This is a genomic window from Paenibacillus nicotianae, assembly GCF_042681745.1.
Lineage (GTDB): Bacteria > Bacillota > Bacilli > Paenibacillales > Paenibacillaceae > Saccharibacillus > Saccharibacillus nicotianae.
Map to the genome: position 1 here is coordinate 173,015 of NZ_JBHUGF010000001.1, position 57,671 is coordinate 230,685.

General features: G+C 40.4%; 52 protein-coding genes (1 of these 52 cut by a window edge). 36 read left to right on the plus strand and 16 right to left on the minus strand.

Going from position 1 to position 57,671, the window contains the following annotated elements; translation table 11 throughout:
• Positions 1-144 precede the first annotated feature (144 nt).
• Positions 145-450, plus strand: coding sequence for an MTH1187 family thiamine-binding protein (locus ACFSGI_RS00785; protein WP_069329544.1), 306 nt, complete (start codon positions 145-147; stop codon positions 448-450).
• A gap of 328 nt (positions 451-778) precedes the next feature.
• Here ACFSGI_RS00785 and ACFSGI_RS00790 read toward each other — a convergent pair whose 3' ends face one another.
• The 3 genes from ACFSGI_RS00790 to ACFSGI_RS00800 form a co-directional block, all read right to left on the minus strand.
• Positions 779-1,501: a YoaK family protein gene (locus tag ACFSGI_RS00790; protein ID WP_204826483.1), complete on the minus strand. Its 723-nt coding sequence runs from the start codon at positions 1,499-1,501 to the stop codon at positions 779-781.
• Positions 1,502-2,163: 662 nt separating this feature from the next.
• Complete coding sequence (locus ACFSGI_RS00795) at positions 2,164-2,646, minus strand: stalk domain-containing protein (RefSeq protein WP_204826484.1); 483 nt, start codon at positions 2,644-2,646, stop codon at positions 2,164-2,166.
• Positions 2,647-2,916: 270 nt separating this feature from the next.
• Positions 2,917-4,605 (minus strand): copper amine oxidase N-terminal domain-containing protein, encoded by a 1,689-nt coding sequence (locus tag ACFSGI_RS00800; RefSeq protein WP_204826485.1) that lies wholly within the window; start codon positions 4,603-4,605, stop codon positions 2,917-2,919.
• Positions 4,606-4,980: 375 nt separating this feature from the next.
• Here ACFSGI_RS00800 and ACFSGI_RS00805 point away from each other — a divergent pair, with 375 nt between their 5' ends.
• Entirely contained in the window at positions 4,981-5,529 is a 549-nt protein-coding gene (locus tag ACFSGI_RS00805; protein WP_379282174.1) for an RNA polymerase sigma factor, read from the plus strand.
• Positions 5,526-6,419: an anti-sigma factor domain-containing protein gene (locus ACFSGI_RS00810; RefSeq protein WP_204826487.1), complete on the plus strand. Its 894-nt coding sequence runs from the start codon at positions 5,526-5,528 to the stop codon at positions 6,417-6,419. Before ACFSGI_RS00805 ends, ACFSGI_RS00810 begins: the two co-directional genes overlap by 4 nt.
• A 114-nt stretch (positions 6,420-6,533) precedes the next feature.
• Here the strand turns inward: ACFSGI_RS00810 and ACFSGI_RS00815 are convergent, their stop codons facing one another.
• Complete coding sequence (locus tag ACFSGI_RS00815; RefSeq protein WP_204826488.1) at positions 6,534-8,009, minus strand: potassium/proton antiporter; 1,476 nt, start codon at positions 8,007-8,009, stop codon at positions 6,534-6,536.
• A gap of 175 nt (positions 8,010-8,184) precedes the next feature.
• Here ACFSGI_RS00815 and ACFSGI_RS00820 point away from each other — a divergent pair, with 175 nt between their 5' ends.
• Positions 8,185-9,687 (plus strand): HD-GYP domain-containing protein, encoded by a 1,503-nt coding sequence (locus ACFSGI_RS00820; RefSeq protein WP_204826489.1) that lies wholly within the window; start codon positions 8,185-8,187, stop codon positions 9,685-9,687.
• Positions 9,688-9,851: 164 nt separating this feature from the next.
• Here the strand turns inward: ACFSGI_RS00820 and ACFSGI_RS00825 are convergent, their stop codons facing one another.
• The gene (locus tag ACFSGI_RS00825) at positions 9,852-12,530 is read right to left on the minus strand and encodes a YhgE/Pip family protein (protein WP_204826490.1); all 2,679 of its coding nucleotides are present in this window, start codon (positions 12,528-12,530) and stop codon (positions 9,852-9,854) included.
• A gap of 364 nt (positions 12,531-12,894) precedes the next feature.
• On the opposite strand from ACFSGI_RS00825, the gene ACFSGI_RS00830 reads away from it, so the two are divergent.
• On the plus strand, positions 12,895-13,122 hold the full coding sequence (locus ACFSGI_RS00830) for a CsbD family protein (RefSeq protein WP_204826491.1): 228 nt from the start codon (positions 12,895-12,897) through the stop codon (positions 13,120-13,122).
• Between the two features lie 641 nt (positions 13,123-13,763).
• Here ACFSGI_RS00830 and ACFSGI_RS00835 read toward each other — a convergent pair.
• Genes ACFSGI_RS00835 through ACFSGI_RS00845 form a run of 3 tightly spaced genes read right to left on the minus strand, consistent with a single transcriptional unit; the run spans position 13,764 to position 16,012 of the window.
• Entirely contained in the window at positions 13,764-14,435 is a 672-nt protein-coding gene (locus tag ACFSGI_RS00835) for a GNAT family N-acetyltransferase (protein ID WP_204826492.1), read from the minus strand.
• A 5-nt stretch (positions 14,436-14,440) separates the two neighbouring features.
• On the minus strand, positions 14,441-15,151 hold the full coding sequence (locus tag ACFSGI_RS00840; RefSeq protein WP_379282179.1) for a GNAT family N-acetyltransferase: 711 nt from the start codon (positions 15,149-15,151) through the stop codon (positions 14,441-14,443).
• A 3-nt stretch (positions 15,152-15,154) separates the two neighbouring features.
• A complete protein-coding gene (locus ACFSGI_RS00845; RefSeq protein ID WP_204826493.1) occupies positions 15,155-16,012 on the minus strand; it encodes a carbon-nitrogen hydrolase family protein in 858 nt (285 codons plus the stop codon).
• Positions 16,013-16,168: 156 nt separating this feature from the next.
• Between ACFSGI_RS00845 and ACFSGI_RS00850 the strand changes: the two genes are divergently transcribed.
• The 3 genes from ACFSGI_RS00850 to ACFSGI_RS00860 all read left to right on the plus strand — a co-directional run bounded on the left by ACFSGI_RS00850 (position 16,169) and on the right by ACFSGI_RS00860 (position 19,633).
• Entirely contained in the window at positions 16,169-17,581 is a 1,413-nt protein-coding gene (locus tag ACFSGI_RS00850; RefSeq protein ID WP_204826494.1) for a sensor histidine kinase, read from the plus strand.
• Between the two features lie 300 nt (positions 17,582-17,881).
• On the plus strand, positions 17,882-19,111 hold the full coding sequence (locus ACFSGI_RS00855; RefSeq protein WP_204826495.1) for an MFS transporter: 1,230 nt from the start codon (positions 17,882-17,884) through the stop codon (positions 19,109-19,111).
• A gap of 141 nt (positions 19,112-19,252) precedes the next feature.
• Positions 19,253-19,633 (plus strand): RidA family protein, encoded by a 381-nt coding sequence (locus tag ACFSGI_RS00860; RefSeq protein WP_204826496.1) that lies wholly within the window; start codon positions 19,253-19,255, stop codon positions 19,631-19,633.
• Between the two features lie 102 nt (positions 19,634-19,735).
• Here ACFSGI_RS00860 and ACFSGI_RS00865 read toward each other — a convergent pair whose 3' ends face one another.
• Together ACFSGI_RS00865 and ACFSGI_RS00870 are read right to left on the minus strand one after the other, a co-directional pair.
• The gene (locus tag ACFSGI_RS00865; protein ID WP_204826497.1) at positions 19,736-20,215 is read right to left on the minus strand and encodes a hypothetical protein; all 480 of its coding nucleotides are present in this window, start codon (positions 20,213-20,215) and stop codon (positions 19,736-19,738) included.
• A 196-nt stretch (positions 20,216-20,411) separates the two neighbouring features.
• Positions 20,412-21,170 carry a tryptophan-rich sensory protein gene (locus ACFSGI_RS00870; RefSeq protein ID WP_204826498.1) on the minus strand — a complete coding sequence of 253 codons (759 nt, stop codon included), beginning with the start codon at positions 21,168-21,170 and terminating at the stop codon, positions 20,412-20,414.
• 312 nt (positions 21,171-21,482) lie between these two features.
• Here ACFSGI_RS00870 and ACFSGI_RS00875 point away from each other — a divergent pair, with 312 nt between their 5' ends.
• The 5 genes from ACFSGI_RS00875 to ACFSGI_RS00895 all read left to right on the plus strand — a co-directional run bounded on the left by ACFSGI_RS00875 (position 21,483) and on the right by ACFSGI_RS00895 (position 28,280).
• Complete coding sequence (locus ACFSGI_RS00875; RefSeq protein WP_204826499.1) at positions 21,483-22,364, plus strand: carbohydrate ABC transporter permease; 882 nt, start codon at positions 21,483-21,485, stop codon at positions 22,362-22,364.
• A complete protein-coding gene (locus ACFSGI_RS00880) occupies positions 22,364-23,200 on the plus strand; it encodes a carbohydrate ABC transporter permease (RefSeq protein ID WP_204826500.1) in 837 nt (278 codons plus the stop codon). Before ACFSGI_RS00875 ends, ACFSGI_RS00880 begins: the two co-directional genes overlap by 1 nt.
• A gap of 81 nt (positions 23,201-23,281) precedes the next feature.
• Positions 23,282-24,550 carry an ABC transporter substrate-binding protein gene (locus ACFSGI_RS00885; RefSeq protein ID WP_204826501.1) on the plus strand — a complete coding sequence of 423 codons (1,269 nt, stop codon included), beginning with the start codon at positions 23,282-23,284 and terminating at the stop codon, positions 24,548-24,550.
• A 117-nt stretch (positions 24,551-24,667) separates the two neighbouring features.
• A complete protein-coding gene (locus ACFSGI_RS00890; RefSeq protein WP_204826502.1) occupies positions 24,668-27,106 on the plus strand; it encodes a glycoside hydrolase family 31 protein in 2,439 nt (812 codons plus the stop codon).
• Positions 27,107-27,356: 250 nt separating this feature from the next.
• Complete coding sequence (locus ACFSGI_RS00895; protein WP_204826503.1) at positions 27,357-28,280, plus strand: ROK family protein; 924 nt, start codon at positions 27,357-27,359, stop codon at positions 28,278-28,280.
• Here the strand turns inward: ACFSGI_RS00895 and ACFSGI_RS00900 are convergent.
• Entirely contained in the window at positions 28,263-28,961 is a 699-nt protein-coding gene (locus tag ACFSGI_RS00900) for a copper homeostasis protein CutC (RefSeq protein WP_204826504.1), read from the minus strand. The two genes, ACFSGI_RS00895 and ACFSGI_RS00900, sit on opposite strands and share 18 nt — an antisense overlap.
• Positions 28,962-29,155: 194 nt before the next feature.
• Between ACFSGI_RS00900 and ACFSGI_RS00905 the strand changes: the two genes are divergently transcribed.
• Both ACFSGI_RS00905 and ACFSGI_RS00910 read left to right on the plus strand, forming a co-directional pair.
• Complete coding sequence (locus ACFSGI_RS00905) at positions 29,156-29,968, plus strand: helix-turn-helix domain-containing protein (protein WP_204826505.1); 813 nt, start codon at positions 29,156-29,158, stop codon at positions 29,966-29,968.
• Positions 29,969-30,115: 147 nt separating this feature from the next.
• A complete protein-coding gene (locus ACFSGI_RS00910; protein ID WP_204826506.1) occupies positions 30,116-31,105 on the plus strand; it encodes a proline dehydrogenase family protein in 990 nt (329 codons plus the stop codon).
• A 129-nt stretch (positions 31,106-31,234) separates the two neighbouring features.
• Here ACFSGI_RS00910 and ACFSGI_RS00915 read toward each other — a convergent pair whose 3' ends face one another.
• On the minus strand, positions 31,235-31,567 hold the full coding sequence (locus ACFSGI_RS00915; RefSeq protein ID WP_379282186.1) for a hypothetical protein: 333 nt from the start codon (positions 31,565-31,567) through the stop codon (positions 31,235-31,237).
• Between the two features lie 215 nt (positions 31,568-31,782).
• On the opposite strand from ACFSGI_RS00915, the gene ACFSGI_RS00920 reads away from it, so the two are divergent.
• The 4 genes from ACFSGI_RS00920 to ACFSGI_RS00935 are packed head-to-tail and all read left to right on the plus strand — an operon-like array spanning position 31,783 to position 37,439.
• Entirely contained in the window at positions 31,783-34,929 is a 3,147-nt protein-coding gene (locus ACFSGI_RS00920; protein WP_204826508.1) for a DEAD/DEAH box helicase, read from the plus strand.
• Positions 34,926-35,804, plus strand: coding sequence for a hypothetical protein (locus ACFSGI_RS00925; protein ID WP_204826509.1), 879 nt, complete (start codon positions 34,926-34,928; stop codon positions 35,802-35,804). Before ACFSGI_RS00920 ends, ACFSGI_RS00925 begins: the two co-directional genes overlap by 4 nt.
• A 12-nt stretch (positions 35,805-35,816) precedes the next feature.
• Positions 35,817-36,713, plus strand: coding sequence for a M15 family metallopeptidase (locus ACFSGI_RS00930; protein WP_204826510.1), 897 nt, complete (start codon positions 35,817-35,819; stop codon positions 36,711-36,713).
• A gap of 12 nt (positions 36,714-36,725) precedes the next feature.
• Positions 36,726-37,439 carry a hypothetical protein gene (locus tag ACFSGI_RS00935; protein WP_204826511.1) on the plus strand — a complete coding sequence of 238 codons (714 nt, stop codon included), beginning with the start codon at positions 36,726-36,728 and terminating at the stop codon, positions 37,437-37,439.
• Positions 37,440-37,544: 105 nt separating this feature from the next.
• On the opposite strand, the gene ACFSGI_RS00940 is transcribed toward ACFSGI_RS00935, so the two are convergent.
• Together ACFSGI_RS00940 and ACFSGI_RS00945 are read right to left on the minus strand one after the other, a co-directional pair.
• Positions 37,545-38,288 carry a GTP pyrophosphokinase gene (locus ACFSGI_RS00940; protein WP_204826512.1) on the minus strand — a complete coding sequence of 248 codons (744 nt, stop codon included), beginning with the start codon at positions 38,286-38,288 and terminating at the stop codon, positions 37,545-37,547.
• A gap of 74 nt (positions 38,289-38,362) precedes the next feature.
• Positions 38,363-40,444, minus strand: coding sequence for an ATP-dependent helicase (locus ACFSGI_RS00945; RefSeq protein WP_204826513.1), 2,082 nt, complete (start codon positions 40,442-40,444; stop codon positions 38,363-38,365).
• A gap of 228 nt (positions 40,445-40,672) precedes the next feature.
• Between ACFSGI_RS00945 and ACFSGI_RS00950 the strand changes: the two genes are divergently transcribed.
• Positions 40,673-41,521, plus strand: a complete 849-nt coding sequence (locus ACFSGI_RS00950; protein ID WP_204826514.1) for a zinc ribbon domain-containing protein — start codon at positions 40,673-40,675, stop codon at positions 41,519-41,521.
• Between the two features lie 95 nt (positions 41,522-41,616).
• Positions 41,617-42,411, plus strand: a complete 795-nt coding sequence (locus ACFSGI_RS00955; protein ID WP_204826515.1) for a TrmB family transcriptional regulator — start codon at positions 41,617-41,619, stop codon at positions 42,409-42,411.
• On the opposite strand, the gene ACFSGI_RS00960 is transcribed toward ACFSGI_RS00955, so the two are convergent.
• Positions 42,408-43,037, minus strand: a complete 630-nt coding sequence (locus tag ACFSGI_RS00960; protein WP_204826516.1) for an NUDIX hydrolase — start codon at positions 43,035-43,037, stop codon at positions 42,408-42,410. The two genes, ACFSGI_RS00955 and ACFSGI_RS00960, sit on opposite strands and share 4 nt — an antisense overlap.
• Positions 43,038-43,207: 170 nt before the next feature.
• Between ACFSGI_RS00960 and ACFSGI_RS00965 the strand changes: the two genes are divergently transcribed.
• Positions 43,208-43,513, plus strand: a complete 306-nt coding sequence (locus tag ACFSGI_RS00965; protein WP_204826517.1) for a hypothetical protein — start codon at positions 43,208-43,210, stop codon at positions 43,511-43,513.
• A gap of 111 nt (positions 43,514-43,624) precedes the next feature.
• Here the strand turns inward: ACFSGI_RS00965 and mscL are convergent, their stop codons facing one another.
• Entirely contained in the window at positions 43,625-44,101 is a 477-nt protein-coding gene (mscL, locus tag ACFSGI_RS00970; protein WP_204826518.1) for a large conductance mechanosensitive channel protein MscL, read from the minus strand.
• A 469-nt stretch (positions 44,102-44,570) separates the two neighbouring features.
• Between mscL and ACFSGI_RS00975 the strand changes: the two genes are divergently transcribed.
• The 14 genes from ACFSGI_RS00975 to ACFSGI_RS01040 form a co-directional block, all read left to right on the plus strand.
• Positions 44,571-44,939, plus strand: coding sequence for a hypothetical protein (locus tag ACFSGI_RS00975; protein ID WP_204826519.1), 369 nt, complete (start codon positions 44,571-44,573; stop codon positions 44,937-44,939).
• A 203-nt stretch (positions 44,940-45,142) separates the two neighbouring features.
• Entirely contained in the window at positions 45,143-45,439 is a 297-nt protein-coding gene (locus ACFSGI_RS00980) for a hypothetical protein (RefSeq protein ID WP_204826520.1), read from the plus strand.
• A gap of 343 nt (positions 45,440-45,782) precedes the next feature.
• Positions 45,783-46,532, plus strand: a complete 750-nt coding sequence (locus ACFSGI_RS00985) for a YveK family protein (protein ID WP_204826521.1) — start codon at positions 45,783-45,785, stop codon at positions 46,530-46,532.
• Positions 46,516-47,190, plus strand: coding sequence for a CpsD/CapB family tyrosine-protein kinase (locus ACFSGI_RS00990; protein WP_204826522.1), 675 nt, complete (start codon positions 46,516-46,518; stop codon positions 47,188-47,190). Before ACFSGI_RS00985 ends, ACFSGI_RS00990 begins: the two co-directional genes overlap by 17 nt.
• A gap of 376 nt (positions 47,191-47,566) precedes the next feature.
• Complete coding sequence (galU, locus tag ACFSGI_RS00995; protein ID WP_069329505.1) at positions 47,567-48,475, plus strand: UTP--glucose-1-phosphate uridylyltransferase GalU; 909 nt, start codon at positions 47,567-47,569, stop codon at positions 48,473-48,475.
• Positions 48,475-49,170, plus strand: a complete 696-nt coding sequence (locus ACFSGI_RS01000) for a sugar transferase (RefSeq protein ID WP_204826523.1) — start codon at positions 48,475-48,477, stop codon at positions 49,168-49,170. Before galU ends, ACFSGI_RS01000 begins: the two co-directional genes overlap by 1 nt.
• A 37-nt stretch (positions 49,171-49,207) precedes the next feature.
• A complete protein-coding gene (locus tag ACFSGI_RS01005) occupies positions 49,208-50,146 on the plus strand; it encodes a GDP-L-fucose synthase family protein (protein WP_204826524.1) in 939 nt (312 codons plus the stop codon).
• Between the two features lie 66 nt (positions 50,147-50,212).
• Positions 50,213-51,196 (plus strand): GDP-mannose 4,6-dehydratase, encoded by a 984-nt coding sequence (gene gmd, locus ACFSGI_RS01010; RefSeq protein WP_204826525.1) that lies wholly within the window; start codon positions 50,213-50,215, stop codon positions 51,194-51,196.
• Positions 51,197-51,288: 92 nt separating this feature from the next.
• A complete protein-coding gene (locus tag ACFSGI_RS01015; RefSeq protein WP_204826526.1) occupies positions 51,289-52,656 on the plus strand; it encodes a flippase in 1,368 nt (455 codons plus the stop codon).
• A 306-nt stretch (positions 52,657-52,962) separates the two neighbouring features.
• Positions 52,963-54,123, plus strand: a complete 1,161-nt coding sequence (locus ACFSGI_RS01020) for a glycosyltransferase family 4 protein (RefSeq protein ID WP_204826527.1) — start codon at positions 52,963-52,965, stop codon at positions 54,121-54,123.
• Positions 54,124-54,188: 65 nt separating this feature from the next.
• On the plus strand, positions 54,189-54,731 hold the full coding sequence (locus ACFSGI_RS01025; RefSeq protein WP_204826528.1) for a DapH/DapD/GlmU-related protein: 543 nt from the start codon (positions 54,189-54,191) through the stop codon (positions 54,729-54,731).
• A 1-nt stretch (position 54,732) separates the two neighbouring features.
• The gene (locus tag ACFSGI_RS01030; protein WP_204826529.1) at positions 54,733-55,986 is read left to right on the plus strand and encodes a hypothetical protein; all 1,254 of its coding nucleotides are present in this window, start codon (positions 54,733-54,735) and stop codon (positions 55,984-55,986) included.
• A 40-nt stretch (positions 55,987-56,026) separates the two neighbouring features.
• Positions 56,027-57,169 (plus strand): glycosyltransferase, encoded by a 1,143-nt coding sequence (locus ACFSGI_RS01035; protein ID WP_379282196.1) that lies wholly within the window; start codon positions 56,027-56,029, stop codon positions 57,167-57,169.
• Between the two features lie 19 nt (positions 57,170-57,188).
• On the plus strand, positions 57,189-57,671 hold the 5' portion of the coding sequence (locus tag ACFSGI_RS01040; RefSeq protein ID WP_204826531.1) for a WcaF family extracellular polysaccharide biosynthesis acetyltransferase. 123 nt of this gene lie beyond the right edge of the window; only the first 483 of its 606 coding nucleotides appear in the window; the start codon lies at positions 57,189-57,191; its stop codon lies off the right edge, out of view.

A 57,671-nucleotide genomic window follows, 5' to 3' on the forward strand; every position in this document is an offset into this window, starting at 1 on the left:
TCTCTTTATCTTTGCGATAAGTAAGGATGAGTAGGAGGATAGAGCGAGATATTTATATGAATCAAGAGCATGAACATGCATCAAACGGAAGAATGGGTAAACTATATAATAGATGAGTGTAATCAATCAAAGGAGGATATAAAAATGGCTATTGCTGAAGTAACTGTTATTCCGTTAGGAACAGGAAGTACGAGTATTAGTAGTTATGTAGCGCAGATGCAACGGGTATTAAGTGAGCAGACAGGTGTTCAGACACAATTAACACCAATGAGTACAATTATTGAGGGAGAGATTGGGGATGTGATGAAAGCGATCCTTGCTTTGCATGAATCTCCTTTTCAAGAAGGAGCAGGGCGTGTATCGACATCGATCAAAATAGATGATCGTCGGGATCATCCGACTTCAGCACAATATAAGTTAGATTCAGTCAATCAAAAGCTACATTCTTAAAAAAAACAGAAAAAATGAATTTTAATGCGATTTTTAGGTGCATTTCATAAATTTTTAAGATAGAGCGGTTATAGTAATGACATACCCCTTTTGAATATATAAGCATTACTGAACTCCATGGACTGCGACCGTGGAGTTCCTTTTTTTTTTGAATGACATTATAAAGCAAGATACCTAAAATTGAAAAATTAATGTTTCTTTCAGGTTTGCCTAAGGTAATATTAAGATGCACCTATTATAATGACTGTAATAACCCCTTTTGAATTACTATACCTTGACCTCAGCGGCTGCGACCGTTGAGGTCTCTTTTTTGTTTTTTTATCTATTATCATTTCTTTTCAGGTTGGATAGTGTTTACTTTAGAGTATTTCCAAAGTGCAATTACAATCACGATCGTTACTAGACTTACAGGAATCCAACTTAGGAGAAGAGGGGCGTGTCGTTCTAAAACAGTCGCTATAATCGCACCACATGCATACAAAACAATCCCCAAGATACGTAACCGAGATTCAATCGATAATAAGCGACTGGTTGATGGTACACCACTAAAAAAGAGTTGGCGTACATGAGCCACCATATCTTCTACAGCATTGACCAGATTGTTAGTGAGCACTGTGGTTGATATACCGGCGATGCCTAATCGTCTAGCCGCTGTTGTCTGAATACCCATCGCCATACTAAGGCAACCCATACAGATCAATACAAGCATTTCAGTCAAAGGAAGATAAGCAAGTAGAGCAAATGTACATAGTAATCCCCATTCTGCGATCAAAGCAGTAGTTACACGAGGATACCAGAGTGAAGGAGACTTATCGCTTCCGATAATGATCGCGGCGACAATATTGCCTATTACAAATCCAATCAGTGCTGTGAGTACACGTACGATTGCCAGATCTTGCAGTCGACCAAGTGACATCCCAAGTACGACAATATTTCCGGTCATATTTGCTGTAAATACATGTTCTAATCGTAAATATCCTATAACATCTACTAATCCAGCGGTAAAACATAACATCAATAACAATACATAACGTACATGTTGTCTAGACATAGATCATACTCCAATCTGAATAAGACATAGAAATCCCCGAAAACATAACCTGTAATCAGGTTTAGATGTTCCCGGGGATGTGTGGGCATAATATCCAAAGTTTATGCCGGTTGATTGCAACCGAAAAGCCATATGTGTAAAAAATATCAGAAATATGTGATAAATCATTATATTCAAAGTTGCCGCGTATACAAAATACACTTCGTAGGAGCACGATTACTATAATCTGCCCAGTCTGATGATTATATGGCTGCTGACTGCAGCTATTTTTAACCCGTAACCCCGAATTTGGAAATGGACGGGGACGGTTTTGGTTCGCTCTGTATTACATCTAAGTAACAGTTGAGTCCAAAACAACAAAAGCCCTACCTCTCTCTTGTCCTTGCGGCTCCGATGACCGCGCCAGTGTGAATCGGCAAACTTCAAATTTCTTGGGTTTTAATCATAAAGGAAATTTGAGATGATTCCGGCAGCATACCGAAAAAAGAATGCGAAGGATAAAACCGAGGGTTAAACAATAACAGTAATTATTATACGCTTATTTTAGAAAAAAAGCAAGAATTAACTTTTAGACCATAGACTGTATATTGAAAACAAAGAAAAAGAACATTCTAGAGTAGAATGTTCTTTTTGTATATATAATCTACGTTAGACTGAGCAGATTAATATGTTTTGTTGATTGTGATCATGCCGTTACTTACGTTCATGTTCCACTCGAAGTTGTCTACAAACCAACGTACAGGTACAAGTGTTTGTCCGTTACGAGAGATTACCATATCGTTCAAACCTTTACGCATGTTGTCTACTTTGTATACTTTAGAATTCACCCAGAACTCATAACGTTGGATACCAGTATCCAACCAAGTTGTAGATGTTTCTTTGTTGTAAGATACTTTCATGTTTGCATTCATTGCAAGGTAACGCAATGGTACATATGTAGTTCCTTTATATACAACAGGAGCCATAGGCATAGACATTGAAGCGCCATTCACCATGTACATTTTACTTCCCATTGTAAATTGAATTACTTTTGTTTTTAATTCAGGACTCATATCTGCTGTTGTTGGTGTTGCTGCGAATGCTCCAGCAGCTGGTAACAATAGGGACAATCCAAGTACAGGTGCAAGCAATTTGTTTAATTTCATGTGTAGTGCTCCTTCGTCTAATAGATATATTTTTTGCTCTCTTACTAACTTATAAACCAATTTACTGATTATTAATCAGCTAACAATGAAAATAAATGACAATAGAGTAATATTTAACAGAGAATACGAAAATGAAAGATAAAATCACGTATACATCGGCTAACAATTCATAAAAACAACACCTTGCGCAATAAATCTGCACAAGGTGTTGCCATGTGTAAATGAATGAAGCAAACCGATGAAATAGGATCTCACCTAGCAATCGTAATCTTAATACGTTTTGCTAATCGTGATCGTATTGTTATTTACACTCATGTTCCATTCAAAGTTATCTGCAAACCAACGTACAGGGATTAACGTCTGTCCGTTACGAGAGATTACCATATCGTTCATGCCTTTACGCATGTTGTCTACTTTGTATACTTTAGAATTCACCCAGAACTCGTAACGTTGGATACCAGTATCCAACCAAGTTGTAGCTGTTTCTTTAGTGTAGAATACTTTCATATTTGCATTTGCTGCAAGGTAACGCAATGGCACATATGTTTTACCATTGTATACTGTAGCTTTAGTACTCATATTCATCGATACGCCGTTTACCATATACATTTTGCTACCAGGTGTAAATTGAATTACTTTTGTTTTCAATTCAGGGCTGGTATCAGCGCTTGTACCATTCGCTCCACCTGTAGAAGGTGTTGTTGTTGGTGTAGCTGGCATATTAGGCATGTTCGGCATAGATGGTGTTGTTGGTGTAGCAGGAGTCGGAGTTGCAGTACCGCCGAATTTGGCAGGGTATTGCATTACGATTGCTTCACTTAAAATGTCTCCAAATCCAAACATGTGGTGATAAGCCATACGTTCTTCAGAATAAGCTGTTGTGTAATCTTTAGCTACATAAGAATCGAATGCTTTAAGCAACATTGCGATATGTTCTGCAAGTCCAGATTCAAGAGCAGCTTGAGGCAAGTTAGGGTTAGCATCTGCGAAGAATTTCGCTTGTGTTACTTTGTATTCTGCTAATTCATCAACTGCTTTTTTCTTCGCTGTTGCATCGCCAGCAGCGGTTGCTTTTACATAATCTACAAAGTATCCGATATGTGAAGCCCAGATTGTTTTGAAAGCAGCGCCAGCTTCGTTACCATATACAGAAGCAACAGCAGCACTCAAATCATCTGTGTTTTTGTTCAATAGAGCAGCGGCTTGTTCAAAATCAGGAGCACCGTCAACTCCTTTTTGCATTGCCCATACAGCTAATGTTGCATGCTCACCTAGAATGATACCTAGAGCAGAGCGCAAATCAGAAGCTCCCATAGTAGACATGTCTGTTGTAAATTTGTCAGGATATTGTTTTACAATAGCAGCGCTTAATATATCACCAAACATAAACATATGTTTGTAAGCTTCATCTGCTGTTGTATATGCTTTTGTATAATCTTTAGCTACATAAGCATCAAATGCAGTCAACAGCATATTGATATGTTCTTCCAGTCCTGCTTCTAATGCAGATTGAGGCAAATTAGGATTTGCATCTGCAAAGAACTTGGCTTGTGTTACTTTATATTCTGCTAATTCGTCTTTCGCTTTTTGTTTAGCAGCACTGTCATTAGCAGCGGTTGCTTTTACATAATCCACGAAATATCCAATATGTGAAGCCCAGATCGTTTTGAAAGCAACGCCAGCTTCATTACCATATACAGAAGCAACAGCAGCACTCAAATCATCTGTATTTGCGTTTAAAGCAGCGGCAGCTTGATCAAAATCAGCTTTGCCATCAATTCCTTTTTGCATTGCAATAATAGCTAGCAACGCATGCTCTCCAAGAATTTGCCCTAATGCTGAACGAAGATCAGCTCCAGCGCCTTTCGATGTTGCAGCGGCAGCTCCTGCTGTTGTTGGTAAGATCAATACAACTGCCATTAGCAGAATACCAATCTTAGATAGAACAGACTTGTACATGTTTCCACTCTCCTTAAATAATTTGGGATCAGTTGCATCGTGTTCATCAAACAGGTACTTCATAGAAGAATACGCTTACTTTAGAGCAGTGGATCATCTTTCCTGAAAAAAAATTAAAAATGTTTAACTGATTTGTAACCCCTTTGTGACGCTTTTCTTAAAAATGTAATAATTAAACAGCTCACTCTAATTTAATAAGCTATTCACTTAGACTTGAACCAAATTTCCAAAAATAAACTTTTAATATAAATAAAGCAGAGAAGCAATAATATTTTTTAAAAAGTCATCCATAGCAAATTTTCTTGCGAAGGTTATAATATAAGGGAACAGGAAAGGAGCCCTTGGATGAACGATATAGCAGAAGACAGAGAACTTATGCGACGGATTTCCCAAAAAGATGCCGAAGCACTTGAATGCATATATGACCGTTATGAACGGGCAGTGTATTCGTTCGCCTATCGGATTGTACAAGACACGATGGCAGCAGAAGAAGTGGTACAAGAATTATTTCTGCGTGTATGGAATCATGCAGAGCGTTATGATCAAAGCCAGGGGAAGCTATCTACATGGATGTTTACGATTACGCGTAATATCGCGGTAGATATGTTGAGACGCAAATCATCACGGGCACCTGTTGACCCTACTAAAGATGAAACACTTCGTGGTATACCTGATACGAAGGCGAATACAGAAGAGCAAGTTACGCTAAACTGGGAGCGGCAGCGTATTAAAGAAGCTATGGATGAATTGAGAGAAGACCAGAAACAAGTGATAGAATCAATATATTTTCAAGGATTGACTCAGCATGAAGTCTCCGAGCGATACAGTATTCCGCTAGGAACCGTCAAGAGCAGAGTAAGACTTGCCATAAGGCAGCTTCACAAGAAGCTTGCTGGAGCGGTGAGGGGGGAAAACTATTTATGAATAATGATAATCAATATAATAAAAATGAACTAAACGATATGATTGAAATGTACGTACTGGGTGGTTTGAATCCAGAAGAACAAGCACAGTTTGAAGCATACATGAAAGAGGATGCACAATGCCGTCTGGCGGTTGAAGAACTTCGGGAGGTGATGGATATTTTGCCATTCGCCGTTGAAGACGTTGCGCCACCAAAAGGTATGAAAAATCGTGTGTTGAGTCATATACTTATACCTAGCCATACAGAACAAACGATATCCGATGATCGGGGAACCACTCCTATACAAGTGGAAAAATCATCAGATGAGCCAACTGTAAAGCCAGCAGTAGTATACAGTACTCAAGAAGATAAAGCGTGGACACAAGATAAAAACAAAGGCAGATTCTGGCGGATTGCGACTACGTTTGTTGCGGCGGCGGCTGTTATTATCGGTATATATGCTTCCAATTTACGCGGAGAGATTGACAGTTTACAGCAACAATTAGCTATTTCAAGTACACAGGTCAATAGTTTGCAAGGAAAACTAGCGACGGTTTCGATGCCTACACAAGGACTGAAAGTAGATGAAGCTGTTAAGCTTAATCCGGCTACAGCAGATATTGTTGCACAAGGGCTCGCATCAATAGTGATTGATGATAAGGGAACACATTTACTTGTTCAAGCAGATAATTTACCAAAACTCAAAGGTAAACAAGCTTTCCAAGTCTGGTTGATTAAAGGCGATGTGAAGCAAAGTGCAGGAACGTTCCTTACTCAAGACGGAACAGGAGCGATGTATTATACATTCCAACCAGAAAATTATGACACCATTGCGATCACACTTGAACCGGATGAAAAAGGGGATCAACCAAGAGGCCCTGTTATTCTGGCAGCAGAAATTCAAGGGTAACCAGATTACATTCATCTCATGTTCTATCATCTATGTACATCGATAACAAGCGCCCTCCCATTATTGGAAGAGCGCTTGTTTGGTATTTATAAAGAATAAGACAATCTCTTTGTATCAAGTTACAGGTGGAGAAGTAGGATCAACCTCACCTGTAAATAATTTGCGAATATCTTCACGTTTGGCTTTGGGGCCAAGCAAGTACACTTTATCGCCTGCTAGGAGAACGGTATTGCCGCGTGGGGTCAGTATTTCTTCATTACGAATCAAAGCGGTGATCAATACACTTTGTGGTAAATGGATATCTTGAATCTCTCGATTGATCATACAACTTCGCTTATCCAGAGTGAGATGACTAATCTCTGAAGTCGTACGCCCGGTCGCTACCAGTTCGATAATCGAAGGTTGTTGATCCGGTATATTTTCAGTCAATCCTAATTTGTCTGCAAGCGATGAAATAGTCGTTCCTTGAATCAGAGCAGAAGAAAGAACAATAAAAAAGACCACGTTGAAAAATAAATGTCCGTTAGGTACACCTGCTAATAACGGATAGGTTGCGAGCACAATCGGAACAGCTCCGCGAAGCCCTGCCCATGCAACTAATGTTTTTTCACGAAACGAAAATTTACTGATCAATAGACTGGCATACACGCCTAGTGGTCTGGCTACCAGAATCAGCAAGATCGATAAGATAATACCTTGCCATGCTACAGCAGGCAATTGAGAAGGAAAAACAAGTAAACCGAGTAATACAAACATTAAGATTTGCATAATCCAGCCAAAACCCTGATTGAACTGTAAAATCGAACGCCGATACGTCAGATCAGAATTCCCCATCACTAGAGCCATCACATATACTCCCAAAAAACCGCTAGCATGAGTAAGTGAACTTACCCCGTATGTAAAAAGAGCGGCTGAAATCGCCAGTACCGGATATAAACTCGCTGTCTCAAAATTAATTTTGTTAATCAGCATAACCGCAAGCTTACCGCAAATAATACCGAGTACCAGTCCAAAACCCATTTCCCAGAAAAACGAAAAGATTTTGCTCCAAATGCTTATCGAAGGATCTTGAATTAATTCGATAAACATAATTGTTAAAAAGACCGCCATCGGATCATTACTACCAGATTCAGCTTCAAGAGTAGAAGTGATTTTTTTGCTGACATTTTTACTACCCAGTACAGAAAAAACGGCGGCTGCATCGGTCGATCCCACAATCGCTCCAAATAATAATCCTTCGGTAAGACTTACCCCTAAAATTAAATGAGCAAAATAACCGATAATAAAAGTAGTAAGCAATACACCTATAGTAGCGAGAGATAAAGCAGGACGAATAACCGGTTTGACCATATCCATCCTTGTCTGCATTCCGCCCTCAAACAAAATAATGACAAGTGCTAATACCCCGAACCATTGCGTGATAAAAGCATTATCATAATAAATAAAACGTCCGAGTCCCATACCAGCCAGAATAAAAAATACAAGTGCAGGCATCCCGAAACGAGAAGAAAATTTGGTAGAAAGCACGCCAATCAGTAGAAGGCTTCCAAGAAGTAAGATCAAATTACTGGTCATTTCTGTTGTATGCATAGGCAAGCCCCTTTTTATCGTAAAATATATCTATAGTTATATATTAAGCTTTTATATATAAACAAAATCATCTTTATAAAAACATCAACTTTTAAACATGTGGAACCGAAATAAATAAAGTAAGAAGCAATTGCTGTTTTATCAAGTGACGTATTCAGGAAAAGAGGGGACTACTTTGAAGTCATATCGAACGTTCCTCAAGCAAATTTTATTCAATTATATTATCGGATCATTGATCGCTGTAGCAGTGGTCGGTGGATTATTTGTTCTAACAACGATTGATGCACCACTTTTGCAAAATATAAGAATGATTGGCATTATGATGTTTTCGTTTATGGTGATGCTAGGGCTTGAAGGAATTGTATTTAGACGTCATATTCGTATTATTCGTGAAGCATGTGTGATTGATTTTCCTACAGAAGAAATGATCAAGAGTGCCTATATCCAACTACATAAATTTCCCAAGCTATCGGTGTATCGCATTATGTTGCCACATTTTTTAGGATTAACAGTGCCGGCATTGATACTGATGATTGTTTGTATGGGAAAAGGTTGGATTACGTTACCGACCTACTATCTGTGGATCGGTGGCGCAGGAGCATTAATGGTAGCGAGTATGCATGCTTTTATTGAGTTTTTTCTAACTGCTTCAGCGATTCGTCCAATGCTGATCTTGATGAAAGAACGTCTACATCGTCTGTATGGTAAAGATATTTTGGAATTAGGACAAGTTCATGTGTCAGTTCGTCGTAAATTTCAATGGAGTATTTTTTTGATCGGTGTATTTCCGTTAGTATTATTTAGTCTGGCGGCGCAGATCCGTCTGCAAGAAATGACAGGTGTACAAAGCGGCGAATACTGGAGCTGGGCAGGGTCTGTGATTCTAGTCAGTATCGCTTTTAGTATTGTCGGCGCACAGTTACTAGCAAGAGATGTAGAACATCCCATTCGTAATCTGTATAGCGAGATGGAGCATGTCAAAAACGGCGATTTTAGCGGCGAAGCAGAAGATTATTATTCAGATGACTTTTCGTTATTAATTTCAGGATTTAATCATATGATCAAAGGATTACAATTACGTGATCGTCGCAGTGCTCAATTACAAGATAGTTATTTTGCTACTTTAGCGGCGGCACTGGATGCGCGTGATCCGTATACCGCCGGACATTCATTACGTGTAGCTGAATATGCTGTTATTATCGGAGAAAATGCGGGTCTAAGCACGTATGAATTGGATCGTTTACGCAAAACAGCGTTGCTCCATGATATCGGTAAAATCGGAATTACAGATTCGGTATTGCTCAAAGACGGTAAGCTGACAGATGAAGAATTTGATCAGATCAAAAAACATCCTGCACTGGGCGAAAGTATTTTAAAACAGGTAGAACCGAAAGACGCGATGCAACCGTACTTGCCAGGTGTCCGTTCTCATCATGAGCGGTATGATGGCAAAGGCTATCCTGATGGGCTACAAGGTGAAGAGATTCCTTTATTCGGACGGATTATCGCTGTTGCCGATGCGTATGATGCTATGACATCGAATCGACCATATCGAAAAGGAATGCCAGCCGAAAAAGCGATTATGATTTTGGAAGAAGGACGGGGAACTCAGTGGGACCCGCAGTTTGCTTCGATCTTTATAGATAGTTATCGTAAGAAAAAAGAGCTGATCTCTTAGAAGATCGGCTCTTTTTTTGGTTGGATATAGAATTGAGGTTGGTATGTTTGATTGAAGTAAAAGAAGTCGCGTTTATAGTGCCAAACGCCGAAAGTAAGATATTTTGCTGTGCAAAAATCATGTTTGATTGAAGTAAAAGAAGTCGCATTTATAACGCCAAATGCTTAAGGAATTAGTTTTGTTTTTTTCGCTTTTTCTGCCATTTTTTCAGTCAGAGGGCCCAGCGGTTTTTTGAATATGACTGCAAATAGCATAAACAGTATCATAAATCCTATCAGATAAAGCACATCTCTATATACCGTCTCCATCAGCATACCACCGACAGCTTCACGTAGCACTTCTACAGCATAGGTGAATGGGAACCACGGATGTAATGCTTGGAAAAAAGTACCGGTCATACTGACAGGGAATGTACCACCTGAACTTGAAAATTGAAGCACAAGCAGGATGATTGCCAGTCCTTTACCAATATTGCCGAATACCGATACCAGTGTATAGGTTAGTGTGACAAAGACCATACTGATCAATATACTTAATCCGACAAACCAGACTTTATCGACGACATAAGCGCCCAAAATAAAGATATCTCCTAGCGAAATAATAAGTGCTTGTACCATACCAATCGTCATAAAAGTAAACATTCGACCGAAATAAATCTGATATGGACGATAACGTTTTTCTATATCTTCGACTTCGACTTTGAACATAGATACTAACAACATTGCGCCTACCCAGATCGAAAGGGTGGTGTAAAATGGCGACATTGCAGAACCATAGTTAGGAATCGGATACGTGCGATTTTGTTCTAACTGTACCGGGCTTGATAAGAAGTCACTTTCTTGCTGGATATCTCCTTTGAGCCATTTGATAATTTGGGACAGTTCGCTATCGCTATTTTTGAGAAGTCGGACTTTATTGGCTGCACTATGAACTGATTTTTCAAGTCCAGGCAGATCATCACGTATAAAATCGCCTACTTTATGCACAGCATTTTCGGCTTCAGGTAATTTGTTTTGGATCAAGTCTGTAATTTTATCTAATTCTTTTTCTGCTTTGGGTAGATCGTTACGTACAAAATCGGCGGCATCATGAATTTTCGTTTCGATACCAGGCAGATCATTATTTACAAAGTCAGCCGCATTATTAATAAGCTTGGTGAACTCGGTCATTTTGCTTTGTAATAATTGATTAGCATCATGTAATTTTTTCTCGATAGTCGGAAGATCGGTCTGCAATTGCTTCAGTTCTTCTTGACCGAACTGTACGCCGCTTTGAGCATCATTCAGAACAGCTTCAACATCAGGGAGCTTTTGCTGGGCAGTCTGCAAAACACTTGCTGCATCTTTGGCTACTGTTTTCAAATTGTCTAGCCCTTGATTAATATCAGGGACAATCTGACTATCATAGATCGAGATGATATCACCTAATGTATCGCTAGCATCCGTTGACAATTGACGAAGATTATTCAAAATATCTTCAGCAGGTTGTTGACCATTGCTGATTGCTTGATGAATACTGCGTACCAGTTCCAATTGACGCTCAAATTTATCGTGTACTGTATTGAGGCGACTAATTGGATTGTCGAGTGGATGGTTCGGCAATACATTATTTAGCCGAGTTAATAGGTCCGTAGTACGTTCGATAATACCGACCGCACGAGATAAGCGTGTATCTAGAAATGACAGAGCATCCAAAGCCGCTTGAGGATCAATATCTGCTCCTTGAATGGCATCGACTAATTGAGTTGTCGCATCGGCTGTTTGTTGTAAAAGAACTAAATTTTGACGAACAATAGGCGCTACTGAATCAAAAGCACCGTCATTTTCATCTAAAAACGTATTTACTCGATTCGTAAAATCAGCACTGATATCTGTAATTTCTTTTACTTTTGGCAATGCTTCTTGCGCTGCGGTAATAATACCTGATAATTTGTCAGCATCTTCAATGGCTTTATTGAGTGCATCTTCTACTTTGTAAAAGTTTTTATCTAGTTCGTTCACTTTGTCTGCAGCGGCTTGAATTTCAGGTAGTCTTTTTTGTAACAATAAAATTTGATTGCCTGCTTCTTTGATCTTCGGTAGATTATCTTCTACTTTGAGAATCATATTACCAGCGGCTTCGATTTCAGGGATTCGTTGTTGCAAAGCGACAATTTTTTGCGCTTGTGCATCGATTTGAGGAAGCTTTTTCTCTAACTCTAAAGCTTTATCTGCAAATTCATCAATCTCTGGCAATCGTGCTTCGACCGTCAAAATTTTATTTTCAATCTTGCGAATAGTAGGAAGTTCTTCTTCAAATTTGATCCCGGCGTCTTGCATTTTGGTCAGTACAGCTTCACTGGCGGTTTCTACAAATTCATCGCTAATTTGTTGTGTAATAGTAGTTGCACCTTTATCGGTGATTTTGGGTGCGACTGCACTGATTTTTTCATTTACTGTATAGATAATTTTGGGCTTCACTGGATCATCGGTTAGAATACTAGCAATCTTTTTAGAAAAGTCAGATGGAATCAATAGGCTAGCATAGTATTCGCCTGTATCTACTCCATGTCTAGCAGTATCTTCATCTACAAATGTCCAGCCCAGTGTCGTGTTCTTTTTGAGATTTTCCAGTACTTGATCGCCGACATTAATGTCTTTTCCTTCGATCTTGGTTCCTTTATCTTGAGAAGTGATAGCAATTTTGATGCCTGCTGTATTGCTGTACGGGTCCCACATCGCTTTGAGGTTAAACCACGCATATACAGAAGGTAATAACATAATCGCAATGACTAACAAAATACCTGTAGAGACACCGAAAATGTTTTTCCAATCACTTTTATAAATATTCCAAATGTTTCTCATAACTTCGTTATACCACCTAATCGCCTATAATAAATTCATTACTCTGTACTATTATTTAACCTTTAACACCTTACACTACCCTACCGATTCAGAAGTAAAATCTCAGGTTAAATAAAACGTAAGATAGCTTTGATACCAATCTTTGAACAGGTTGTATACCTTGAGTATGGATAATAAACGCTATAAGCTCAACAAGCAAGTGAATATTATTCTTTTATTTAGGTAGGCTATCTATTTATTTTTATTGTATCATAATTTTCATATGGATGTGCTTTGAATCAAATAAGTCCGTATCAGCATTTGGTAGGCGTCATTATATCTGTCAGTGTTGATCCAACCCAAAATGATAAAGGAGCGAATAACAATGAATGATGATATTATCAAAGGCAAATGGACTCAATTTAAAGGTGAAGCGAAAAAGCAGTGGGGTAAATTGACCGATGATGATCTAGATGTAATCAACGGCGAGAAAGAAAAATTTATCGGAAAACTGCAAGAACGTTACGGTCATAGTAAAGAAGCGGCCGAAGAAGAGTACAATACATGGAGCAAACGTCATTATGAGAATGATGCTAACAATACGTTGTTATAAGCTGAAAATAGACCGTTTTGAAATTTAGACTTGCCAGAATGGTCAAAGTATCGTAAAATTGGTCTTGCATGTGATTAACAACGACATAGATGGCACATAACATAAAGGGCGATTGTAATATCCTTAATCGGGGATATCACAATCGCCTTATTCATTTATTGCGGGAAAATTGTTGAGATGCTTAGGCGCGTGGTGAGGCGCTGCGAGAAGGGGATCTTCTTGGCGTCGCTGGTGAACAATGATCCCTTGAATAACCGCTATGCGGTGGGGATCATCGTTCAAAGGCGACTTTCAGAAGATTCCCCTTCTCTTCGCTCACTACGTGCTGAAGCATACAGTAATAATTTTCTTGCGGCTCTGCCGCTGTGGGAGTGGCAGGGTAGGTCAAGGAATGAGTGGGGCAAGAGATATAAAAAAAGAGATATCAATTTGTCGAGATATAAAATATATCTAAGATATAGTCTGTGTAATAACAAGAGTTATAATTTATGTACGGATAGAATGATGGAATGGTTTACTTTATATAGAAATAAAATTAATGTATATCACATATGCAAATACTACATAATAAAAAGAGCTGATGACAAAGAGTGAGGATATACGACTTTGCATCAGCTTTTTATTTTATTATGATCTATGATTTAGAGTGGGAGTAGGGCAACTTGGGAGCGTTGACCGACTTGAGTAACCATTTGTTCCCATGCTTCTGGTTTTTGAGCAAGCACAGCATAGTAACGACGCAGGAACTTTTCAATTAGTGATCCGGGTAAAGATTGAGTTGCAGGATCGTAGGCTAAAAAGCAGAAGTCCAGTTCAGATACAGCTTCGCCGTCGTTATTCCACGATGGGTGGATATAAGGGAAGTCTAATTTGCGGTAACCAAGATGAGATAAGACTTCACGACGTACAAATGGATCCATCGGTTTGATGCCACCAAATTCATGATGTTCGATACGATAAGGATCATAGATTTCTGCGAACATGCCGAATAGTTCTTTGCCTGCTTCACTTGCGACTTGTTGTAGATCGCTCTGACGTTGTTGAGCTAGAAAAGCTCCGATCCCAAGTCCAGGTTCACCAATAATCGTAAAGTCCGTCATCGCTACATTATCTTCTTCGTAATAACGGTATTCAGTAGCTCCAACCACTTTGCCTTCATGTACAGCAACAAATACGCGGATACCCGGATCTTCTAACGGTTCTTTCCATAGATCAAAAGACAATACTTCTTCTGCCGGGAAAATACGTCCCATCAAGCCATGCATATCTGCAAATAGTGGATCTTCAATATTGGTAATACGTACAAATTCCATTAAGATCATCCTTTCAAGTTACGTGCGATAAGTAGCGGATTCTTCCATTCCATCAACACAGCATAATGGAGTGATTCTTCATCGTCTAAATAATCTTTGATAATCGTGAGCGGTGTGCGTCCACAGCGAAGTAGAAAAGAAATCACTGGATCATAGACTGTCCCTTGAGTGATAGCTTCTACATACTGCTGTGGTGTATAGTCCTGAGCGACCTGATGATAACCGGGCATACGACCTGCACCGAGTAATCGTGTGAGTCCCATCGCTGTAACAACTTCATACATCGACTGCATCAATAATTTACCCAGTCCCCATTGCCGATAGGAAGGATGTACACATAGATCAGCGATATACAGTGTATCTCCTGTTGGCTGATGATTGCGAATATATCCGTTGTCAGTGACTTCTTCCCATGTATGCTGAGGATGATCCGGGTCAAAATCAATCAATAATGAAGTCATCGAACCTGCCAGTACGCCATTGATTTCGATACAAAGTGCGCCTTGAGGAAAGCGTGTGATATGTTCATGCAGTTGCTCGGTATTCCACCATAGCTCGGAAGGATACGGTGGAGGAAAAGCAGCACGCTGAATCTCGATCAAACGCTCAAAATCTTTTTGTGTATATGACCGGACGATAGCAGGATATGGGGTACGGTTATGGAATACATAACATGATTTATAATATGATGGAAGAGCATCTTCAGGCGTCATCATAGATTAAGACCAATCGGTATACAGATCTGTACGCCGATCACGCCATGTGGTAACAGAACCTTTTTCACGAACTTGATATAACAGCTCTAGATCAAGGTCAGCGGTTACGATCATATCATCATTGATCTCGCCTTCCACCAGAATACCACGTGGTGGAAAAGGAACATCATTCGGCGTAATCACAGCCGCTTGTCCGAAGTTGCCACGCATAAAGTCTACTGTTGGTAAAGAACCGACTGTACCCGTTGTCACTACATAGACTTGATTTTCTACAGCACGAGCATGACTGGTGTAACGAACACGATGGAAGCCATGACGATCATCGGTACAAGACGGACAGAATATCACATCTGCACCTTTTGCTTTTGCCATACGCACAATTTCAGGGAATTCGATATCATAACAGGTTAATAGAGCGATCGTTCCTTTATCTGTTTCAAATACAGTTAAGCCATCACCTGCTGACATATTCCATTCGGTTACTTCTGTTGGCGTGATATGAATTTTGGGTTGTACAGCAACCCGTCCATCTGGATAAAATAAATGAGCTGTATTGTATAATTTGCCTGCTTTTTCGATTACATGGGTACCACCGATAATATGAGTACCTGTTTCTTGAGCAAGTTGTTGAAATAGTTGCACATAAGCTTCAGTGAAATCAGGTAATCTCTCAATACCTAGTGCTTGTCCATGTTCATCACCAATCGATAACAATTGAGTGGTAAAAAATTCAGGAAAAAGAATAAAGTCGACTTCAAATTCTTGAGCTGTCTTCACATAATGGGTCACTTGAGCCGCAAATTCTTCAAAAGAAGATATGGTGTGAAGGCGATATTGTACCGCCGATACGCGAAATTTCATAGTAAATGGTAACCTCCTGATATTGAGATATACTCATCATAACAGAATTAAGAAAGGTTATAAAAGAGGAACAAATCCAGTACGTGTGCTACAATCTTAATTGGAATATATAATATATATTTTACTTTATTTTACAATAAAAGCAGGAGTGATCATATGGGGTTCATAAAGAATTTCCTGATGAATGCGGGGATGATGGTCACCATTGCATATGTGGCAAATCTGATTTATAAATATGCACTTATCCGCTTTTCAGCACGTATTAAATATATCAGTTCTATTTTTTTATTGATTTTTGCTGGTTGGGCAAGTTGTTTTTTTGGATTTCGATTAAGTGAAAATGTTATTTTTGATCTTCGTTTTTTGCCTCTGATCGTTGCGGCGGCTGTCTATTCTAGACCGATTGTCATTATGCTGGTCGGTGTAGGCATTGGATTGACCCGCTTAACTTTTAGCATAGATATGGCGGCTTTTGTAGGAGTATTGAATCTGTCTATTCTGGGAGCGGTCTGTGCTGTTCTGAATATCTGGATGCGCAATAGCACTGTTAAGTTGCACATCAAAGCGATTATAACAGTGCTCGTCGTAAATATTATTAATACGTTTGATATTGCTGTGCTAGGTGTTGTACCGATACGTATCTATTTATTTGAAATCATGCCTTTTACGTTACCGATGTCAATCTTAATGAGCAGTGTATTTGTATTTATTCTGCGTGATTTTCATACAGAACGTCAGCGAATGTTACAACTTGAGCATGCCAATGAATTACTGTATCAACAGACCGAGGAACTGCAACAGACTCAATTTGTACTGGAAGAACGAGCCAAGCAATTGTTATTAGTATCTCAATACAAATCTGAGTTTTTGGCAAATATGTCTCATGAATTACGGACACCGCTCAATAGTATTATTAATCTGGCACAGATTATGGCTGACAAAGAAGATCAACGTACAGTAGAAGAAACTGCTCTGTATAGTCAGATGATTTATCAATCAGGCTTAGATTTACTGGAATTGATCAATGATGTGCTGGATCTATCCAAAGTCGAAGCAGGCAAGCTCGAAATTACGTATGAAGAAGTAGGATTGTGGGAATTAGTAGAAGGATTACGCATGCATTTTGAAATTACGGCTCAGAAAAAAGGCATTACATTTGCCACTGTACAAGATCCATCTGTTCCAAAAACGATTTTCTCGGATTCTCAGCGGATTCAACAGATTTTACGCAATTTGCTTACTAATGCGTTTAAGTTTACGCAAAAAGGCAGTGTAACTCTGCGCATACACACCTATGACAATAGTGAAGATCATAGTGAATGGATTGTATTCTCTGTGCAAGATACAGGAATAGGTATAGCGCCTTCTCAACATCAATTGATTTTTGAAGCATTTGAGCAAGCGGATAGTTCGATTACGCGCCGTTATGGAGGGACAGGTCTGGGATTATCGATCAGTCGAGATTTAGCGACGATGTTAGGCGGATACTTGAGTATGGAGAGTCAAGAGCATGAAGGCAGTCTATTTTCACTCTATCTTCCGTTGCTTCAATCTCAAGCTACAGATTGATTATGAATACAAGCTGTAGATAAATTCGATCGCTACCTGACATTGAGATTACACTATAAAAAGTTTATAAAAAATATTGATCATGTAGTAGATCTAGATGATGACTGCAATGAGAACGGATACATGTTCTAAAAAAGTGTAGCATCAACGTTTGGTTATTGGCAGAGAGGGTAAACAAACCTAATTCTAAGTTTATGTAATCAAAGTCATCTTTTGTAATGTACAAAGGAGAGGATACTTATCAAACGAAGACGCGCTCTTGGACTTAACCGTTTGAATTTGCAAAAACGAAGATATTCAATGTATCGCAATCATCTACGAATCGCTACAACAGAAGGTATTCCGGCTACAATCTTTTCGACATTATTAAGCGGGCCTTTTTTGACAGGATTTCTATTGTATCTTGGAGCAACCGCAGGACAAATCGGATTGGTGATCGCATTAACTACACTGGTTAATGTCGGACAGGTGATCGTTGCTTTTTTGATCCAACGGTTACATAAGCGGAAATGGGTATTGATTTTATCTGTATTTCTGCATCGGGTATTATGGGGAGCTACCGGGTTAGTTCCATTTATTTTTGACAAAGAATTATGGGTGCCTGCTTTTATCGTGTTGTATATTTCAGCGTTTGTAGCTAATGCCGTTATCGGTGTAGTCTGGGCTTCGCTTATTGGAGATATTGTTCCCGGTCGCTTACGTGGTAGATATTTTGGTATTCGCAATACGATACTGAATGCGTTAGGCAGTGTCACTTTATTTGTCGGAGGGTTTTTGCTAGATAAGTATCCGGGCGGGCAAGGCTTTCTCATTTTGTATATCATCGTATGGATCTGTGTTGTGATGAATGTTGTTATTTTTCTATTTTATCCAGATGCTCCGTTTGAACGATCAGCAGAAACGAAATTTGTACCGATGCTACGTAAGCCTTTGTATGATCGTCTATTTATGAAAGCTACTTGGTTTCTAGCATTCTGGTTATTGTTGCAGACGCTGGTTGTTCCGTTGTACTCGTATGTAATGTTGGAAGTATTGCATGTGAGCTACTCGATTACATCCATTATGACTGTCGTGCAGACGATATTTATGATGATCAGCTTTTATTTCTGGGGCAATATGAATGCACGCTTTAGTAACAAAACATTGCTGTATTGGACGCTTCCTTTTATTGCGGCTTCTTGCATCGCATGGAGTCTGAATGCGATTATCCCTGTCGTGCTAGCGCTTCTTATTATTCATATGTTACTTGGTATCGGGGTAGGTGGATTCAACCAGCTATCGTTCAACTTTATTATAGGGGATACACCGAAAAATGATCGTCCGATGTTTATCGCTGTTTATTCGGCGATTACAGGGCTGACTTCTTTTATCGGGCCATTGGTTGGCGGTAAAATCTTTGAGTGGATCGAGCCTTTGCCTAGATGGGTACAAGTATTTGGATTTCAGACTGCTGTAGGGTTGCTATTATTAGGTCTAGCCGTAACGATAGGACGCAAAGTTTTAAAAAATCCAAGTCTGCATCAGTTGTGACCAGCGATCATATGATTTGATAATCCCATCATTATCGCTTTTCTAGAAGATGAACTTTGTCGTGAGGATTGCCAAACGTCAGTCTGCACGCTTAAAATGATGTCAGACATATACTACTTTTAGGAAAAGAGGTTATTACGAATGAGCAAGCAACCGATTTCTACCGATCGTGCTCCTGGAGCACTTGGCCCTTATTCACAAGCAATAGATACAGGACTTTTTATTTTTGCATCCGGTCAATTGGGTCTTGATCCTGTAAGTGGAGAATTAGCAGAAGGCGTGCAAGAGCAAGCGCGTGTAGCTCTTCAAAATGTAACTGCCGTATTGGATGCAGCAGGAAGCAGTCTAGATCAAGTAGTCAAAACAACAGTCTTTTTGCAAGATATGAATGATTTTGTAGCGATGAACGAGATTTATGGTCAATTTTTCAAAGAACCGTATCCTGCTCGTAGTGCTGTGCAGGTCGCTCGACTACCGAAAGACGCTTTGGTTGAGATCGAAGTTATCGCTTTGAAAAAATAATTAGTTTAAGCAAAAAAGACTTTCTCTTTAGAAGAGAAAGTCTTTTTTTGTTAGTCTAGCGGAATGATTAGAATGAAGCTGAACAGATTATATTATTCCTTTTTATTCAAAATAAGAAGGAGACGCTAAAGCAACTGTTGAGAAATATAAATTTCTTTTCTCATATTCTTGAATTTCAGGCGTTAATTCATTTAAGAATTCGCTAGAATTTACTATGTCTTCTGTTATACTATCAGGTCTCCAAAAGGATAATCCAAGCTCTTTAAAAGTAAAACAAATGCGCATATCAGATTCATCATCTTTCATATACTCTGTCTGCTGACTCAAGCGGTTTATGATATCATCCGCTTTAGTTTTGAATAAGTCTATCCCATCGTAAAGTAATTCGATATCAAATTCACCGAATGGATTCCAGGCTTCAATGAATATTAATTTATGATTGGAATCGTATTCTATTTTACTAAACAAATCTTCTGCATTATGTAGTGGAAAGTTCTTACATTCAGCCTCAACTTGCGATTGATCCATTCCTAATTGTATTGAACCTATGCTAACTAAAGGCTTAATTATAATGGGTTCCATAAGTAGTCTCCTTATTTTAAAAAATTGATCATTCATGTAGTTCGCAATGAAATAAATAGAATATAAATTACTAAGATTATAATTGTAAATAAAAAAAGATGCAAAAATATTTGGGACTAACTGAATTCTTAGTAAACATCAATCAAAAAGTCTATTCTTGATATCAAGAATAGACTTTTGCATAACAATACCTTTATTAATCCCGTATACGATTACGAGCAAAGAAAATCACGATCGCATAGATAAATAGCACAACTGCTAAAATAATAGCGGTTAACCAAGTACCATGAGAATCTTGATGTTTGAACGCAATCGCAATATACGCCCATACAAAGACAAGCGGATAAATACTATCACGATAACGATATCCAATGACCAGAGCAATCAATGCACCTACAATTAGTCCAATGACTGACCAGACAGTCGGTGAAAGTCCAAAACCAGACCAATCATTTTTGTGTAAGACAATTCCTACATTCAAAATCGTAGCTACCGATACCCAACCCATATAAATACTGAAAGGCAATTTGACGAGAATAATCTGTGCTACAGAAGGACGAACGATTTTTCGTGTGCGTACATACAATACGATGGTGGTTAACAATAACAAGATAATAATGACTGTTGCAATCTCAGTTAATAAAGAGTGCCAGAAGAATAACCAGATGATATTACATAATGAATTGATGACTAACCAGATTCCAACAGCTTCAATGCCTTCTTTACTTTCAGAAGAGTTACGGAATTGGTAAATAACAAAGCCTACCAGTAATAAATAGATCACAGACCATATGGAAAATGCGTAACTAGCAGGTGTTAATAAAATTTCAAACATAGCTGAAATTTCACCTGTACCTCTACCGAATAGTGGTAGTGTAGCTGCTAGATAGTTCATAACCAATACAGCCGCAATAGCTACAACGTTCAGCCATTTGTACGTATTGAGTTTGGACAATAGGAGTCCCTCCTTATTTTTTTGAGGATCATATGTAAAGCTAACATTCGATATACAGAATGCTTTAATTATATACCCATTTCAAAGCGCAGTTACACAGCATATGCGATGTACCTCTTCTTAGCAGAAGTGCGAAAAGTATTCATCTAGAGATACTGTTATATCGATCTATCTTATTCAAAAAAAATGATTGCGCTCTCATGATTTGAAATGAATATTCCTAAAACAGTCATCAATTTGACAAACCTTGGGTATATAACAATATGTTGATTGTTTCATCTGATAAAAGGGACTTGAAGGAGGATACTGAATATGGTCGGTAAAAAAGCATCACAATGGATTCAGCAGATTATTTTTGTAGGGCCCGCCACTTTGTTTTTTGCATTAATTGTGATTATTCCATTTATTTTGGGTCTGTATTACTCATTTACAGATTGGAATGGTATTTCGAAAACAATCAACTGGGTTGGATTTAGCAATTACACACATATCGTTACCAAAGATCCTGATTTCCGAAATGCATTTTGGTTTACTGTTCGCTTTACAGTAGTAGGCATTATTATTACCAATATCATTGGTTTTACGTTGGCTTACATTTTGACCAAGCCACTATTTACACGTAATCTGATGCGTACGATTTTCTTTATGCCAAATATGATCGGTGGATTGTTACTTGGATTTATCTGGCAATTTATTTTTATCAAAGGTTTTGCTGCTGTCGGTGAAGCTACTGGATTATCGTTATTCAATCTTCCCTGGTTAGGCGATCGCGCGACTTCATTCTGGGGCATCGTGATTGTGTTTGTCTGGCAAACCGCAGGTTACTTGATGGTTATCTACATATCTTCTTTAAACAATGTACCGAAAGATGTTTTGGAATCAGCAGAAATTGATGGAGCAACACGCTGGCAAGTTGTACGTCATATTATTTTCCCATTAATTATGCCTGCAATAACAATCTGCTTGTTTTTAGCAATCTCGTGGGCATTCAAAATGTTCGATCTCAACTTAGCATTAACTAACGGTGGCCCATTCAAAGCAACGGAATCGGTAGCACTGGATATTTACAATGAAGCTTTTACCAATAACCGTCTAGGGCTTGGTACAGCAAAAGCTGTAATCTTCTTCGTTATTGTGGCACTGATTACCAGTGTACAAGTACGTCTGACGAAAAGCAGGGAGGTTGAACTATAATGGATATTCAAAAACGATACGGTGTTCGTACACTGATTCTCGAAATTATTGTTGTGATTGTCGGTTTAATCTTCCTGATTCCATTTTATTTTCTACTCGTCAATTCAGTGAAATCTTTTGCTGATATTTTGTCTAACTCAGCAGGCTTGCCTCAAGCGTATTTGTGGAGCAACTATGCCAAAGCATGGACAGCTATCGATTTTCCGACAGCACTTAAAAATTCATTGATTGTAACGATCGTCAGCAATCTATTATTGGTGTTAATCAGTTCGATGGCTGCTTATCAGATGGTACGTCATCCATCGTTATTTAATCGTATCTTATTTTTTGTTTTTGTAGCTGCCATGGTTATTCCTTTCCAATCGATTATGTTGCCGTTGATGGAAATGGCAAGCAAATATCGTCTAAACAACAGCATATACGGCTTGATCGTCAGTTATCTTGGATTTGGAGCACCATTATCAGTCTTTCTATTTCATGGATTTGTTAAAACAGTTCCTCTTGAAATCGAACAAGCTGCGCGTGTAGATGGTTCTTCACGTTACGGTGTCTTTTTCCGTATTGTATGTCCATTAATGCAGCCGATGTTTGTGACAGTTATTATTTTGAATACATTATGGATCTGGAATGATTATCTATTGCCTTCTCTGATCTTATCGAGTCCTGAATTGCGTACGATTCCGATTGCCACTTATAGCTTTTTCGGACAATATACGAAGCAATGGGATATGGCATTGCCTGCCCTTGTGCTTGGGATTACGCCGATTATTATTTTCTTCCTGTTTATGCAGCGGTATATTATCGAAGGCATTACGTCCGGTTCAGTCAAAGGTTAATACGACAATCATCTATTTTAGAACCAATATCAAAATAACCTACAGAACAAATTTAAATGAGCAAAACAGGAGGATTGAAGTATGAAAAAAATACTTTTACTACCACTGACTTTGCTATTCGGATTAGCGACAGTATTATCCGGTTGTGGCAATCAGAATACACAAGATGCGAGTGGAACCAAAACGATTCATATTTATCAATATAAAGTCGAAATCTCCGGTGCTCTTGCCAAATTAAAAGTAGAGTATGAGAAAACCCATCCAGGCGTGAAATTAGATATCCAGTCTGTCGGTGGTGGTAGTGATTATGCGGCTTCTCTCAAAGCTAAATTTGCTTCAGGTGATGAACCTGATATTTTTAGCAATGGTGGATATGAAGAAATGAATCTGTGGTTTGAATATATGGAGGATTTATCTGATCAGCCCTGGGTTGGCGATCTGGTCGATGGAGCCAAAGAATCGATTAGTCGTGATGGACATATCTATGGACAGCCGATCGGGCTAGAAGGATATGGATTTATTTATAACAAAGATATTTTTGCAAAAGTAGGTATTAAAGAGTTACCTACTACATTAGAAGAATTACAAGCAGTCTGTGAGAAGCTGAAAGCAGCCGGTTATATTCCATTCTCGAATGCATTTCAAGAGTGGTGGGTACTGGGGAATCATAATTCCAATATTCCGTTTGCGCATCAGAAAGATCCGGTACAATTTTTGCAACAATTGGATGCTGGAACAGCGCAGATACCTGGAAATGAGAAATTTACAGATTGGTTGAATCTGGTTGATCTTATGGTAAAATACGGAAATAGCAATCCGTTAACGACTGATTACAATACACAGGTGACGTTGTTCGCGAATGGCAAAGCTGCAATGATGCAACAAGGGAACTGGACACAAGTACAGATCGATGGAATCAAGCCCAATATGGATATTGGTCTGATGCCGATTCCGATCAACAATGACAAGCAGGAGAATGATCGCTTATTTGTCAGCGTGCCAAACAACTGGGTGGTCAACAAAAATTCACCGGTCAAAGCAGAAGCGAAAGAATTTTTAAATTGGTTAGTGACTTCGGATACAGGAAAACACTATATCACTGACGAATTTAAATTTATACCTGCTTTCAAAAGTATTCCCACAACCGATAAACAGCTAGGGCCTATCGGTTCAGATATTGTAAAATACAATGAAGCAGGCAAAACGCTCCAATGGGTATTCCCGCGATTTGCAACAGGATTAACCAAAGATTATGGCAGTACGATTCAAGCTTATATCGCTGGAGAATTGACCAGAGATGAAATGCTGGAACAAATGCAAGCAGAATGGGTGAATTTGCAATTAAGATAGTCTGACATCACTATATCTTGGCGTAGATCAGGTGATAGGAGTAAGACATACAATCCTGATCTACGTTAAAGATATCTAAATGTCTACCAACATCCAACAGCGGAGGGGAACAGTAGAATGGAAGATACAAGCGAAGCGATACACCCGGACAAGGCAGGATTACCTGTTGTACAGGAAACATGGAACTCATTTGGACATATGATTCGCTGGCAAGAACATAATGGAGCTTATCTTTGTTACGGAGAACGTAGTCATGCCGCACTGATTTTTTTGTCCGAGGGAGAATTTCGCTTTAAAGTATTTCAAGGAGAATATCCTGATCTATCAACAACGATTGCTGTATTACCTCGCAGTGAAACATCACAACCTGCTATCGAAGAAAATGACGAAAACCTTGTTTTTACAACATCGCTTATTCAAGTTTTGCTCAATAGGCAAACGTTTGCACTAACAGTGTTAGATAAGAATGGTCATGAAATTGCGCGTCAAGAAACTGTCAGTTGGAGTCCTCGTGGTGCGATTAATGGATTGTTCAATATGCAGGAAGGCTCTCACTTTTACGGATTAGGTGAAAAGTCTAGCTTTTTGGATAAACGTGGTGAGCGCTATACGATGTGGAATACCGATGTCTATGCTCCTCATATGCCAGAGATCGAAGCGCTATACGAATCGATTCCTCTACTATTGCATATGCAAGGTGAGACGACGTATGGCATATTTTTAGATAATCCGGGACGTTCTGATTTTGATATGCGTTCTCATGGAGTAGCGTATACGATAGGATGTTCTACAGGGCAGTACGATATTTATTTTATTTATGGCCCGGAATTGAAAGATGTGGTGCGCCGTTATACATCGATGACCGGACGGATCTCGTTACCACCCAAATGGGCACTTGGCTATCATCAATCCCGTTATAGCTATATGAATCAGAGCGAAGTGATGCAGTTAGCTCGTGATTTTCGTGAAAAACAAATTCCTTGTGATGTGATTTATCTGGATATTCACTACATGGAAGGCTATCGTGTATTTACATTTGACAAAATTCGTTTTCCAAATCCGAAAGAAATGATCGCCGAACTAAAAGAAATGGGTATTCGCATTGTACCGATTGTTGATCCGGGAGTGAAAAAAGATCCTAAATATCCGGTCTATCGTGAAGGGGTGCAAGAGGATCATTTCTGTCGTTACTTAGAAGGAGATATTTATTTCGGAGATGTATGGCCAGGAACAAGTGCTTTTCCTGATTTCACCGATAACAGAACAGCAGAATGGTGGGGACAATTGCACGATTACTATACATCGCTCGGGATTGAAGGCATCTGGAATGATATGAACGAACCGGCTGTATTTAATACACTCAAAACGATGGACTTAGACGTGATTCACAAAAATAACGGTCATCCGATGACCCATGAAGAATTGCATAATTTGTATGGATTACTGATGTCCAAAGCGACGTATGAAGGTATGAAAAACAATATGAATGGGCGTCGTCCTTTTATTTTGACACGTGCAGGGTATTCAGGGATTCAGCGCTATGCCGCGATCTGGACAGGGGATAACCGCAGTTTCTGGGAGCATATGGCGATGGCGATTCCAATGGTACTTAATATGGGATTGTCAGGGCTTCCTTTTGCCGGGCCAGATATTGGTGGATTCGCGCATCATACGTCAGATCAATTGCTTGTGCGTTGGACACAGATGGGAGCCTTTTTCCCGTATTGTCGTAATCACTCTTCATTGGGAACAGCGCGTCAAGAACCGTGGTCGTTTGGCGAGCAGACGGAAGGTATTTTACGAGAATATATTGGACTGCGTTACCGCTGGTTGCCACATCTATATAATTTATTTTATGAAGCTTCTCAGACAGGAATGCCGATTATTCGTCCATTGATTCTAGAGTATCCACGTGATCCGCAAGTGACTAATCTTTGTGACCAATTTCTAGTTGGGTCAGACGTGTTGATTGCACCGATTTACCGACCGGATACGTATTGTCGTGCAGTGTATTTACCTGAAGGCACATGGCATGATTATTGGACAGGCGAGCGTCATGAAGGTGGCAAGCATATTCTGGTGGATGCTCCACTAGATGTACTGCCGATGTTTATTCGTGCAGGTTCGATCGTAGTTGAAGGATCACTACGTCAATATACAGGTGATCAGGCAGATGAATCGATCACTTTCCATATCTATGGCGCTGTTGCAGATGATTCATTTACAGCACAGTATAGTCTATATGAAGATGATGGGCAGACCTTTGCTTATGAAAATGGCAATCATTCTAAGCTGGATATTCGTGCATGTGGTGGTCAGGACGAATTGCGATTGTCGATCCGTTATGCGAACCGCCAGTATGTAGCTGTTCGTGATCAGTTACGTTTTACACTGCGTCAACCGGATTTCCAACCGACAGAAATCGTAGGATTAGATCGCATTTCATTAGATGATCTGGCTGAAGGGAAATCAGGTTGGAGTATCGACGAAGATAGTGGAGATATTCTGATTCAAGTATCCGATACAGAACAAAATGAACTGGTTCTAAAAGTATAATAAAAGGTCATTTCTTTCACAGCCTATAGTGAAGGGAATGACCTTTTTTAATGTTATGCTATACATAATGTATCTTATTTCTTACTCATTATTTTGGCTAAAAAGACGATAAAGATGATAACTCTCAAAATTTATTTTAAAATATTGTATATCAATTATCAAAAAGAAGAAGCAGACTAAAATGACCCAAAGGACACTTATTGTATAGTGTACAACTACATAGAAATCTAAAAAAAACGGAGATGAACACATGCAATCATGCTGGATAGGGATCGATATAGGAGGCACAGGTATCAAAGGCGCATTGGTGAATGAGCAAGGACAGATGATTGAACGTATGGAATTGCCTACCCAAGCAGAGCAAGGTGCTAAATTTATATTAGGACGAGTATTGTATATTGCTAATGAACTCAAAAGTATTGTCTATGATAGTGTCAAACAACGCTTTATTACGATTCATGGAATCGGTATAGGTTCTGCGGGGCGAATCGACCGCGAAAGTGGCATCGTGCTGGATGCGACCGATAATTTGCCAGGATGGAAAGGTATGCATCTGGCTGAAAAAGTTACCGCTTCAACAGGGCTACCAACATCTATTGTCAATGATGCTCATGCAGCAGCGGCAGGCGAAGACTGGATTGGTGCGGCTTCTCATGTGCAATCTTCGATTATGTTAACGATAGGGACAGGTGTTGGCGGTGCACTTGTTCATTATGGTGAAGTGATCTCCGGTCAATACGGAGGAGCAGGGGAATTAGGACATATGATTCTGCATCCAGGGGGTCTGCCTTGTAATTGCGGTAAAAAAGGGTGTGTCGAACAGTATATATCAGGAACGGCTCTGCATCGGCGGGCAAATGAATATGTACCGGGCTGGAATGCATATACGTTAATGAGAGAAGCCAAGCAAGGCACAACAGAAGCGCTTTTTATATTAGATGGTTGGATTAATGATCTAGCAAATACGATTATTAATATGGATCAAATCTTCGATCCGCAAGCGATTATTATCGGTGGTGGTGTAATTGTTACACGTGGAACGTGGTGGGAATTACTTCTTCAACGCATTCAAGAATTAGGTGGTAGACCGGTATTATTGATGCCTGCACAACTCGGTAATCATGCAGGCATGGTAGGAGCCGCTCGGATTGCGATGTTAAATACGAGATTGTAATAAGTGCTGTGCTTCGGCAATGCGCGTAGGATCAAGAGCAAGATTGATATCGCTATTGATACGTACAGCACTACCCAGATGAATTTCTTGTATCGAAGTGTCTTTGACAAAATCAGCCAGAGTCTGCAAAGTTAAACCTGCGCCAGCAATCAATTGAATATGAGATTGTCTGGATAAGCGATCAAGGGCAATCATTTGATCAACAGCTTGTAGAACAGAAGGCTGACCACCAGAAGTTAAAATATGAGTAATCTGCGGATAGCGTGATAATATTTCCAGACCTCGCTCCAGATCATCCAATTCGTCAAACGCACGATGAAACGTAAAAGGCTTACCATCTGCCGCATCCAGTAGTCGCTCTAAAGCGGTGATATCAATCTGCCGATCCTTAGTGAGAACGCCGGTTACTATCGCTGCTGCACCTGTACGGGAGATATAACGGATATCTCGCACCATACTGCTTAGTTCCGCATGATCATATACAAAATGGCGACTATGAGGACGCACCATCACATTGACAGGAATATGTACTGTTTCAGTGATACATTCAACTAGACCCAGACTGGGTGTAAGTCCCCCTTCTTGTTGAGCCGCTATGAGTTCGATGCGATCTGCACCTGCTTGCCCGGCAATCATCGCATCTTCTGGAGTAGTCGCAATCACTTCTAATATTTTTCGCATAACACCCTCACTTTCTATACTCCTATTTTATAGATAGTTTACTATCAGCAATGATATAGCTGATAACGCAGCATTCTGCCATACACAGCATAGAATAGGTTGATATCGAAGTAAAGATAGGCGGAGCATGATTGTTTGTGTCGATACTTTTTTCTATACTAGAAGTAAATGAACAGATGAAAGGAGAGGAGTTCGTGGCGGATGTATCCTTTTATCGCAATCCTCAGCTTCCCTTTGTAGAAGGTAAGCGTTGCTATGCGGATGAACTGACCTATCATCGACATTTTCATGAGGAATATTCAATCGGTCTGATTCATCATGGGCATACGGATGCATGGTGTGATGGTAAGCTGTGGGAAGTAGAAGCAGGTCGTATGATTAGTTTTCCTCCACATATGCTGCATGCTTGTCATCCGAAGAAAGGATTGAAATGGAGCTATGATATGCTCTTCATTGATCCGCAATGGCTAGAAGGTATGGATCAGCAGGAATTAGCACAGATTGATATTCCTTATTTGCTGTCCACACAGAAAAATCAAGATTGTACCCTACAGATGCAACAAACGATGAACTCACTAATGAATGGGAATGAACCACTTGAAACTGAAACGGCATTGATTAGATTGCTACAGCAACTTACGTGTAGCGAGCATGGCGATCTGGATCACCAAAGCATGACTTCACCAGTTGACCGCAAATATGTTGGTATTGTACAGGAATATTTACATGCGAACTTCCATCGTCCGATTTTGCTAGAAGAATTGGAGCAGGTCACCTCTATTAGTCGTTTTCACTTGATTCGATTGTTTAAACAGTGGCAACACGTACCACCACATGTCTACCAAAATCTGTTGCGTATCAATTATGCCAAAACAGAGCTACATCGCCAGCGTCCTATTGTAGAGGTAGCAACAGAAGCCGGATTTTATGATCAGAGTCATTTTACCCGGATGTTTACGCGTGTCGTTGGAGTCACGCCGCGAAGATATAAAGTTTCGGTTACTTAGAGTCTGGTGCATTGTAGTGAAGCTAGTCGTGGTTTGACTTGTGAACGTAGAGTCTAAGGTTGGTATAGAAAAGTAGCTACATAGCAATTTTGTACAATAATTCTCTTTTCCTTTTCGCTAGTGTAGAGGAAAGAGGAGTGATGAATGATGGATCAAATGATAGAACGTGAGCAACGACTTGCTGCACAAGCAACTGCGACGCTAAAGGCGATTGCGCGTCGTCCAGATATTAAAGGATATATAGAGCATAATCCGTCTAGCTATGCGCTACTACAGCGTGCAGCAGCACGTTATGTGACAGGAGAAGAGCGGTCAATGGCGTTAGAGGTGGCTAATCAGCTAATAAGCTATGATTATGCGGTATCGCTGGAATATATCGGTGAAAATACAGTATCGCTTGCCGCCTGTGAGCAGGCACAGCAAGAACTTGCCGGATTAATCGTTGAGATGGGTGAGCAAGGGATGAGTGGGCGCGTTTCGCTTGACCTGTCGCATATTGGTCTACTTGTAGATCGTGAGCTAGCGCTTCGTCATCTCCTACAGCTAGGAGAGTTATCGCAGAGGTGTACGATCGAGCTATTTATTAGCATGGAAGAGTCAGCGAAAACGGAGTCGATCTTGGAGGTCTATCGCCAAGCAGTAGAGGTCTATCCGCTGATCGGTATCACGTTACAAGCACAACTGAATCGGACACCAAGCGATGCATTGGATATGTTAGCGCCAGGTACGCGTGTACGGATTGTTAAAGGAGCCTTTGAGGAGCTAGATACCATTGCACTCTCACGCTCGGCAGAGCTAGATGAAAGGTATAAAGAGCTATTCGAGCTAGCCGTACAGCGCGGTTGTCATATTTCTATTGCTACGCATGATGAGGCACTAATCAATAGCTTATTGCAATATGAATCCCAAGAAGCGGCTTCGGTCGAGTTAGAGCTATTGTATGGGATTCGTCCAGAACTGTGCGTGAAGTTACGTAAGCAAGGTTACCCTGTACGCATTTATTTGACCTATGGGCAGGAGTGGTATTTGTATCTGTGTCACCGGATTGCAGAGTATCCGCCTAATTTGTTTCAAGCACTCGTCGATATAGTAGGTGGTCAGCAGGAAGCTCCAGTGCTGCAATACCATGTAACATAACGAAGATAAATTGTACCCAAAACGAATATATTCAAGTCTAAAAGAGAAACACACGGATACGCTGTGGGAAGCGTAATTCGTGTGTTTTTGGTTTGCCTTCATTGTGATTTAGCAATTCACTGAATTCATTTATTTTAGCTTCAGAAGCTTCACTAATAGATCATCGATCGGCATATTGTCCATTTTGAGTGTTCCGTTCTTACCTACCGTATCACGAATCGCTTTGTCTATGCCATCTCTGATGAACAAAACAATATTTTTAGACGTGGTCATTTGTTCAACAGGAGCACTTGTTAGTGTTTTAGCAGGAGCCGTCTTTGTACCGTCAGTTATTACCGTAGGGAGATGGAGCGAATCTACGAATAACCGTAGACTAAGTACAGCAGAAGCGCCCGCAACGATAACTGCTTTTTTGAATGAACTTGATTTCATATTAGATAATTCGATGTTCGCGATTGCCATTTTAAGATTTTTAAAATGAATCTCAGTCTTTTTAGTAGGAAATCTGGAATTTTCGGGCATCCACCCTTATAATAGATAAGATACCTACTCTGGCAAAGATTATTGTTGTTTGTCAGACTTTTGGTGATCAAATCATTTTTCTCATTAAACTTAGTCGTGCTGGTATAGATAAGCACTTATTATGAAAATGTAACTGAGATGGACGGGAGACAAAGATGGATCAACCGTTATATGGAATATGGATCGGAGACGTATTTTTTTGTTTTTCCGGTGAAATGTCTGAACCTAAAGTCGATGCTTGGATGAAAGTTATGCGTCGTCTGGAAATGCCGATTGGTCGTAAACCTTTTGCGCAGTCTGGATTGCGTCTGGCTGAATTGAAGTTTGGGCCTTCGGGAAATACGAATGCTAAAGAAGCACCTACACGTCGTGCAGGTAGAAGTAAGCGTCTGCCAGGCCGAATGGTCGAAGGATTAGCGTTGTCCCCTGAGCAAGCATACGATTTGCTACTGAATTGGGATGAAGCCTTATTGGCACGTCAAGGAATTACACCGGGTGGCGAGATGCGCTACTGGCACAAAGTGGTTCAATTTGCCCAAAAACTGTTGCGTGAAGGTAAAATTTTGCCGGATAGTACAGTGATTGCAGGAACAGGTCGTCGTAGTGCTCAAGCTACGTTACATGGAACATGGAAACCTCTTTTACAAGGGGAAGACCGTGAAATGTTTGCCAAATTAGCAGATGCGATTCCGATGATTGGATTGTCAGCATTGTCGTTATTTCCTGCTTCAGAACCGGATCGTCCTGCACAAGCACGTGCAGATGTTCTTCACTCTTTTCTTGTCGCAGTGATGGATGCTGAGATTCGGCGTATGTTCCGTGATGCGGGTTATGGCAAATTCAGAGCTTATATGGCGGCATACCGCAGAGGGACTTCACCTCAAGCTCATCTATGGTGGAATTCGATGTTTGATGCTACAGGCGATCTAGCAGTGCAAGGAACAGCAGATGATATGGCTGAACTTGCAGAACAGATTCGTGAACATAATGGAGCAGCAGTGCCTGTTCCAGAAGTAGAAAATGTCGAAGAACGCAAAGGAGAATTGCGTCTGGTTGTACGATTAGAACCACCGGTCTCAGCAGATGCTACTCCAGCGGAACAAGCGATGTATTCGAATACTCAAGAATGGCGTATGTCTTTTTGGGCAGATGATGAAGCAGATACAGCTATTTTGCTTCCAATCGGCGTATTGTGGAAACACGATAGTACAGAATTAGTCGTGCGTGGTCGTACTTATGAGAATGTGCAACAGCATATTTTAATTCAGCTTGGACAAGCGGCAGAACGCTCACCGATTGTAGCTTCGTTTCTAGAAGTATCCAGCCCTGAAGGTGGATATATGGAAGCAGCGGATGTATATACATTTCTTAAAGAAGATGTTCCCCGGTTGCGCAAATCTGGTGTCGCTGTACAGATTCCTTCACGTTGGACAAGAGAAGGCAAGCGTCGTAGCGGAGTCAAATTAAAACTCAAAACACCACAAGATAACAGTCGTGGCCCTGAAGAAACATCGCGTCTTGGGATGAATCAGATGGTAGCTTTTGAACCGGAAGCTGTGCTAGATGGCAAAACATTAACCGCAGCCGAATTAGCGGAAATCGCTAAAAACGGTGTGCCTTTGATTCCTTTCGATGGGGGATGGATTGAAGTCGATCTGACCGAAATTCGTCAGGTATTACGCTTTATTCGCCGTCATGAAGAAGGCGAAATTTCATTTAATGAATTGATGCATATCTATGCGGATGAAGATGAAAATTCTTGGAATGGTCTGCATATTTTTGAGATCGAGACAGGATCATTACTGAATGGTCTGATGGAAGGCAATGCTTGGCGTGATATTCCGGTGCGTGAAGTGCCTGAAGGTCTACATGGAACATTGCGTCCTTATCAAGAACGAGGATTCCAATGGCTGGCTGCTATGCGTGATCTAGGATTCGGCGCTTGTCTGGCAGATGATATGGGACTTGGTAAAACGGTACAGGTTATTACGTGTATGCTGGATCAACCTGCCGCAGGGCCACGCCTCATCGTATGCCCGACTTCTTTACTCGGGAACTGGCAACGAGAATTAGAGCGGTTTGCTCCTGAAATGAATCTGTATATTCATCATGGTAGTCGTCGTCCGCGTGGTGAAGAATTTCTTCAAGAAGCTAGATCACATGATATCGTTCTGACTACGTATCATCTAGCAGGACGAGATGGTGAAGATTTACGTGAAGTTCACTGGGCTTCTATCGTATTGGATGAAGCACAATATATTAAAAATTACCGCACCAAACAAGCGCAAAGTGTCATGAAACTGAATGCACCGCACCGAATTGCGATGACAGGTACACCTGTAGAAAATCGTCTGAGTGAGTTATGGTCGATTTTCCAATTCTTGAATCCAGGTTATCTGGGTACATCTTCTTCTTTCCGTCAGACCTATAATGCGTCTGGAGTTGAGATGGAGAGTCGCTTGCAGACATTACGCAAATTGGTCGCTCCATTTATGTTGCGTCGTCTCAAAAGTGATCCCGATATTCGTCGTGATCTACCGGATAAGATTGAATTGAAATCGTACTGTTATATGACAGTGGAACAAGCAGGTCTTTATCAAAGTGTGGTCTCTGAAATGTTAGGACGCATGGGAAGCAGTGGTGGAATTACACGTAAAGGAATCGTTCTGTCTTCACTAACCAAATTGAAGCAGATTTGCGATCATCCTCATCTGGTAGCCAGCAACGGTAAGCCAGATACGTCCAAGCAAGAACGTTCAGGTAAAATGGCACGCTTGATAGAGTTACTGGATATGATTCGAGATAGCGGAGAATCAGCGCTAGTCTTTACCCAATATGTTGAAATGGGTGAATTACTGACTGCACGTCTGAGTAAGCATTACGGGCAAGAACCGTTCTTTTTACATGGCGGAGTCAGCAAAGTATTACGTGATGAAATGATCGAAGCTTTTCAAAATGATCAAGGGCCACCGTTATTCGTACTGTCGCTCAAAGCAGGCGGAGTAGGGCTAAATCTAACACGAGCGAATCATGTTATTCACTATGATCGTTGGTGGAATCCGGCGGTAGAGAATCAAGCGACAGATCGTGTATTCCGTATCGGACAGCGCCGTAATGTACAGGTGCATAAGTTGATCTGTCAGGGTACACTAGAAGAGCGTATTGATGAATTGATTGAAAGTAAAAAAACACTGGCAGAGCAAGTCATCGGTACAGGCGAACAATGGTTAACCGAAATGTCAGACGAAGAATTGAAACAACTGGTATCTCTTCAATCTGCGGAATGGGGAGCTGACGAATGAGTACAATCGAATGGACAGTAAGCAACTGGCAAGTCAGCACAGGGCAAATTAAGGCTGATGTATATCCTGCTACAGCCAAGCCTACAGAAGAATCACAAGTCATCTTGCATATCGATCTTCCGTCTGAAGAAGACAAGCAAAAAATGCTACAATCGCTAAGCGCTTCGGCATGGAGTATGTATCTGTTGTTGAATATGGAGTCTCCTTCTTCTTCAACTACAGCTAAAGAGATTGAATTGATGCCCAAGCATGTGCTTCAAGATGTACATGATTGGTCTGGAGCGGGAGAAGATTTATTGCTTTATACGCCTTATATCAAAGATCAATCTTCTGCTGTGATCGATCTGCCTGTGCGTCAAGTGGAGGGTTCGTCAGAGCAACAAAGCCCTCAAGTGCAAGCTTTGGTACAGCAATCCAGTGAACGACTAGCGGCGAATCCTTTGCTGGCATGGGAATTGGCAGGATGGAGTCCCAAAGTATTATCCAAAGATATTTTCCATATCTGGGGACAACAAGTATCTGCTCAAGCACAAAGTGAATTTGCTGTAGAAGATGGGACAATGGGGGGACAGTCTTTTTCCGATGAACCCAATCTAGGCAGTTTGCTGGCTGAAGCGGCTACTGCTGGAACATTGCACCAACCCGGAGAAGGTCTGGCAGAAGTAGAAGCTTATTTAAATAAATCGAATAAACAATGGAACAAACAATTAGAAGGTGCTACCGCCAAAAAATTAATTCCATTTGTTGAAAGTAAAGAGTTAGACTTACCCGATATTGAAGCTCTATTACCAGGTGTACAGGGTGCAAGTATAGGGTATCAGGAAGTACGCAAGCAAGTGGCAGAACGTATGATGCGGAGTCATTTTGCAAAATAAAGGAGTTTGAGAATGAATACCAAAAAGCCACTACGAGTACAATGGAATATGATTATTCCAGCAAGTGTACTATTGTCAGGAGTCTTATTAGCAGGTTGCGGAGCAAGTGCAGATCAATCAGCGACGACAGCTCCAACATCGGCAACTAACACATCGAGTACGACAGCAGAGACTCCATCTTCATCTACACAGACGACAGGTGGAACCAGTGCAAATGCGACAACAGCAAGCACGACAAGTAGTACAGGCGACTCTTTACTACAACAGCGTGAAGACAGTTCACTTCAATCAACTATCAAAAAGATGAATGGCAAAATGGTGATTACCAATCCTGAGTCGATGACTGTGATTGTAAACAAAAAGCGTTCCTTACCCGATGGCTATATTCCACCGGATTTGGTAGTGCCCAAAGTAGCATTCTCTTATGATGGTGTGTTAGAAAAAAGTCATATGCGTAAAGAAGCCGCAGGAGCATTAGAAAAACTATTTGCTGCTTCCAAAAAAGCAGGGCTAGATCTAAGAGCTGTCTCTGGTTATCGTTCGTATAAGCGTCAAGTGACGATCTACAACAATAACGTAGCAACTAAAGGTCAAGCATATACCGATCGTGTAAGTGCCAAGCCAGGAACCAGTGAGCATCAAACCGGTCTAGCTATCGATGTATCAGGGCCGGGTATTGGTTATGGTCTGGAGCAATCTTTCGGAGCAACGGCAGAAGGCAAATGGTTAGCCAAAAATGCAGCAGACTATGGATTCGTGATTCGCTACAAAAAAGGTGCAGATGCGATTACCGGTTATACATGGGAACCGTGGCATATTCGTTATATTGGCAAAGAGTTAGCACAAGATGTAACAGCTAAAAATCTAACGCTTGAAGAATATTTTGACGAAGATCAGATTCAGAAATAAAGGAGGGAAGCTATGAACCATCGGCGGAAAATGACGGTATTTGCTACTATTTTACTGTTGGAAGCGACCGGATGTGCCTTTAACCCCGGTGCATCAATGCAGAAGTCGACTCCATCTGTTGAAGCGTCAGTTGCGCCATTGGTTCAAGAAGGCAAGATCAGTCTCTATGCGAGTGAAGAAAAAGATGGACTCTATCACCATATAGCGATTGATGAAGGTCAAGGCGAGCAAGTGCAACACTATGACTGGGATACAGTAAGCAACCCGGGTTATGAACCGATGATTCATGAACAAGACTTGAATGGAGACGGGCAAGCAGAGATGATTGTAATCACGACCAAAGGCTATGGAACAGGGGTATACATATCCGAAGCCCATGTGATTGAACGTCAGCAACAGACAGAAGTAGCAGTGGAAGATGCACTCGCATATACCAAAGCTCATGTTTCGTTTTCAGTGGTGCATCAATCAGGAACATCTTCGATCAGAGCTGCTGTTACCGATCAGCCTGCGGTCGAATTGTCTTTGAAAGCTACAGATAAGAATGAATTGCCTCAATTTGGCAATATTATTGATTATCGTCTGGATGAAGATCATACGTTAACCGCAGAAGTAGCGGCTCAATTAGCAGATGGTGAAGCGGTGGGAACTGCCATTTTACACTATCAATGGGATCAAGGAACAATGAAAGTCAGTCAGATTACTTTCGAAGCTGTCGCCTCCTAATACAAACAAAAAGCATGCGTGTCTCATCATACTATGATAGAGATCGCATGCTTTTTGAGTTATAAAGACATTGTAAAAAAAGAAAAGAGTATTTTGAACGTTAGATTAATTGGTTGACTCTTTGCGCACATAAGGCGGTGGAGGAGTAACCGATTCATCCAGTGATAAGACTTCTTTACGCAGATTAAGCATTTTGAGATCCAATTCATCTGCGGCTTTGGCGGCTTCGGTCAGTTCATGAACAATATGTGGAGGTACCTGTTTGTCATACTTATAGAAAATAATATGTTCCAGACTCGCCCAGAAATCCATTGCCAGTGTACGCATTTGAATCTCCACTTTGACCCAGCGTTTACCTTCCATCAATACCAGCGGAACCGCTACAATCACATGTAGACTCTGGTATCCATTGGACTTGGGATTAGCGATATAATCTTTGATTTCGATAATCTTAATATCTTCCCGTTGCTGTAAATGATTGAACATCCGGTAAATGTCTTGTACAAAAGCACATACAATACGCATACCTGCAATATCATGAATATGTTCAAAAATATTATCAACCGTTGTATCCAATCCTTTACGCACAAGCTTTTCGATCATACTTTTAGGATCTTTAAGACGAGTTTTGATATGTTCGATCGGGCTAAATCCATCAGTTAATTCCCATTCTGCTTGAATCAATTTGATTTTGTTCTGTAATTCTTCTAACGCCAATTCATACAGAATCGGTAGCTTTTTCCATTCTTCAAATTGCTTGAGTGTATCTGCATGTTCACTAATTTCTTTAAGTTTGGATAAATCTAGATTGTTTAGATTTAACGAAATAATCTTGTCTATTTCACTCATACCAGTCACCTCTGCTTCTATTGTACACGGGTTGAAAAGGTAAACAAAATTTGTGATATTAGCAATAGTCAACTCTACGACTTAAAGGCTTCGATTAAAAAGCGTGATGGAGCAACCGTTTTGCCATGATGCATAGCTGGAGAAGATACATATAGTTCTTGCTTGGCTCGTGTCACTGCCACATAAGCAATACGGCGTTCTTCTTCCAGTGCCGCTTTCATCAAAATGCCTTCTTTATCAGGGCCTTTCATATTTTGCGCAGCCCGTACATCTTCAGGGGCAAAATCTTGTAACGCTGCTTCATGTGGTAAAATGCCTTCGGAAGCACCGAGTAGATACACACAAGGAAATTCTAATCCTTTTGCACGATGAATCGTCATCAGATGAACCCCTTGAGGTGATTCTTGTTTGAGTAATTCTGTCATTTTTTCACGTTTCATCGATAATTCATCTGCAAATTTGACCATTTCTTCTACAGTAGCAAATTTAGCAGCAGCACTTTCAAGTTCATCTAGTGTCTCGCGAATATTATCTTTGTGACGGGTGGCTGGCCCGCTAAAGTCTGCACTGGCGAATTTATCATAAAACACACGTCGTATTTCTTGAATCGCGTACAGCGGCTTCATTTCTTTGATCTTTTTGAGAAACACAATTCGATCTTTCACCTGTTGACGTTGAAACGATTTGAGTCGATCCCAATGATACAGATGGATTAACGGATATTTTTTCGATTGTTGCTGTTCTTTCATCATAATATGATCCATACCGGCATCTCTAGAAATATACAGCGGGCCAATAACACCAGGTAACGCATCCATTCGGCGTGGCTTAATAGCCAGGCGCAAATGATCCATAATCGGACGAATCAGTGCATGATCATAAAATACAGGTGCTTCCCCGTATTGAATAAATGGAATATCTTCCATCAACAATCGCTCTGCAATCGCCCGCGTACCACTGATCGTCCGGTGAAGTAAAGCAATATCACCAAGCGACATGCCTTGCTTTTGTTGTTCTAACAACCGTTGTACCACTTGATCGGCTTCGGCATCAGCATGAGCAGGACGCAAATAACGAGGGGCTTGTCCTGCCTCTACGCCTGCTTTTAATATTTTATGATGACGGGCAGTATTATGCGTAACAATATGTGTACCGAGACCCAAAATCTGTGGATGGCTCCGGTAATTAATATCCAGCGCAATAATTTTGGTTCCCGGATATTCTTGCGGAAAGTTCAAAATATATTCTTGCTTGGCTCCGTTAAATGAATAGATCGTCTGATCATCGTCACCTACGACCATCAAGTTGCGATGAGCATCTGCGATTTTGCGAACCATCCCATATTGTAGTCGATTGCTATCTTGAAATTCATCAACCATAATATATTGAAAACGTTCCTGTAATATCGCTAATGTATGCGGATCATGTAGCAATTTATCGGTACGTAATAAAATATCATCAAAATCGATCCGGCGATATTCTTGCTTCCATTCTTCGTAACGACAAAGTAAAGCGCAACGATCTCGCTCTTCGGGCGTATCTTTAGGTAGATCTTCTGCTGATCCACCATCGAGCTTCATTGCAGATAACGTTGCTAACAATGTCTCCGGTGGAGTAGTACTGGTCGAACCGATTTCTCGGCGTAAACGTTGTAATACAGCATGCTGAGCACGTGCATCGCCAAAGATTTCTTCTGTCAGATTGCCATATCGTCTAAGCATCAATAGACCGAAAGAATGAAAGGTACGAGCTTCGACCGCACGCGCTTTGGCGGCTGAAATGCCTGGTAACGCTGCAATTCTTGACTTCATTTCAGCAGCGGCTTTGGTGGTAAACGTGACTAACAAAATCTGACGTGGATCTATGTTACGTACAGATAATAAGTATCCTGCACGAGCAGTCAATACAGTAGTCTTGCCACAGCCTGCTCCAGCCAATGCCAAAAGTGGACCTGTGCCATGCCTTACTGCTTCAATTTGCGGAGCATTGAGTAGAATACCCTGACTTTCCAGAGCGCGGAAAAACGAAGCATCTCCCTCTTTATCCGAAATAAGAGTTATACTGGTATCACGAGGTGCGCTTTCGGCAGCCGGAACAGTTGTATGCGGTTGAATACCTTGAGGTCGCGGGTAATCTTGCCATAGGGTGTCTTTCAACAGATAAATCTTCCTTTCCGGCTTATCTTTTTCAAGTACAGCAGAAATTTGGTATGATAGAAGCAACCCGTATCCGGGTACTGCTATACATATCCTTCTATTATAATGGATAGATAGCAGTTGAAGTAGTACCCTGAGTATATTCATATGAAAAATTCAATGAAACGGTAACGACCATTTATCTATAATCTATACATAAATGGTGTGAATTAGAGGAGGAGAACAGTCATGAATTTGTTGCAACGGCTCAAAAGTGGCGCAGGTAAAGCGACCGAGCGTGCACAGAATGCAGTAGAGATTAACCGGTTAAACGGTCATGTGACAGATATTGAACGCGAAATCGAGGTTCATTATTTGCGGATGGGTCAAGTATTTTACGAAGGGTACCGTGCCGGAGACATGTCCATTGCTGAAGAAGAGATGACTGATTTATGCAAAGCATGTGATCTGTTAATGGAAGAAATTGATGAAGTACACACTAAAATTGCTGTTCTCAAAAATGAACGTGTCTGCGAATGTGGAACCGTTGTATCTTTGGAAGCTAATTTCTGTCCGAATTGTGGACGCAAAATGGAAAAATTGCCTGTTACCGTTAAACGTGAACAAGGATTCGGCGATGATCCTGATGATGAGCGCAATTCACCGATCGTTTATCCGACTCAATATGAACAAGAGCTTGATAAAGAAGACGAAGAGTTGCAAGATATTCCTGTCGATGAAGAAGAATCACGTCGGGCAGAACGTCTACGTGAAGAGCATGAACGTCAGGAAGAATTGGATCGTCTGGTACGTTCATGGAAAGAAAATCTGGGTGTAGATGACAATGGAGATGAAGAAGATTTTCCAGGACAACCGGAAGCTAAAGTGAAATTAGAAAAAGAAGAGTTGACTGAAAAGCCAGCACATCCACCTGTGATTCCTGCGGCGGCAACAGCAACCCCAGTTACTCCTACACCTATGGAAGAAGAAGCTGTAGAACCTGAACTCGGAACAGATATGTTCAGTTGTCAGGTATGTGGAAGTGCATTGCAAAAAGGTTCCAAATGGTGCCCTAATTGCGGAGCAGAGCAGTTGTAATATACTGATTCTTTTGCTCAGAAAGATTGATATACTTATCTTCAATACATCAACAGCTATCGTTTGCAGACCAATCGGGAAGGATGACGAACCTGATGGAACAATTGCTTAATCATTTACGCCATCTCGGGTTTACAGAATTGGAAGCCAAAGTGATGGTAAGTCTGACACAGCAAGGTACACAATCCGGTTACGAAGTAGCGAAGCGGCTTGGTGTGTCTAGATCGAATGTATATGCTACACTACAACGTCTGGTATCCCGAGGTGTGCTTCAATTGACTCCAGGTGAGCCTGCTCGTTACACGATGATGCCTATCAAAGAATTTACCCACATGATCTCAGGTCAGGTGGGTGAATCTTTATCGTATTTAGAACAACATATGCCTAGTGAAACTCATGAACAACCGTCTTTTTTTATTGTAGAAGGAGAACGCAAAGTCATTGAGACATTGAATCGTGAGTTGGATAAAGCGAGCGAAGAGATTGTAGCAGGAATATGGCGGGAAGAAGCTAAATGGTCAAGGCAAGGATTAGAGCGAGCAGAGCAACGTGGTGTACGGGTGTTATGGTCTTTTGAAGGCGAAGAAGATGGCAAATTCTCAGGGATGTTGCCGTTAACAGCAAGTCAACAAGGCGGACGCAAGTTCTGGTTAGTGGTCGATCGACGCTGGTGTATTGTAGGAATGAGAGGCGATCAATTACCTGCACAAGCGATTGTTACCGAACATCCACTGATGGTGGAGTTATTACTTCAGCATTTTGCCCAGGAAATTATTCTATTTGAACTTGAAAATGACCTGGGTGCTGAATTGGTTCGGCGCTATGGAGAAGGATATGAGCAGATTTTAAGTAAGTATATGCCTAGCTTTGTACAGAAAGAAACAGATTAAAGAGTGAGTAGCTTCTGGAAAACATCGATACAATAATGACCTTCATGAGGGACAAATTGTTCACGCTGAACGGTAAGCTTGTGAATCGTTGGCGTAGAATCTGTTGTATAGACCCCAGAAGCCATCACTTTATCACGTGTACCTTGATATAATTCAATCATAGCTTGTAAAGGAGCTTCAAAAATACCGGATACTTCATCCACTTGTAATTGATACTGTTGAAGTTCGTACGGGCTGAACGCACCGAATACACTGCTAACTTCGCGATCAATAAATTCCCCGTACTGAGTACTTCCGAAGGTCTCATCACGTACATCAAGTAAATGAGTTAATTGCTCATAACGAAGTGGAACCCCTAATTCTTCTTGGATTTCACGAGCAGCTTCGATAAAAGTCTCTCCCGCAGATAAATGACCAGCAGCCGTAATATCGTACATATCTGGAAATGTATCTTTATCAGGATGACGTTGTTGAAACACCAATTGTCGACCTTCTAAGGTATCTCGGATTAACCAGCAATGAAATGTATGATGCCAGTGACCCAGTCGGTGAACTTCAGAACGTTCACATACGCCTAGATGTTGATCTTGTTCATCATAAATATCGAGCCATTCAGTTGTTACCATTTTGTGACACTTCCTTTCAAAGTTAAATATTTCATATTCAAACAAGTCATATTTGTTCTATTATTGAATTATAAGTTGTTTTAGTAACGTAAAAAAAACGACTTTCTACTATTATAATAGTAGAGTTCTTAGAGAGAAGAAATACTAATATTCGGAGAGGATGAGAAACAATGGAATGTATTGTAAAATTTGATGTTGTTCATGACCATGAAGTGAAGTCGTTACGAGGTCTTGTATTTGTAGACGATGACAAAACACCAACCACCGAACAGCTACAAGATATGTTTAAAGATATGAAATATGAAGTAACGGTAGATCGAGGAGATGCTTTACGCTTTGTACCTACACAGTCGCCTGCTTCTTTTCAATATATTCGTATCAAAGAATTAGATACAGGCAACAAAAAGTTTACAGAAGATCGGGATTTAAAAGGAATACTGTCCAACTTGCTGCCTACCTCGAATCGTCCTATTTAAAACAAATAGTGATACAGAGGGAGCAGAAAAATGATTACAAGGTTGCAATATCTTTTGATTCTTTAAAAAAACCTCTTTCCATTGATGCGGAAAGAGGTTTTTTGTGCATAGTTACGCATGTGCCTTATGTAGCTCTGATGTACATTGAGGACAGCGGCTAGCTTTGATCGAAATTTCTGTCATGCAGTAAGGACATTCGCGTGTTGTTTTCTCAGGTGCAGGTTTTTCGTGTTCTTTACGCTTCATCATATTGATACCTTTGATCAGAAGGAACACACACAGCGCAACGATTAAAAAATCGATTACCGTATTGATGAATTGTCCGTATGCAATGACACTCGCGCCTGCCTTCTGTGCATCGGCAAGGGAAGAGTAGACTACGGTAGAATCACCAAATGTTCGATCCAAGTCCCAGAACAAATTAGAAAAATTAGTACCTCCGAGCAATTTCCCGATAGGAGGCATGATGATATCATTAACGAGAGACGTTACAATTTTACCAAAAGCGGCTCCAATAATAACCCCTACTGCTAAATCAATCACATTTCCGCGTACCGCAAACTCTTTAAATTCTTTCACTAAGCCCATAGTTCTTAACTCCTCTCTTTTATCATATTTGAATAAATCATATTACTTTGGGGTAATGCTCCATTATGCCTTTTAAACAATACAATTTTAACATAAGCCATAAACATGAATAAATAGAAGAATGTCGCGATGATAAAATTAACGTCCTGAATTACTAAATCAATTGATTAAAAGTAGATGATGGATAATAACCCTAAAATTTGAATTGTTAATTAAATTATCCATTATTCAATAAAGGACTAGATAATAAGACTCAATTTAGTTAGCTAAAAAAAATAAAGTGAGACTTAGGTATAGTCATCCGACATTTATTGTTTCTTTTTGCTCAGTCCAAAAGAGATAGAAAGTCGAAATTTAAATAAATAAAGTTTTATTTTTATACTAGATTTCGACATGATTTTCAGGTAACCTATTTTATAATTATTCGAAACGAATAAAAAGAGACAGGATTAACAGGAGGGAATTAACTGTGAGAAACCAGAACGTGCTTAATGAACAATGGATGCAAAAACGGAATGGTGTTAAAACTTTCTTTCATAAACTTTCCGTGGATCCATCGCTCAAGCAGGAAAAAGAAGGAAATAAAGATTTTGATGTAAATGAATGGTTAGAGATGGCGACTTCTCCATTACCTGAAGAAATATCCCATCAGTATGGCATTTACGAAGATAAAATGTATCGTCCATTACAAACAAATACCCATCATGGGGTGAATGTTGCTGTGTTAGTGGACTTGCTTTTCAAAAAATCGGGTCTGAAATCAAGTGCAGACGATCTTGTGAAACATATGAATAATGGTGGTACTCTGGAAGGATTTATTACAAAACAGGATATCTAAATTGCCTAAAAAAGTAAAATGTAAGAAAATTTGCAATTGAAAGAGGTTTACAAAATTTTCAGAACGCATTATAATGAGCGCAGGAGTTATTCAAAACGAATAACTTTTCGAATGGAAATCATATTACACAAATGTAATAATTTAGAAGCTTAACTATTAACCAATGACATTATACAAACAATTTTAGGAGAGGTGGGCACGTAATGAAAATCAGTTTTAAAGGTATTGATATGGAGGGTACGCCTCAAGAAGTATTTATGCTAATTCGATTGATTGACGGTCCGCTTCAAGAAAAGAATCATATAGAATCAAGGGCATCCGTTAACGAAGAAGTGTTGGAGACAAGTCATAGCGAATGGACAGCGATTTCTACTCAATGGGCAGCTAAACAACCACTTCATACACAAACCTTTTTTCAAACTCCGTTAAATCCCTATCAGGTGTACCCGGATCATGTGGCTGATGAAGAAGTTACGACATTTGCCAACCTCGGCACCTAAGATGTTTCCTACTATCGCAGAACACACAATTAGATTTATGGACAGAGTTGTGATACTCTAACGATTCCAACCCAGTCACAATAGACGGCAATCTCTCGTAATCGTAGGCATTATGTGAACGCCGTTATTTCTTATTCAAACTATGTTACAAATTTGTAATAAATAAATGACAAACTGTAACTTATTGTGCTACAACTTGGTTGGTTCGTTTTTTGAAAGTAATCATCAGGGGATATTTTCAACATAGGAGGAGTGCTGAAGTCATTCAATCTACAAGTAAAGAGTGATCCAACGTTCGTAGCTTTGAGATCAACTCAACTTATACGTCATTGGAGGTAGGATTGTGGAGATTAAACAATATTTTAATATTATTAAAAAGCGATTATGGTTGGTTCTTTTGATTATTGTGGTCATTACAGTCGGAACAGGCGTCTACGCTTATATGACAAATAGCCCGCAATACAGTGCTACAGCCAAATTGGTTGTCAATAGCAGCCCAACAGCAGGCGATGACAGTACAACAGCTAATATCGGAGCGATCAATTCTAATATTCAGTTAATCAAAACGTACAAAGAAATTATTAAAACGCCTGCCATTATGAACAAAGTGGTAAAAGAATATCCAGACTTGAATGCAAATGCTTCACAATTGATCAATCAGGTGAGTGTCAACGCAGTCAATGAAACACAAGTGATGTCAGTGTCAGTTGTGGATACATCGTATGAGAGTGCTGCTAAAAAAGTAAATGCGATTGCAGCGGTATTCCAACGTGAGATTCCAACACTGATGAATTTTGATAACATTATTATTTTGGACAAAGCAGACCCTAGCGTTTCTACACCGCCGATTACAACTAGCCCGATGTTGTTTGTATTAATCGCATTGGTATTGTCAGTGGTTGTAGGTATCGCAATTGCCTTTTTACTGGAGTATATGGACGATTCGATCAAAAGCGAGGAAGATATCCGCGATGTTCTCGGAATGCCTGTGCTTGGAGTGATCGCCAAAATGAAAGAAGAAGACATGACGGCAAAAGAAAGAGTGCCAGCTAAGCCGTTTACAGGAGGTGGAGAACGTGCCAACCACACTTAAATGGCCGTTAATTACCAAAGAAAATCCAAAGTCATTGATCGCAGAATCTTATAAAGGTCTGCGTACTAATATTGATTTTTCCCGATTGGATGCCAAAGTGAAAAGTATTATCGTCACTTCTGCCACATTGGGCGAAGGTAAAAGTACAACTGTTGCTAATTTAGCAATTGCTTATGCAGAGACAGGACGTAGTGTTCTGATTATTGATGGTGACTTACGTAACCCGGCGATGCACCGTATTTTCAATATTTCGAATAGTATAGGGTTATCGAATGTGTTGTTTGATAAAGACGATCTATCTAAAGCGATTCAATCGACTCGCACATTGAATCTAAGTGTTATGACTTCCGGTGCTGTACCGCCTAATCCTTCTGAGATTCTAGGATCGAAGCGAATGGAAGCTTTGATGGATGAAGTGAAGTCGGAATACGATCTGGTGATTTTGGATACACCGCCTTTGCTACCTTTTACCGATGCACAAGTAGCGACACCGCTATGTGAGGGTGTTGTCATGGTCATCAAAGCAGGTGGAGCCAGTCGTAAAGATATCGTCAAAGCAACAGCTAGTCTTGAATTTGTAGGTGCTCATGTATTAGGCGCTGTACTAAATCAAGCGAGTCGCAAAACATTATCAACAGCTTATCATGAAGAGCAATAACTGACTTTCAACTATATAGGTCAAGCTTGGGGTAATGTCTCCTGCACCCATATCACTGGAGATACTCGGTCATGCTGTGGGCTACAAAAGTAGCCTTAGACGTTTATCGTCAAGGGTATGATGGTGAGGACGGGTTGAATGCCCGGATTCGTATAATGTTACAGAGCCGGAATGCGAATAGGCTGAAGATATGCGTTATAGTAAAAAACCATTGGAGAGAATATAACTCCTGTCTTCAGAATTCTCATTGCAACAGAAGGCTCCTAAGCATCGATCTTACCTTCTATGAAAAGGTTAAGGTCGGAATGCTTACATACCTGCAACTTGGCCAGCATGATTGTACACCACACAAAAAAACAGGATAGGGCGTGATTTTATGAAGAAGGTTCGTAAAGCTATCATTCCCGCGGCGGGGCTAGGCACACGCTTTTTGCCAGCAACCAAAGCTATGCCGAAAGAAATGCTGCCGATCGTAGACAAACCAACGATCCAATATATCGTTGAAGAAGCTATCGCTTCGGGTATTGAAGACATTATTATCGTAACCGGTAAAGGGAAACGCGCAATTGAAGATCATTTTGACAATGCTTTTGAATTAGAAGCGACTCTTTTAGAAAAAGGCAAACTGGATTTGCTGGACGAAGTTCAGAAGTCTTCCAAAGTCGATATACATTATATTCGGCAGAAAGAGCCAAAAGGATTAGGGCATGCTGTCTGGTGTGCACGTAATTTTATTGGAGACGAACCATTTGCAGTGTTATTGGGTGACGATATCGTCCAATCTGATACACCTTGCACGCGTCAATTGATTGAACAATACGAGCTAACTGAGAAATCGGTAATCGGTGTACAAACGGTTGCTGAAGATCAGACTCATCGATATGGAATTATTGATCCGTCGGAACAATTTGGTCGACTGCATCAAGTTCGCCAATTTGTAGAAAAACCGCCAGCAGGTCAAGCACCATCCAATCTAGCGATTATGGGACGTTATGTACTTACACCGGAAATCTTTGAGTTCCTCGGGGAGCAAGAAGTAGGTGCAGGTGGAGAAATTCAACTGACAGACGCGATCCAACGCTTGAATGAATTGCAACAAGTATTCGCTTATGATTTCCAGGGTACACGTTATGATGTAGGTGAAAAATTAGGTTTTATTCAAACAACAATTGAATTTGCTTTACGAAACGAAGACCTGAAAGCACCTTTATTGCGTTCTCTTAAAGAAACATTGGAAAGAGAGTTACTGCAAGAAGAGTTGCTCGTGGTAAGAGGTGATAGCTAATGACTCCAAGACAAGGGAGTGAAGCGGAAGCCTGGGCGAACTATAGCGAATTTTATGCAAGACATGTAGGGAAAACGTCAGCTAGATTACGTTTTTATGTAATTATGAAACGCATGTTGGATATCTTTTGCTCATTGCTCGGTCTGATTGTATTGTCACCGCTCTTCATTGTACTTGGCATTTTGATCAAACTTGAGGACTCTAAAGGGAAAGTGTTTTTCTATCAGACACGGATCGGTAAAGATGAACAGCCATTTAGGATGTACAAATTCAGATCTATGGTCTCTGATGCTGAAGAGCGGCTCAAAGAACTATTAGAAAAGAATGAAATTCAAGGTGCGATGTTCAAAATGAAAGACGATCCACGTATTACTCGTATCGGTCGCTTTATCCGTAAAACGAGTATCGATGAACTTCCACAATTGTGGAATGTACTTCGCGGTGATATGAGTCTGGTTGGACCACGTCCTCCATTGCCAAGAGAAGTCGAAGAATATACCAAACGTGACAAATTGCGTCTAAGTGTTATACCGGGATGTACCGGATTATGGCAGGTAAGTGGACGTAACGAATTAAGCTTTGAAGAAATGGTTGATCTAGACCTGAAATATATTGAGAAAAGAGGAATCCTGTTCGACATATATATCCTTTTCAAAACAGTTAGAGTCCTTTTCGGTTCTAAAGACGCGTTTTGAGAATAACATCATAAGATAAGGACGAGGTGACACATTAATGAATAAAGATGCCAAAATCTATGTGGCTGGTCATAAAGGATTAGTTGGATCTGCAATCCTACGAGCTCTAGAAAAAGAAGGATATAACAACTTAATCTACCGTAGTAGTTCTGAATTGGATTTGCGTAAACTAGACGATGTGTATCGCTTTTTTGAACAAGAAAAGATTGATTATGTATTCCTAGCCGCAGCAAAAGTAGGCGGTATTGCGGCTAACAACGATTTCCCTGCTGATTTTATTCGTGACAATTTATTGATTCAGACGAATGTTATCGATGCAGCTCACTTTAACGGAGTGAAAAAACTGTTGTTCTTAGGATCAACTTGTATCTATCCGAAGTTCGCTCCACAACCGCTAAAAGAAGAATATTTGCTTACAGGCGAGTTGGAACCAACCAATGAACCTTATGCTATTGCTAAAATCGCAGGTATCAAAATGTGTGAATCTTACAACCGTCAATACGGTTCACGATTTATCTCAGCAATGCCTACGAATATGTATGGCCCCAATGATAACTTTGATCTTAAATCGTCTCATGTATTGCCAGCATTGGTACGCAAAATTCATGAAGCGAAAGAAAACAATAGCCCAACCGTTGAAATTTGGGGTACAGGAACACCAAAACGTGAATTTTTACATGCCGATGATCTTGCAGATGCGTGCTTGTTCTTAATGGACAACTACGAAGATAACCAAATCGTGAATGTCGGTGTTGGTGAAGATATCGCAATCAAAGACCTGGCGCTTATGATCAAAAACATTGTTGGATATGAAGGCGACTTGGTATTTAACTCAAGCGTGCCAGATGGTACACCACGTAAATTGGTAGATACAACTAAAATCAATGCACTAGGCTGGAAAGCAAGTATTCCTTTAGAAGAAGGTATCCGCGCTGTCTATGCTGATTTCCGTAATAGCGTTGCTGTTAATCAATAAATTAAACTCATACTTTTCAAATATATTTTTAAAACAAATAAAAACATACTGTGGAGGGAATTAACTATGAAAAGAGCACTAATTACTGGAGTAACAGGACAAGATGGATCGTACTTGGCGGAATTGCTTTTAGAAAAAGGATATCAAGTATTCGGACTTCGTCGTAGAACAAGTACACCGAACTATGAGAATGTCGCTCATATCCAAGACAAAATCGAATGGATCTCTGGTGATTTGACAGATTTGGCTTCATTGATCGAAGCGGTACGTATTTCTAACCCTGATGAAGTATACAACCTGGCAGCACAATCATTCGTAGCGGCTTCTTGGCCACAACCGATTGCAACAGGTCAATTAACAGCACTAGCAGTAACAAATATGCTAGAGGCAGTACGTATCGCGAAGCCAGATGCTCGTTTCTATCAAGCATCCAGTAGTGAAATGTTCGGTAAAGTACAAGCTATTCCACAAGTAGAAACAACACCTTTCTATCCGCGTAGCCCTTACGGCGTCGCTAAATTATATGGACACTGGATCACAGTTAACTATCGTGAAAGCTTCAATATGTTCGCTTGCTCCGGTATCTTGTTCAATCACGAATCACCACGTCGTGGTCTTGAATTCGTAACTCGTAAAGTTACTGACGGTGTAGCACAGATCAAATTGGGTCTAGCAACAGAGCTTCGTCTGGGTAACTTGGATTCTCAACGTGACTGGGGATTTGCAGGTGACTATGTAAAAGCAATGTGGTTAATGCTTCAACAAGATACACCGGACGATTTCGTTATCTCTACAGGTGAAATGCATACGGTTGAAGAGCTAGTACAAGTTGCTTTTGATCATGTAGGTCTGAACTGGAGAGACTATGTAGTCATCGATGAGAAATTTGTTCGTCCAGCAGAAGTAGACTTGTTGCTAGGTGATTGCACCAAAGCGAAAAAAGAATTGGGCTGGGAATTGGAAGTTGGTTTCAAACAATTGGTAGCTAATATGGTGGATGCCGATCTTAAACGTCATGCTGGAAGACCAGTAGAAGTACCTGTATATTAATCGATTCCTTCTACACCATTAGGAAAAGATCAGTTAAGGGGTAACTTACTGCCGCGGACTTTTGCAAAATGATGAAGTGAGATGATAACCACATGGCTAACCCGATCGCCAAAATGCGAAAGAAATTTTCGATGACGCCAGAGAAACGCAAAATCTTTTTCAATACCAACTGGCAGATCATGGACAAGTTCGGACGACTTGCGATCAACATGATCACCAGTATCTGGATAGCGCGTTATCTGGGTCCCGAGCAATTTGGGCAATATAATTTCGCGATTGCTTTTGTAACGATTATTGGTGCAGTTGTTCCGTTAGGACTTGCTAATATTATCGTCAAAGAACTGGTGCAAGATCCTGATAACAAAACCGAAATTCTCGGAACAGTTTCTTTATTAAGACTGTTCAGTGGATTGATTGCTTTTGCAATCACTGTTGTCGCTGCTTTTACTATACCCGGACAAGATCCAGTAGTGCAGTGGAGTATGGTCATCATTGCCGCTAACCTTCTGTTTCAACCGCTGGATGTGATTTCCCAGTGGTTTGATTCAGTCGTGGAAGCCAAATATGCTGTCTATGCCAAAGGTGCGGCGTTTGCTTTAACAACCATTATGAAAGTATTGCTTGTAGTTATGCACGCACCTTTGATCTGGTTCGCTGTTTCTTATGCACTGGAGTTAATTCTTGGATTTCTTTTCCTATTATTCACACAGGGAAACAAAATTCAGTTCACCAAATGGTCATTTAACTGGCCGCTTGGTAAACGATTGATGAATAGCTCCTGGCCTTTGATCGTAGCCGGAATATCCACGATTATCTATCTCAAAATCGATCAGGTTATGCTCAATTACATGATCAACGAGACAGCAGTCGGGGTATACGCGGTTGCCGCTAGACTTTCAGAAGTATGGTACGTCATACCAACTGTAGTCGCGGCATCCTACTTTCCGAGTATGATCAAAAATAAGCAACTCGGCCCTGATATTTACAAAGCTGAACTACAAAAGCTGTATAACATGCTGTTCTGGTTCGCACTTGCTATCTGTATTGTTGTAACCTTTATGGCTAAACCGGTAATCTCGATCTTGTATGGTCAAGAATATACAGGCGCTATCAGTATTCTAGTGATTCACGTCTGGGCGTGTTTGTTCGTCTTTATGAGAGCAGCGTTGAACAAATGGATCATTAGCGAAGGATTGTATCGCTTTGAACTGATCAGTCAGGTGATGGGTGCTGTTGCCAAAGTCGGAATTAACTTAATTCTGATCCCACTATTCGGTGGAGTCGGCGCAGCAATGGGAACAGTTGTAGCATTTATCGTATCCAGTTACGCCTTTACTTTCTTATTCAAAGAAACCCGCGTATCCGGCATTATGATGTCCAAAACACTTATCTCTCCATTCACTGCCATCTTCAACAAACTCAGACCAGGCAAAAAGCGTGAAGTCACAACCAATAACTAATCTCTACATCAACAAGGTTTGTATAGTATCCAGGCCGATATTATATCTTTCTTACAAATCATTTTGAAATGAACTGTTCAAGTATCAGATAAGCGTCGGAACGAAGGGTACAAAATCATTCTGAAAGAGCGAAGCGTTCGCCTTTGTTATCGAGTCCTTACCGCAAAGCGGTGAATGAAAAGGAGTCGATAACAACAAGCGACGACAAGAACGATTTTGTTCACGAAGTGTAGTAGCTTTTCTGAGCAACTTGAGCGCTTCATATTTCAAAGCATTTTAATCACAGACATAAGGAGGTAAGAGCTGATGAAAAAAGTACTATATGTCCATCATTCAGGATTCATGGGCGGAGCACCGAAAAGTCTGACTTATCTCATTAGTCATCTCGATAAGACAAAGTTTGATGGTCATGTACTGACAATTCGCAACGGCCCGGCTGTTAAATTGCTGGAATCCGGTGGATTACCGGTGGAAGTCGCTAAAGGCATGTTTCCTTTTCATGGATCAACCGTATCCGGCATGAGACCGAAACTGTTTATTCGTAATCTGATTGGAGCACTACCTACGTATTTTCAAGCTAAAAAATATATCCGTAAATACCAACCGGATATCGTTCACTTGAACAGCACATGTCTGTTCCAGGTTGCCAAAGCAGTTAAAAAAGTATCTCCTGATACCAAAGTGGTCTGCCATGTACGCGAACCGCTATTGAACTCATTCGCAGGAAATATTTTAAAACGAATGAATCACAAATACGTGGATGGTTATATCTCTATCGATCAGTTCGATTCCGAGACCGTCGACAGCAATGGGAAAGAATTAGAAGTCGTATACAACTTCGTGGACTTTGGAACCTACAATCCAGATGTAAACGGGGCTCCTGTTCGCAGGGAACTCGGTATAGACGATGACGATATCGTCTTTTTGTACATTGGTCGTGTAGTTACAGGGAATGGAGTATTGGATCTGGTGAAGTCATTTAACAAAATCAGCAAAGGTCATCCGAACTTCAAGTTGATCGTTGGTGGATTTTACTTTAATAAAAATAATGCGTACGAAGACAAAGTTATGGCAGAAGCTAAAGGAAATGATCAGATCATTACACTGGCTTTCCGTGACGATGTACCGCAGTTAATTGCCGCAAGTAATGTGATGATGTGCCCGTTTGTAGAACCTCACTTTTCACGCAGTATCATTGAAGCAGCCTCAATGAAGAAACCAGCGATTGCTACCAATATTGGTGGGCCGAATGAACTGATTCTTCATAACAAAACAGGATTCCTGTTCGAGGATGGTAATCATCAAGCGATGGAAGATTATATGGTTAAAATCGGTACAGACAAAGCATTATACGAGAAGCTTTCTCAAAATGCGTTAGCTTTTGCAGAAGAGAACTTCGATGCGCGCAAAAACACCAAGCGGACATTTGATTTCTATAACCGATTCTTCGTTAGAGAAACCGTATGATCACAAGCTTTATACGCTTCAAACGCAAAGTAGCGAAAAAGTGTTCTACCGTCTTCACCCGGAGAATGCTAAAAGAACAGCAGATCACATTTGGCAACAACTTGATTGCTGTAGGTATGCCGATTGTGGATCGAGAAAAGGGAAGCTCGATTCAAATAGGGCATAACGCTATTTTGTGCTCATCCGATTATAGTAACCCGATCGGACTCAATCATCGTACAGTGATTCGTACCCTTGCAGAAGGGGCAGTGATTGAAATTGGCGACGATGTAGGCATTAGCGGAGCAAGTATCTGCGCAGTATCTCGCGTCAGTATTGGTAATCAAGTGATGCTAGGTGTCAATGTACAGATCAGTGATACCGATTTTCATCCGATTAAGCCGGAGAATCGTCGATTTAACAAAAATCCACTGGATGTAGGCAAAGCCGATACAGTCATTGAAGATAATGTATGGGTTGGTGCCAATGCGACTGTACTTAAAGGAGTAACGATCGGTCGCAATAGTGTGATTGGAGCAGGCAGTATTGTCGCTAGCTCTATTCCACCAAATTGTATCGCTGCTGGAGTACCGGCTAAAGTTATCAAGCACTTGGAAGGAGTGGAATAATATGCTGAATGCACAGAGTTTGTCGCCAAAAATAGATATTACCGTCAAAAATAAGCTACTTATCTTTATTACGATGGTACTTATTGTGATTACGTCGGGTTCTGTTTTATTCGGCAAATTATATTATTCCCTCTTTATTATGATTCTGTTCGCAACAGCGGTAGTGTTTTACTTTCCCAAGCGAATAGAACCCAAGCACTTTTTAACCTTGATGGTGATCTTATCGTTTATCTTATTCAATATGTTACTGTATCGCGATAATGTGGGCGGTTATGGTGGATTGATTCTCAAGATTCTAGCGATTTTTATGATTATTAATCGGCTAGATATGAAGCAAGCTGGTAAAAGTTATCAGTGGATTATCGTTGCACTGGCGTTACTGAGTTTACCTTTTTACGGTTTGGGTGTAGTTAGCCCTGAATTTGTAAGATCTACTTTCCCAACAGTGAATGTGTGGAACGGTGTTTATCGAATCACACCATTTTATGTATATGGGAACTGGAATATGTCACGAAATCAGGGGATCTTCTGGGAACCTGGTGCTTTTCAAGTCTTTCTGAATTTGGGCATTTTCCTGATGCTGTTCACCAACCGGAAGCTGCCCAAATGGAAATTGATTCTCGTTACCGGTACATTACTTACAACGATGTCCACTTCTGGATATATGATCTGCGGATTGATCTACTTCGCTTATCTGATCCGTAGCGGTAAACGCAAGCAGATGACGCAATTAATTATTCCGTTATTGCTGTTAATTCCGCTGATTTATTTTGAAAGTCAAAGTGGTGTTATTGCAGATAAGTTTCAGGATGGCAATCAATCGTTTGATCGCCGATCACTGGATACTACATCGAATCTGGAGCTCATGATTGAGAAACCGCTTGTCGGTTGGGGCTTCCAGAACAATAGCGTACTGATGGAACGGTATGGAATAGGTGATTCTTCAAATTCATTACTGACCTTTGGTTATCAATTTGGCTTACCGTTACTCCTGATGATGTTGATCTATTATTATTCAAGATTACAACGAGCAATCGGCAGTGTGTTCCAAAGCATATTAATCTTTATTGCACTTATGATCGTCTTTTCCACTGAAAATATGATCTTTCAGCCATTGTTCGTCATGTTAATGTTTTTCGATGTAAAAGCTTCAGAACAAAAATTAAAGAGTGGTGAACAACTCCATGGAAACGAAGTCAATCGCTTACGTAGCCCCTTACGTGGACGAGCAATTGCACCAGAAAAGGGGATATAGCTCAAAACATACGGCAGGCAATAAAAAAATTGACTGTATCTTGCATGCGTTGGAGGAAGGAGATAACCAGATTACGGTAATCTCTCCATTGCTACTCAAAAAGAATACATTTCGTTTTTTCAGCGCAGATCGTTATTCGATTGGACATCGAAGTGAAGTCATTTATCCGGCAACCGTAGATGCAAAGTTTATCAGTCTGTTTTTGACACTGTTTACGACATTTTTTCAACTGGTTCGTTGGAATCGGGCGCATAAAGGAGAATCGCGTGCTGTGATCTTCTACAATTATCGTCTAGAAACAGCGTTACCAGCGATGTTGTTCAAAATGCTATATCGTGTGCCACTTATTGTTGAGTATGAAGATGGGATCTATGCGGTAACCGAAACGAATAAGTACTACAAAAAGCTAACCGTCATGGTAGAAAAATTTGCCAACAAATTGTTAGATGGTGCTGTACTTGTTACCTCTGTACTCAAAAAAAGAATTCGCACCGACAACTATACAGTGGTTCGCGGAGGTACTGTTCATCCTGCGAAGCTCAAGCCTGTGCAGGAAGTGAATCTAGGTAAGGCTGATCGACCATTCCGTATGGTGTACTCTGGACGACTCGATTACGACCGCGGTATTGAAATTCTGCTTGAAGCGCTCCCCCATGTGAACACTGAGCGCATGATTCAATTAGATATTACAGGCTATGGTCCGTTAGAAGAAAAAGTAAAACAGTTTATCGCTAGCCAATCTAATGCACGCATTAATATCACATTCCACGGTTTTTTGGATGATAACGATTATGCGGCATTGATGGAACAAGCGGATTTATTTGTAAATACACAACGTGAAAAGATTCTGTTCAGTGAATGTTCGTTCCCTTCCAAAGTGGTCGAATATATCAAATACGGCAAGTTGGTTCTCACTTCCGGTGTATCTGATATTAATCTGATTAACCAGAATATGTTCGTCACGTATGGCAATGATAGTGCACAAGAATTAGCAGCAGCGATCAATGAAATCTTGCGTCATCCAGCACAGTACAGTCTATATCCAGCTCGTGCGATGCAATGGTTGATCAGCGATTGTTCGCATAAAGTCGTTGCTGGCAAATTGGATAAAGTATTGAATCGCGCAATTAGCGGTGGTACCCAAGAGAAAGTCGTCTATTCGGAATCCACTTCAATGAAATAAGCGGGAAGGAGGGATGAAGATGGTAAATATTAGACTGGATCAATATTCACAAGAAGAGTATTCACGCGGAAGATCAGGGCTATATTGTCTACTCTGGTGGTTTGTACAAGGAACCTTATTCCGCTTCTCCCTGCATAACATGTATAACTGGAGAAGATTTTTGCTCAACAGCTTTGGAGCGAAGCTTGGACTTGGTGTTCATGTTCGTCCATCTGCTAAATTTACGTATCCGTGGAAAGTCACAATCGGTGAATATTCATGGATCGGCGATAATGTTGAATTTTACAGTCTGGATGAGATTGTGATCGGTAGCCATTGTGTCATTTCCCAGAATTCCTATCTGTGTACAGGCAGTCACAAATTAAATGATCCAACGTTCGGATTGATCACCAAGCCGATTAATGTAAAAGATGGCGCATGGGTAGCAAGCGACGTATTTGTCTATCCAGGCGTAACGATTCATGAATTAGGTGTTGCAGGAGCACGTAGTACGATTTTTAAA

Coding starts and splice junctions, on each gene's coding strand:
- ACFSGI_RS00850 (WP_204826494.1), top strand. CDS start 16,169: ATGGGGTTCATAAAGAATTTCCTGATGAATGCGGGGATGATGGTCACC.
- ACFSGI_RS00895 (WP_204826503.1), top strand. CDS start 27,357: ATGCAATCATGCTGGATAGGGATCGATATAGGAGGCACAGGTATCAAA.
- ACFSGI_RS00960 (WP_204826516.1), bottom strand. CDS start 43,037: ATGGTAACAACTGAATGGCTCGATATTTATGATGAACAAGATCAACAT.
- ACFSGI_RS00790 (WP_204826483.1), bottom strand. CDS start 1,501: ATGTCTAGACAACATGTACGTTATGTATTGTTATTGATGTTATGTTTT.
- ACFSGI_RS00840 (WP_379282179.1), bottom strand. CDS start 15,151: ATGATGACGCCTGAAGATGCTCTTCCATCATATTATAAATCATGTTAT.
- ACFSGI_RS00865 (WP_204826497.1), bottom strand. CDS start 20,215: ATGGAACCCATTATAATTAAGCCTTTAGTTAGCATAGGTTCAATACAA.
- ACFSGI_RS00915 (WP_379282186.1), bottom strand. CDS start 31,567: ATGGCAATCGCGAACATCGAATTATCTAATATGAAATCAAGTTCATTC.
- ACFSGI_RS00845 (WP_204826493.1), bottom strand. CDS start 16,012: ATGAAATTTCGCGTATCGGCGGTACAATATCGCCTTCACACCATATCT.
- mscL (WP_204826518.1), bottom strand. CDS start 44,101: ATGGGCTTAGTGAAAGAATTTAAAGAGTTTGCGGTACGCGGAAATGTG.
- ACFSGI_RS00920 (WP_204826508.1), top strand. CDS start 31,783: ATGGATCAACCGTTATATGGAATATGGATCGGAGACGTATTTTTTTGT.
- ACFSGI_RS00890 (WP_204826502.1), top strand. CDS start 24,668: ATGGAAGATACAAGCGAAGCGATACACCCGGACAAGGCAGGATTACCT.
- ACFSGI_RS01015 (WP_204826526.1), top strand. CDS start 51,289: ATGGCTAACCCGATCGCCAAAATGCGAAAGAAATTTTCGATGACGCCA.
- ACFSGI_RS00925 (WP_204826509.1), top strand. CDS start 34,926: ATGAGTACAATCGAATGGACAGTAAGCAACTGGCAAGTCAGCACAGGG.
- ACFSGI_RS00835 (WP_204826492.1), bottom strand. CDS start 14,435: ATGGAATTTGTACGTATTACCAATATTGAAGATCCACTATTTGCAGAT.
- ACFSGI_RS00805 (WP_379282174.1), top strand. CDS start 4,981: ATGCGACGGATTTCCCAAAAAGATGCCGAAGCACTTGAATGCATATAT.
- ACFSGI_RS00900 (WP_204826504.1), bottom strand. CDS start 28,961: ATGCGAAAAATATTAGAAGTGATTGCGACTACTCCAGAAGATGCGATG.
- ACFSGI_RS00935 (WP_204826511.1), top strand. CDS start 36,726: ATGAACCATCGGCGGAAAATGACGGTATTTGCTACTATTTTACTGTTG.
- ACFSGI_RS00830 (WP_204826491.1), top strand. CDS start 12,895: ATGAATGATGATATTATCAAAGGCAAATGGACTCAATTTAAAGGTGAA.
- ACFSGI_RS01000 (WP_204826523.1), top strand. CDS start 48,475: ATGACTCCAAGACAAGGGAGTGAAGCGGAAGCCTGGGCGAACTATAGC.
- ACFSGI_RS00815 (WP_204826488.1), bottom strand. CDS start 8,009: ATGCATACAACAGAAATGACCAGTAATTTGATCTTACTTCTTGGAAGC.
- ACFSGI_RS00980 (WP_204826520.1), top strand. CDS start 45,143: ATGAAAATCAGTTTTAAAGGTATTGATATGGAGGGTACGCCTCAAGAA.
- ACFSGI_RS00785 (WP_069329544.1), top strand. CDS start 145: ATGGCTATTGCTGAAGTAACTGTTATTCCGTTAGGAACAGGAAGTACG.
- ACFSGI_RS00825 (WP_204826490.1), bottom strand. CDS start 12,530: ATGAGAAACATTTGGAATATTTATAAAAGTGATTGGAAAAACATTTTC.
- ACFSGI_RS01030 (WP_204826529.1), top strand. CDS start 54,733: ATGCTGAATGCACAGAGTTTGTCGCCAAAAATAGATATTACCGTCAAA.
- ACFSGI_RS00940 (WP_204826512.1), bottom strand. CDS start 38,288: ATGAGTGAAATAGACAAGATTATTTCGTTAAATCTAAACAATCTAGAT.
- galU (WP_069329505.1), top strand. CDS start 47,567: ATGAAGAAGGTTCGTAAAGCTATCATTCCCGCGGCGGGGCTAGGCACA.
- gmd (WP_204826525.1), top strand. CDS start 50,213: ATGAAAAGAGCACTAATTACTGGAGTAACAGGACAAGATGGATCGTAC.
- ACFSGI_RS00875 (WP_204826499.1), top strand. CDS start 21,483: ATGGTCGGTAAAAAAGCATCACAATGGATTCAGCAGATTATTTTTGTA.
- ACFSGI_RS00965 (WP_204826517.1), top strand. CDS start 43,208: ATGGAATGTATTGTAAAATTTGATGTTGTTCATGACCATGAAGTGAAG.
- ACFSGI_RS01020 (WP_204826527.1), top strand. CDS start 52,963: ATGAAAAAAGTACTATATGTCCATCATTCAGGATTCATGGGCGGAGCA.
- ACFSGI_RS00910 (WP_204826506.1), top strand. CDS start 30,116: ATGGATCAAATGATAGAACGTGAGCAACGACTTGCTGCACAAGCAACT.
- ACFSGI_RS00795 (WP_204826484.1), bottom strand. CDS start 2,646: ATGAAATTAAACAAATTGCTTGCACCTGTACTTGGATTGTCCCTATTG.
- ACFSGI_RS00810 (WP_204826487.1), top strand. CDS start 5,526: ATGAATAATGATAATCAATATAATAAAAATGAACTAAACGATATGATT.
- ACFSGI_RS00800 (WP_204826485.1), bottom strand. CDS start 4,605: ATGTACAAGTCTGTTCTATCTAAGATTGGTATTCTGCTAATGGCAGTT.
- ACFSGI_RS00955 (WP_204826515.1), top strand. CDS start 41,617: ATGGAACAATTGCTTAATCATTTACGCCATCTCGGGTTTACAGAATTG.
- ACFSGI_RS00880 (WP_204826500.1), top strand. CDS start 22,364: ATGGATATTCAAAAACGATACGGTGTTCGTACACTGATTCTCGAAATT.
- ACFSGI_RS00885 (WP_204826501.1), top strand. CDS start 23,282: ATGAAAAAAATACTTTTACTACCACTGACTTTGCTATTCGGATTAGCG.
- ACFSGI_RS00855 (WP_204826495.1), top strand. CDS start 17,882: ATGTATCGCAATCATCTACGAATCGCTACAACAGAAGGTATTCCGGCT.
- ACFSGI_RS00930 (WP_204826510.1), top strand. CDS start 35,817: ATGAATACCAAAAAGCCACTACGAGTACAATGGAATATGATTATTCCA.
- ACFSGI_RS01025 (WP_204826528.1), top strand. CDS start 54,189: ATGCTAAAAGAACAGCAGATCACATTTGGCAACAACTTGATTGCTGTA.
- ACFSGI_RS01005 (WP_204826524.1), top strand. CDS start 49,208: ATGAATAAAGATGCCAAAATCTATGTGGCTGGTCATAAAGGATTAGTT.
- ACFSGI_RS00950 (WP_204826514.1), top strand. CDS start 40,673: ATGAATTTGTTGCAACGGCTCAAAAGTGGCGCAGGTAAAGCGACCGAG.
- ACFSGI_RS00860 (WP_204826496.1), top strand. CDS start 19,253: ATGAGCAAGCAACCGATTTCTACCGATCGTGCTCCTGGAGCACTTGGC.